This is a genomic window from Roseibacillus ishigakijimensis (genome assembly GCF_016595415.1).
GTDB classification, from domain to species: Bacteria; Verrucomicrobiota; Verrucomicrobiia; order Verrucomicrobiales; family Akkermansiaceae; genus Roseibacillus; species Roseibacillus ishigakijimensis.
The window spans coordinates 1-57,671 of sequence record NZ_JAENIO010000019.1 but is presented as its reverse complement, the minus strand read 5'-3'; the positions used below and the strand labels follow the sequence as shown (position 1 = coordinate 57,671).

Annotated in this window: 38 protein-coding genes and 1 tRNA gene (1 of these 39 running past the window's edge); 12 read left to right on the top strand and 27 right to left on the bottom strand. The window is 59.5% G+C overall.

All coding sequences use genetic code 11. From position 1 onward, the window contains the following. The 3 genes from JIN78_RS09040 to JIN78_RS09030 form a co-directional block, all read right to left on the bottom strand. Positions 1–195: the beginning of a hypothetical protein gene (locus JIN78_RS09040; protein ID WP_200391638.1), read on the bottom strand. Its footprint begins 1,299 nt before the window's first position; only the first 195 of its 1,494 coding nucleotides appear in the window; its start codon is at positions 193–195; its stop codon lies off the left edge, out of view. A 156-nt stretch (positions 196–351) separates the two neighbouring features. Continuing rightward, positions 352–1,665 carry a homoserine dehydrogenase gene (locus JIN78_RS09035; RefSeq protein ID WP_200391637.1) on the bottom strand — a complete coding sequence of 438 codons (1,314 nt, stop codon included), beginning with the start codon at positions 1,663–1,665 and terminating at the stop codon, positions 352–354. Positions 1,666–1,767: 102 nt separating this feature from the next. Next, complete coding sequence (locus JIN78_RS09030; RefSeq protein WP_200391636.1) at positions 1,768–2,349, bottom strand: DUF4190 domain-containing protein; 582 nt, start codon at positions 2,347–2,349, stop codon at positions 1,768–1,770. A 134-nt stretch (positions 2,350–2,483) separates the two neighbouring features. Here JIN78_RS09030 and JIN78_RS09025 point away from each other — a divergent pair, with 134 nt between their 5' ends. Further along, positions 2,484–4,892 (top strand): helicase HerA domain-containing protein, encoded by a 2,409-nt coding sequence (locus JIN78_RS09025; RefSeq protein WP_200391635.1) that lies wholly within the window; start codon positions 2,484–2,486, stop codon positions 4,890–4,892. Between the two features lie 66 nt (positions 4,893–4,958). On the opposite strand, the gene JIN78_RS09020 is transcribed toward JIN78_RS09025, so the two are convergent. Continuing rightward, on the bottom strand, positions 4,959–7,145 hold the full coding sequence (locus JIN78_RS09020) for a protein-disulfide reductase DsbD family protein (protein ID WP_200391634.1): 2,187 nt from the start codon (positions 7,143–7,145) through the stop codon (positions 4,959–4,961). A 122-nt stretch (positions 7,146–7,267) separates the two neighbouring features. Further along, a complete protein-coding gene (locus tag JIN78_RS09015; RefSeq protein WP_200391633.1) occupies positions 7,268–7,576 on the bottom strand; it encodes a YMGG-like glycine zipper-containing protein in 309 nt (102 codons plus the stop codon). A gap of 352 nt (positions 7,577–7,928) precedes the next feature. Between JIN78_RS09015 and JIN78_RS09010 the strand changes: the two genes are divergently transcribed. Beyond that, entirely contained in the window at positions 7,929–8,384 is a 456-nt protein-coding gene (locus tag JIN78_RS09010) for a Jag family protein (RefSeq protein WP_200391632.1), read from the top strand. A 15-nt stretch (positions 8,385–8,399) separates the two neighbouring features. Then, the gene (locus JIN78_RS09005; RefSeq protein WP_200391631.1) at positions 8,400–9,203 is read left to right on the top strand and encodes a M90 family metallopeptidase; all 804 of its coding nucleotides are present in this window, start codon (positions 8,400–8,402) and stop codon (positions 9,201–9,203) included. On the opposite strand, the gene JIN78_RS09000 is transcribed toward JIN78_RS09005, so the two are convergent. From JIN78_RS09000 to JIN78_RS08960, 9 genes are all read right to left on the bottom strand, one after another. Next, positions 9,200–10,129, bottom strand: a complete 930-nt coding sequence (locus JIN78_RS09000; RefSeq protein WP_200391630.1) for an SAM-dependent methyltransferase — start codon at positions 10,127–10,129, stop codon at positions 9,200–9,202. The two genes, JIN78_RS09005 and JIN78_RS09000, sit on opposite strands and share 4 nt — an antisense overlap. Beyond that, entirely contained in the window at positions 10,126–12,273 is a 2,148-nt protein-coding gene (locus tag JIN78_RS08995; protein ID WP_200391629.1) for an AMP-binding protein, read from the bottom strand. The genes JIN78_RS09000 and JIN78_RS08995 overlap by 4 nt, the downstream gene beginning before the upstream one ends. 52 nt (positions 12,274–12,325) lie before the next feature. Then, positions 12,326–12,934: a riboflavin synthase gene (locus tag JIN78_RS08990; RefSeq protein ID WP_200391628.1), complete on the bottom strand. Its 609-nt coding sequence runs from the start codon at positions 12,932–12,934 to the stop codon at positions 12,326–12,328. A 9-nt stretch (positions 12,935–12,943) separates the two neighbouring features. Beyond that, positions 12,944–14,629: a putative Na+/H+ antiporter gene (locus JIN78_RS08985; protein WP_200391627.1), complete on the bottom strand. Its 1,686-nt coding sequence runs from the start codon at positions 14,627–14,629 to the stop codon at positions 12,944–12,946. A 188-nt stretch (positions 14,630–14,817) separates the two neighbouring features. Continuing rightward, positions 14,818–14,905: transfer RNA gene (locus JIN78_RS08980), tRNA-Leu, on the bottom strand. A 73-nt stretch (positions 14,906–14,978) separates the two neighbouring features. Continuing rightward, positions 14,979–16,286, bottom strand: coding sequence for a cation:proton antiporter (locus JIN78_RS08975; RefSeq protein WP_200391626.1), 1,308 nt, complete (start codon positions 16,284–16,286; stop codon positions 14,979–14,981). Positions 16,287–16,362: 76 nt separating this feature from the next. Beyond that, complete coding sequence (locus JIN78_RS08970) at positions 16,363–17,706, bottom strand: nucleotidyl transferase family protein (RefSeq protein WP_200391625.1); 1,344 nt, start codon at positions 17,704–17,706, stop codon at positions 16,363–16,365. 22 nt (positions 17,707–17,728) lie between these two features. Further along, on the bottom strand, positions 17,729–18,802 hold the full coding sequence (locus tag JIN78_RS08965) for a hypothetical protein (protein WP_200391624.1): 1,074 nt from the start codon (positions 18,800–18,802) through the stop codon (positions 17,729–17,731). Beyond that, positions 18,799–21,369: a transglycosylase domain-containing protein gene (locus tag JIN78_RS08960; RefSeq protein WP_200391623.1), complete on the bottom strand. Its 2,571-nt coding sequence runs from the start codon at positions 21,367–21,369 to the stop codon at positions 18,799–18,801. The genes JIN78_RS08965 and JIN78_RS08960 overlap by 4 nt, the downstream gene beginning before the upstream one ends. Before the next feature lie 94 nt (positions 21,370–21,463). Here JIN78_RS08960 and JIN78_RS08955 point away from each other — a divergent pair, with 94 nt between their 5' ends. Then, positions 21,464–22,501, top strand: a complete 1,038-nt coding sequence (locus JIN78_RS08955) for a class I SAM-dependent methyltransferase (protein ID WP_200391622.1) — start codon at positions 21,464–21,466, stop codon at positions 22,499–22,501. Between the two features lie 12 nt (positions 22,502–22,513). Here the strand turns inward: JIN78_RS08955 and der are convergent, their stop codons facing one another. The 8 genes from der to JIN78_RS08915 form a co-directional block, all read right to left on the bottom strand. Continuing rightward, positions 22,514–23,884: a ribosome biogenesis GTPase Der gene (gene der / locus JIN78_RS08950; protein WP_200391621.1), complete on the bottom strand. Its 1,371-nt coding sequence runs from the start codon at positions 23,882–23,884 to the stop codon at positions 22,514–22,516. A 100-nt stretch (positions 23,885–23,984) separates the two neighbouring features. Continuing rightward, complete coding sequence (locus JIN78_RS08945; protein WP_200391646.1) at positions 23,985–25,418, bottom strand: DUF1501 domain-containing protein; 1,434 nt, start codon at positions 25,416–25,418, stop codon at positions 23,985–23,987. Between the two features lie 20 nt (positions 25,419–25,438). Beyond that, positions 25,439–28,456, bottom strand: coding sequence for a PSD1 and planctomycete cytochrome C domain-containing protein (locus JIN78_RS08940; protein WP_200391620.1), 3,018 nt, complete (start codon positions 28,454–28,456; stop codon positions 25,439–25,441). A 166-nt stretch (positions 28,457–28,622) separates the two neighbouring features. Continuing rightward, on the bottom strand, positions 28,623–29,957 hold the full coding sequence (locus JIN78_RS08935; RefSeq protein WP_200391619.1) for a sulfatase: 1,335 nt from the start codon (positions 29,955–29,957) through the stop codon (positions 28,623–28,625). 80 nt (positions 29,958–30,037) lie between these two features. Further along, positions 30,038–31,060: a Holliday junction branch migration DNA helicase RuvB gene (gene ruvB / locus JIN78_RS08930; protein ID WP_200391618.1), complete on the bottom strand. Its 1,023-nt coding sequence runs from the start codon at positions 31,058–31,060 to the stop codon at positions 30,038–30,040. A gap of 55 nt (positions 31,061–31,115) precedes the next feature. Then, the gene (gene nspC, locus JIN78_RS08925) at positions 31,116–32,306 is read right to left on the bottom strand and encodes a carboxynorspermidine decarboxylase (RefSeq protein ID WP_200391617.1); all 1,191 of its coding nucleotides are present in this window, start codon (positions 32,304–32,306) and stop codon (positions 31,116–31,118) included. Positions 32,307–32,428: 122 nt separating this feature from the next. Next, positions 32,429–33,073, bottom strand: a complete 645-nt coding sequence (locus JIN78_RS08920; protein ID WP_200391616.1) for a redoxin family protein — start codon at positions 33,071–33,073, stop codon at positions 32,429–32,431. Positions 33,074–33,187: 114 nt separating this feature from the next. Further along, positions 33,188–33,994, bottom strand: coding sequence for a protein-disulfide reductase DsbD domain-containing protein (locus tag JIN78_RS08915; RefSeq protein WP_200391615.1), 807 nt, complete (start codon positions 33,992–33,994; stop codon positions 33,188–33,190). A gap of 130 nt (positions 33,995–34,124) precedes the next feature. On the opposite strand from JIN78_RS08915, the gene JIN78_RS08910 reads away from it, so the two are divergent. From JIN78_RS08910 to hpt, 3 genes are all read left to right on the top strand, one after another. Next, complete coding sequence (locus tag JIN78_RS08910) at positions 34,125–34,793, top strand: lysophospholipid acyltransferase family protein (RefSeq protein ID WP_200391614.1); 669 nt, start codon at positions 34,125–34,127, stop codon at positions 34,791–34,793. Next, positions 34,780–35,652, top strand: coding sequence for a bifunctional methylenetetrahydrofolate dehydrogenase/methenyltetrahydrofolate cyclohydrolase FolD (gene folD, locus JIN78_RS08905; protein ID WP_200391613.1), 873 nt, complete (start codon positions 34,780–34,782; stop codon positions 35,650–35,652). Before JIN78_RS08910 ends, folD begins: the two co-directional genes overlap by 14 nt. A gap of 74 nt (positions 35,653–35,726) precedes the next feature. Then, positions 35,727–36,266: a hypoxanthine phosphoribosyltransferase gene (gene hpt / locus JIN78_RS08900; protein ID WP_200391612.1), complete on the top strand. Its 540-nt coding sequence runs from the start codon at positions 35,727–35,729 to the stop codon at positions 36,264–36,266. 18 nt (positions 36,267–36,284) lie between these two features. On the opposite strand, the gene JIN78_RS08895 is transcribed toward hpt, so the two are convergent. After that, the gene (locus JIN78_RS08895; RefSeq protein ID WP_200391611.1) at positions 36,285–37,220 is read right to left on the bottom strand and encodes an ABC transporter ATP-binding protein; all 936 of its coding nucleotides are present in this window, start codon (positions 37,218–37,220) and stop codon (positions 36,285–36,287) included. 107 nt (positions 37,221–37,327) lie between these two features. Between JIN78_RS08895 and JIN78_RS08890 the strand changes: the two genes are divergently transcribed. Continuing rightward, the gene (locus tag JIN78_RS08890; protein WP_200391610.1) at positions 37,328–38,983 is read left to right on the top strand and encodes a HEAT repeat domain-containing protein; all 1,656 of its coding nucleotides are present in this window, start codon (positions 37,328–37,330) and stop codon (positions 38,981–38,983) included. Between the two features lie 21 nt (positions 38,984–39,004). Here the strand turns inward: JIN78_RS08890 and JIN78_RS08885 are convergent, their stop codons facing one another. The 4 genes from JIN78_RS08885 to JIN78_RS08870 form a co-directional block, all read right to left on the bottom strand. Beyond that, on the bottom strand, positions 39,005–39,757 hold the full coding sequence (locus tag JIN78_RS08885; RefSeq protein WP_200391609.1) for a rhamnogalacturonan acetylesterase: 753 nt from the start codon (positions 39,755–39,757) through the stop codon (positions 39,005–39,007). A 78-nt stretch (positions 39,758–39,835) separates the two neighbouring features. Further along, positions 39,836–44,539, bottom strand: a complete 4,704-nt coding sequence (locus JIN78_RS08880) for an autotransporter-associated beta strand repeat-containing protein (RefSeq protein WP_200391608.1) — start codon at positions 44,537–44,539, stop codon at positions 39,836–39,838. A gap of 77 nt (positions 44,540–44,616) precedes the next feature. Next, on the bottom strand, positions 44,617–45,591 hold the full coding sequence (locus tag JIN78_RS08875) for an arabinan endo-1,5-alpha-L-arabinosidase (RefSeq protein ID WP_200391607.1): 975 nt from the start codon (positions 45,589–45,591) through the stop codon (positions 44,617–44,619). Positions 45,592–45,642: 51 nt separating this feature from the next. After that, on the bottom strand, positions 45,643–46,896 hold the full coding sequence (locus JIN78_RS08870) for an RsmB/NOP family class I SAM-dependent RNA methyltransferase (protein ID WP_200391606.1): 1,254 nt from the start codon (positions 46,894–46,896) through the stop codon (positions 45,643–45,645). Between the two features lie 288 nt (positions 46,897–47,184). Between JIN78_RS08870 and JIN78_RS08865 the strand changes: the two genes are divergently transcribed. The 4 genes from JIN78_RS08865 to JIN78_RS08850 all read left to right on the top strand — a co-directional run bounded on the left by JIN78_RS08865 (position 47,185) and on the right by JIN78_RS08850 (position 57,600). Further along, positions 47,185–51,879: a discoidin domain-containing protein gene (locus JIN78_RS08865; RefSeq protein WP_200391605.1), complete on the top strand. Its 4,695-nt coding sequence runs from the start codon at positions 47,185–47,187 to the stop codon at positions 51,877–51,879. Positions 51,880–52,415: 536 nt separating this feature from the next. Continuing rightward, complete coding sequence (locus tag JIN78_RS08860; RefSeq protein WP_200391604.1) at positions 52,416–54,866, top strand: RHS repeat protein; 2,451 nt, start codon at positions 52,416–52,418, stop codon at positions 54,864–54,866. A 42-nt stretch (positions 54,867–54,908) separates the two neighbouring features. Further along, a complete protein-coding gene (locus JIN78_RS08855; protein ID WP_200391603.1) occupies positions 54,909–56,186 on the top strand; it encodes an RHS repeat domain-containing protein in 1,278 nt (425 codons plus the stop codon). A gap of 40 nt (positions 56,187–56,226) precedes the next feature. Then, entirely contained in the window at positions 56,227–57,600 is a 1,374-nt protein-coding gene (locus JIN78_RS08850; RefSeq protein ID WP_200391602.1) for a hypothetical protein, read from the top strand. Positions 57,601–57,671: the final 71 nt, after the last annotated feature.

The window sequence follows — 57,671 nt, the reverse complement described above, 5'->3', positions numbered from 1 at the left end:
AGCCGCTGTGGTGAGAAGGATGAAGGCGAGCAAGCCCTGCATGACGAGGAAAAGGACCACGAAGGAGTGGGTGCGCAGTCCTTGCCGTAGCTCCTTGACCAGCATGGGGCTGAGTCGATCAGAGAAGTCGCCGGTCTTGTGCCAGGGCGAGGGCGGGAGTGGCGGCGGGGCGGATTGGGCGGATTCCTCGGGCATCGCGTGGCACTCTGGCTGGTAGGCGACGAGATGAAAAGCGAGAATAAAGGAGCCCGGCCGGAATACTCATTTTTCGGGTGTCTGTTCCGACCGGAGTTTTGGGCCTCCTTTGGCGGGGTGTTTTTTTTGGGGAGGGCGGTTTCTCTCTGGGTGGTTTCAGAGTTTTTCGATGCGGAAGACCACCGGGCGTTCGGTGACGGAGTCGAGGGCTTCGACTTTGGCCAGGGTGTCGCGCAGTAGGCCGAAGGGAGTTTTGTGAAGGAGGAAAACCATATCGACGAATTCCGCATCGGGGTTTTCCGGGTCGGAGGGGGAGTGGGTGCCGGAGATGCCGACGCCGTCTTGGGCGAGGATGCTGGCGATTTCCGCAATCACGCCGGGCCGGTCGGTGACCTTGAAGCGCACGTAACAGGGAGTGGCGGTTTCCTCAATGGGCAGGGGGCGCGGACCGTTTTCGGCGGGCAAAAAGCCGCGGTGAATGCCGCCATTGGCCATCAGGCGGGCCGCCTCCACGAGGTCGGCGACCACCGAGCTGCCGGTGGGCTCTTGCCCGGCTCCGCGTCCGTAGAAGAGGGATTCTCCGGCGGCATCCCCCTTCACCGCGATGGCATTGAAGACGCCATTGACCGAGGCGAGGATGTGTTTGGCGGAAATGAAGGAAGGCTGGGTGCGGATCTCGATGCTACCGTCCTCGTGCTGACTGACGAGAGAGAGGAGCTTGACCACGTAGCCGAGCTCCTTGGCGAACTTGATATCGAGAGGGGTCACTTTCTCGATGCCGCGCACGTAGACTTCGCGGTAGTCGATAAGGGTGCCGTAGGAGAGGGAAGCCAGCAGAATGGCCTTGTGAGCGGCGTCCCAGCCATTGACGTCGAGGCTCTCGTCAGCCTCCGCATAGCCCAGGTCTTTAGCCTCCTTCAGGGCCTCGGGGTAGCCGAGACCGGCCTCGGTCATGCGCTGGAGAATGTAGTTCGAAGTGCCATTGATGATACCGGTGAGGGACTCGATGCGGTTGCCGACGAAGGATTCCTGCACGGCCTTGATGACCGGGATGGCCCCGGCGACGGCGGCCTCGAAGTGGATGGGAGTCTGGTGCTCGGCGGAGAGGGCAAAGAGCTCTTGCCCGCGTTCGGCGAGGAGAGCCTTGTTGCCAGTGACGACCGGTTTGCCGGCCTTGAGGGCGGCGGCGACGAGGTCGAAGGCCGCGCCGGTGCCGCCGATGAGCTCGACCACGATGTCGATGGCCGGGTCCTCGATCAGTTCCTTGAGATCAGTGCCGAAAATTTCTTCGGGAGCCTCTGCCTCACGGGGTTTGGAGAGGTCGCGGACGATGACTTTGCGAATCTCCAGGTCGGCGGCTCCGTGGGTGCGCTCTTTGATCAACTGCCCGTTGCGAGCGAGAATATTCCACACACCGGAACCGACGGTCCCGAATCCAGCCAAGCCAACGCCAAGGGTTTTGCAACTCACGGAATCCGTGTAACGGCTCGCGGGGCAATCGCCAAGTGTTGCGGTGGAAAAATTTCTCTCCCGCCGGGGAGGGGTCCCGGCGAGGAGCCTGCGCGGATATCCTTACTCCACTGCTTCCACCCGGGTGGTGCCGTCGAGGGTGGCTTGGATGATTTTCCCTTTCACCGGAGGCTCGGTCCAGAGAATGAGCGGAGAATCGCCCTCCTCCTGCCAGCCAGCCGGGGGCGGGCTATAGCGCACGGTCACGGTGCTCTCGCCCCATTCCGCAGTCACCAGCTCATCCAGTTCGGTTTGGCTCAGGATGCCGTTGGTCACGAGCTCCGCGAGGGAGGCGGGATAGCTCTTGTGTTCGACCTGATGGAGGTAGAGCTGGCCTTGCAAGCTCTTCACCTGCTGGATGACGGTGACTTGACGAGCCTTTTCCATGGCTTTCATCGCGGTCGGCACCGCCAGGCCGGCAATGATGAGAAGGGGCAGAAGGAGGGTGAAGAAATAGCCGGCCACCAGTCCGCCGATGGCCAGGCCTTTTCCCTTTTCACCCGTTTTCTTAATCTGGCTGAGGGCGATGTGGCCCATGACGATAGCGGGAATTCCGAAAATACCCGTGCAGGCAGCGGCGATGGCCAGTCCGTTGGTTGGTGGGGCGGCCGAGGGGGTGGGAGGGGGCGTGGAGTCGTTTTGCATAAGTCCGGAAATTTTAGGGAGGTAAGGGCTGCGAGGGAAAGGACAATGTTGCAGGGCCGCTACTCAATCGAGTATGTCGTGACCGGCTTCTTTTTCCCTTTTTTAAGGTTGAGTTCTTGGCGCATTTTGAAGGTATGGACATTGCGGTTTCGGATTACGAAAAATTGGGCAAATTCTACCTCGGGCGGGGGTATGATGTCACCCGGGGTGAGTTGGAGGAGTCGCTGACCCTCTATGACTCCAAGGACCTGGTCACTCACGGCGCGGTGCTGGGAATGACGGGGTCGGGCAAGACGGGGCTCTGTCTCGGGCTGCTCGAGGAGGCCGCGATGGACAATATCCCGGCAATCGTGATCGATCCCAAGGGCGATATTCCGAATCTGATGCTGGCCTTTCCCGAGTTCCGGGGAGCGGATTTTGAGCCCTGGGTCAATGCCGACGATGCCCGTAAAAAAGGCCAGAGCGTGTCGGAGTTTGCGCAGGGGGTGGCCACGATGTGGAAAGAGGGCATCGCGGACTGGGGGCAGAGTGGGGAGCGGGTGGCCCAGTTCCGCGAAAAAGTGGACATCAACGTCTTTACCCCCGGCAGCAAGGCCGGCATTCCGGTTTCCATTCTCAGTTCGCTGGATGTGCCACCCTTTGAGGTGAGGGATGATGGGGAATTGCTCGGCGAGCGCATTGAGAGCACGGTGTCTTCCCTTCTTTCCCTTGTGGGGGTGGATGCGGATCCCATCCAGAGCCGGGAGGCGGTTCTGCTGGCCTCCATTTTCAATTTTTGTTGGCAGGCGGGGGAAAGCCTTTCTCTCGAGTCGCTCATCCGCAATATCCAGCGGCCTCAGTTTGGCAAAGTCGGGGTCATCGATGTGGAGAGTTTTTATCCCGAAAAAGACCGCCAGAAGCTTGCTCTCAAGTTCAACAACCTTCTCGCCAGCCCGGGATTCTCCACTTGGCTGGAAGGCCCGGCCCTCGACATTCAGCAGATGCTCTACACCCCCGAGGGCAAGGCGCGCATTTCCATTTTTTCCATTGCCCACCTCAGCGACAGCGAGCGCATGTTCTTCGTCTCCCTCCTGCTCAATCAGATGTTGGGCTGGATGCGGGCGCAGAGCGGGACTACGAGCTTGCGGGCGCTGCTCTACATCGATGAGATTTTCGGCTACCTGCCGCCGGTCTCCAATCCGCCGAGCAAAAAGCCGCTCATGACCATGCTCAAGCAGGCCCGGGCCTTCGGGCTTGGCGTGCTGGTGGCCACGCAGAACCCGGTCGATCTCGACTACAAGGCGCTCTCCAATATCGGCACCTGGTGGCTGGGGCGCTTGCAGACCGAGCGCGACAAGTTGCGCGTTCTCGATGGACTGGAGGGAGCGATGAGTGAGGGGGGCGCGAATTTTGATCGCTCGCGGGTGGATCAGCTTCTTTCGGGTTTGGGAAGTCGCGTTTTTCTCATGAACAATGTCCATGAGAATGCTCCCACCGTTTTCCACGTTCGCTGGGTGATGAGCTATTTGCGCGGCCCGCTCACCCGGCGGCAAATCAAGACCCTGATGGACCCCAAGCGGGCGCTCTTTGAGGAGGGCAAGCCCTCCCGGGCGGCGGCCAATCCCATGATGCGGGCCGCAGTGCCATCCGCCGGGCCCAAGGGTGAACGCCCTCCGGTGGGGCAGGGGGTCAGGGAGCTTTTCGCCCCCTTTGCGGGCGAAGCGGATGGCATCGAGTATCTCCCCGCGCTCCTGCGGGAGGCCGAGGTGCATTTCCTCTCCCGCAAGGCCAATCGGGAAGGCTCGCGGCGGGTGCGTTTTGTCAATCCCATCGGGGAAGGCGGGATCCACTGGGAGGTTGCTTACGAGTGCGGCATTCCGCTGGCGACGCTGCAAAGTGACCCCCGACGGGGAGCGGGCTTCGGTCCCCTGCCGGGCTATGCCATGAACGCGGACAATTACAAGCCGGTGGAGGACGAGTTCGAGGAGTTGATTTACCGCGAGGAACGCATGGAGTTGTTTTATTGCCAGGAACTCGACGCTTACTCGCAGTTTGGGGAAGGCGAGGGGGACTTTCGGGCCCGGCTCCGTCACCAGGCCCACGAAGCGCGCGATGAGGCGGTAGAGGAACTCCGCGAAAAATACGAGAAGAAGCTCCGCAGCAAAGAGGACCAATTGGAGCGGGCGGAATTGGCTCTCGAGAAGGAAAAAGCGCAGGCCCATAGTGCCACAATGCAGACCGGGGCCCGCATCGTGGGAGGCCTCCTCGGGGCTTTGCTCGGCGGTCGCAAGAGCCGGGGCAGCACGGTTACCAGTGCCACCCGGGCTTACCAGCAGCGGGCCGATGTCAAGGTGGCCGAGCGCAAGGTGGAGCGGCTGGAGGAAGACGTGGCTTATTTGCAGCGGGAGCTGGCGGAAGAAATCGCGGAACTCGACCGGGACTTCGCGCCCGAGAATCTGGCTTTTGAGAGGCTTTCCATCAGCCCTTACAAGAAAGACATCGCCGTTACCGCCGTGGCCCTCCTTTGGCTCCCTTTCGACGAGCGTGGGGAGCCGGTCTGGTAAGGGGGGAGGTTCCTCGGAGGGGTTCCCGGCCTTCTCCCGGGCACTGGGCGCGGGGCTGGCAGGAGGTTATTGCGGGACGGAGGCCAGGGAAATCAGACAGGAGGGGGAAGAGGAGGCCGCTGCGGCCGTATTGGCGTTGGCTGGCGGCGCCTCCCCGAGTTGTTCCTCGATGAGGTTTTTCATGATGCCGGGGTTGAGAACTTCCGGTGTGATGTGGGGTTCTCTCTTGCCGGGCACGTAGAGGACGTTGACGGGAATGGCCGAGCGTCCCAGTCGCTTCAGTTCGGTATCGATCTCGGGATTGGTGGTTGTCTTGTCCGCTTTGAGGAAGACGATGTCGCGTTCCTTCATTAGGTCCACCACTTCCTGGGTGTAGGCATTCTTCTTGTTGACCTGACAAGTGAGACACCACTTGGCGGTGAAATCGATGTAGACGGGAGTGCCGGCGGCTAGGAGTTCCTGCTCTTTTTCCTTGCTCCAAGGTTGCCAATCGATGGCGACTTCGTTCGTTGTGGAGGCTTCCTTGCTGGGTTTGGCAATGATGATGCCGGTGGCAAAGAGGAGGAGGGTGATGGTGCGTGCGGTCCACTGGACCCTGGGCTTGCGCACCGGGGTGGTCCAACGGCCCCAGACCCAGCCGGCTGCCGCGATGAGAGCCAGCCCGATCATGACGAAGAGGCCCTTCTGACCGTAATCTTGCTCAAAGACCTGGGCGGAATAGACCCACAGCAAATAGCCTACGGTGGCAAAGAGGAGGAAGGACATGCCTTGCTTGAAGGACTCCATCCAAGCTCCCGGCTTGGGCAGCTTTTTGACCAAATCGGGGAAGGCTGACAGCATCAGGTAGGGGAGGGAGAGTCCCGCCGCCATCACGGTGAAGGCGAAGAAAAACCAGAAGGTGGGTAGGGCCACGGCGGCCCCCAGAGCGGCCCCGAGGAAGGGGGCGGAGCAGGGAGTGGCGACCACGGTGGCGAGAATGCCGGAGAAGAAGGAACCGCCGAGACCTTCCTTGCGGGTCAGGTTGGAGCCCACCCCGGTGGCACCGACCCCGATTTCAAAGACGCCATACATGTTCATGGCCAGGAGGAGCATGACCACGATGAGAGTGAACATGACATAGGGGTTCTCCAATTGACCGCCCCAGTTCTTGATGCCGCCCAAGGTCATGATCAAGGCGAGGAGCCAGAAGCTGGCAAAAACTCCCCCGGCGAAGGCGAGACCGTGGAGCATGATCTTTTTCCGGTCATGGCCGGCTTGATTGACGAAGCCCATGATCTTGATCCCGATGACGGGGAAGACGCAGGGCATGAGATTGAGAATGAGGCCACCGAGGAACATGCCACCGAGGATGGGAAGGAGGCTGGAGAGGCTGACGGGAGTGGCCGCGACTTCAGGCTCGCTGAAGGGCACATCCACGAGGTAGCTGGTGGTGCCATCGGTGAGGATACCAGCGAGGCGATCCTCCACCGGGCCGGCCTCTGCGAAGTCATTGCCCAGATTGCGGGGCAGGGTGAGGGTGATGGTTTCGCCCTCGCGCTTCGCGGTGTGGGGCTCTTGCACGCTGACTTGCCCGTCTTCGTCGAAGAAGTGGAGGTTCTCCGCTTGCAACTCTCCCGCCGAGGGAATGGTCAGAGTGATGACGTCATTTGCTTCGGAGGCGGTGATTTCCAAGGAATGCTCTTCATTGGGGTAGTGGGCGCGCGCCGTGGCAAACTCGGCGGCCACCGCTTGGTTAGGGGTGGCTTCGGCCCCGCTTGTCAAGGTCAGGGTCTGGGTGGTATTTTCAGGAACACAACCGCTATCGTCACAGATTTGCCAATTGGCGGCGAGAGTCAGGTCGACGGAATCACCCGGGGAGAGGGATTTCGGCGGAGTGATGCGGTAAAGATGATAAACCGTGCCTTCATAGCCAATGGACTGGTAGCCAAAGGACTTGCTGAGGTGGGGAGTGGGCCAGCCCAGATAGTCGGCCTGGAAGCCCTCGGGCAGTGTCCACTCGCTCTGCAAAACCTCGCCGATGAGTCCGGTATTGACGTAATAGCTGTGCCATCCCGCCGGGTGCTCCAGCTTGAGGGCGACCGTGAAGGGTTCTCCGGGTGCGATGGAGTTGACTTCGGCCAGGAGGCTGGCTTGAGTTTCCTCTTTTTTCGCTTCGGTGGGAACGCCAAAGCTTTCGAAGGGGTCGAAATCCTGCGCGAGAGCCGGAAAAAAACTGCTGAGAACGAGAATGAGAAAGAGGGCCAGTGGCTTCATGAGATGGAATGGACTTACCCCTACGATGATTCGAAAGGAAATTCATTCCCGAAATTCTCAGAAAACAAAAAAGCTCCGTCGAAACGGAGCTTGGGTCAGAGGGAGAAGGGGAAAGGGTCGCCCTAGTATTGCTGGGGATAGACCTGCTGCTGGCCGTAGTAGGGATTTTGCTGCTGAAGCGTGTATCCCCGTCCTTGTTGCAAATCCTTGTTGTTGCCCACCGCTGCTCCGCCAGCTCCCCCGAGCAGACCACCGATGACGGCGCCCCGGGCAGCGTTGCCATCACCGACGTTGTTGCCAATGATTCCTCCGAGGATTGCTCCGCCAGCCGCACCAACGGCCGCATCGCGTTGCATATTGTTCTGGGGAGCGCAATTGCTGAGAGCAAGGGCAGAAAGAGCGGCCGCAGCCGTGGTCATGGTCTTTTTCATAAGATTCAGAATGCTTTAGATAGCTTAAAGAGGGGGGCAGGGACGTCAAATTGATTCTGGCTTCCCGGTTCGCTTTCTTGAACGGGCTTGCCGGGCGGCTTATTCGAAGAGGGGGCGAATTTTATTCCGGGCGGCCCCCGCAAGCGAGTGGGCGGCGGGTGGGCGGGGGAAAATTTCTCCCGCGGGAAGGGCGGATTTGTCAGAAACAGTTGTCAAAAAGAACAAAAGCGCCTTAATAATGGGTCAGCGCCGCCTGTCGCGAACAGGCGGGCCCTCTTTACCCTTCCGGTGGTCGCCCTGGTGGTTGCCGGATTCCATAAGGGCGGAGAGGATGGACCCTTTCCTTCAGATTATGAATGACGCCAAGCAAGCAGAAGAGATACTGGATTCGATTTTGGGAAAACTCGGATTTTCCTACCAGATCGAGCATGAAGACAGCGAAGAGGGAGCGGTGCTCCAGATTCGCACCGAGCAAGGGAAATACCTGATCGGACGCAGCGGGGATCGCCTCGATGACATTCAGTATCTTGTGAACCGGATCTTGCAAAAGAAGAATCCCGATGCCGAGCGGGTGCGGGTGGACTGCGAAGATTATCGCGTGGAGCAGGAGCAGAAGCTTTGTGAAACCGTGCTCGAAGCGGCGGAGAAGGTGAAAGCGACGGGCAAGCCGGTGCGACTGAAGCCGCTCAATGCCTACTATCGGCGCATCGCGCATAATGCGGTGGTCGATGATCCTGAGATCGAAACCACCTCGCCCGGTGGGAATGACCGCATGAAGCGCATCACTCTGCGCCTGGCGGGTTCTTAAATTTTTCTACGCGCTGTGGATGGGATTACCCTGATTCTGCTGATCACGGTCGCCGCCGTTGCCTTTGGGTATTGGCGGTGGCGGGTTCGCCGGGAGCGGCGCCGGGTGCTGGCCACCACGGGATTTTCTGAGCAGGAGCAGCACTGGGTGCGGTCCAATTGGGAGCTCTGGGACCATCTGCCGGAGGGTTTGCGGACTGAGGTGGAAGGATTGGCCAAGGTCTTTCTCGACGAAAAAGTGTTCGAAGCCTGCGGGGGGCTCCCCACAGTGACGGAGGAAATGCGCACGGTGGTCGCGGCCCAGGCGTGCTTGTTGTGGGCGAATCAGCGGGGCGCTCCCTATCCTGCCTTGCGAGCCATCCTGATGTATCCCGACGCCTATCGGGTGAAAGATGAGTATGGGATGGAAAGTGTTCGCTTGGGCGAGAGCTGGAGCCGGGGGACGGTGGTGCTGGCGTGGAAAAGTGTCCGTGGGGGAGGCTGCAATGACGAGGATGGGCACAACCTTGTCCTGCACGAATTCGCCCATCAGCTCGATACCGTCAATGGGGCTGCCGACGGCTTTCCTGAGCTTCCGGATAACGCGGATTTCTCCAGCTGGCCCGAGGTTTTCAGCCGGGAGTTCGAGCAGCTTTGCGCCGATGTGGAGCGGGGAAAACGCACGGTGATGGATTCTTATGGCACCACCAATGAGGCCGAGTTCTTTGCGGTGGCCACCGAGACTTTTTTTGAGAAGCCTTCCCAGATGGCGGAAGAGCACCCCGCGCTCTACGGGCTTTTGCGGGATTTCTTTGCCACCGATCCGGTGAGGTGGCCTTAGCTGGACTTTTCCTGCAAGAGGACTTGGAAAGCGCTGCCCGCCCCCGCGGGGTCGCTGAGGTAGCGATCAGCAGCGGTTGCTTGGAGAAACGGGGCCAGGAAATCGCGCTGGCTCTGGCGGGTAAGGGTTCGCAGTCCGAGTCGAGAGCCCCATTTTTCCAAATCGGGGAAGGAAACATCGGCGGTGAGGTCGAGGTGACCGGCATTTTGGTAGAGATCACCGCCCTGCAGCCGGTTGTGTAAAAAATAGCCACGCAAAGTTCCCTGGGGTGGGCGGGGTTCCGGCAGGGCATAGTCGATGGTCAGCCATTGGCCTCCCTGCCAGTGGGGAAGAGCTTCCGCGAGCCAGCGCTGGTAGCTGTCGTGCACTTCGACCCGATAGCCGGTCGGGATGGAATCGCTCAACTGGGTGGACGGGGGCAAATCGTTCTGAGGGAGGAAGTGTTCGCGGAGGGTGGGAGGCTGGCCCGCGAGGTGGAGTTCGCTCCAGCCGGAGACTTCCTTGCGAAAAATGCGCACCGGGAAGGCATCGACCAGCTCGTTGGAATAGATGAAGGCCGGGCCCTCGCAGTGGGCGAGGGCTTGCACCAGCGAGGAGTGGCCCCGGGCCCGGGGGAAGGTCTCTTGTTGGTGCTCCCGCAGCGGGGCAGAAACCTCGACCAAATGGAAGGGGGTGCGGAGGCGGCGCCAGAGAGGGAGGGACTGGTGGACCGCGCGCGCCAGTTGTCCGGTGCCGGGGCCCACTTCGATGAGGGCACGGCAGCCCGAACGGGAAAAAGCCCCGGCAATGGCGCGGGCGAGGGAATCCGAGAGCTGGGGGGTGGTCGTAAAGTCCCCGTCTCTTCCCACCGTCTTGATACGGCGGGCATAGTATCCGCGCTCCGGGTGGTAGAGCGCGGCGGTCATGAAGTGATCGAAGCGAATCATTCGCCGCGGGCGAGGGCTTGGCAGGCTTTCAGGTCGAGCTTGCCGGAGGCCAGCGTGGGGATTTCTTCCACGGGAATGATGACTTTCGGGCACCAGAGCGAGGGAAGGCCAGCATCGAGGAGCTTGTAGCGCAGATCGATGACCTCCTGTTCCAGCATGTCGCTGGAGACGGTGGAGAGAAGCCCGATGGCCTCTCCTTTCTGGGGATCCGGGAGTCCCACGATGGCGATTTTCCGTTCGTCCTCTTTGTCAAAGCCGAGCACTTTTTCGACCTCGGCCTCCACTACTTCGTGCGGAACCATTTCGCCGGCAATTTTGGAGAAACGCGACATGCGTCCTTCGATGGAGAGGAAGCCGTCTTCATCAAAACGGGCCATGTCGTTGGTTTTGAACCAGCCATCTTCGAAGACCGCTTCACTGAGGTCGTCGCGGCCCAGATAGCCGGGAAAAACATTGGGCCCGCGCAGCCAGAGGATGCCCGAGCGGTCGAGCGGCAGGCGGCCCCCTTCGCTGGGATCGGTGATGCGGGCGGCCATGCCGGGGAGGAGAGGTCCGACCGTTCCTTCCCGTCGGCTCGGCAAGAGAGGGTGGCCGCTCGGGGCCTCCAAGTCGGGCAGGTTGACGTTGCTGACTGGCGAGGTCTCGGTCAGGCCATAGCCCTCCATGGGGCGGATGCCGAATTTCTCTTCAAAAGAGTCGGCGAGGGAGGTGGGGAGTTTTTCCGCGCCCGTGATGACGATTTTGAGCGAACTGAGTTTCTCGGGTTCGATTCGTTTCAAGTAGCCGCGCAGGAAGGTGGGAGTGGCGATGAAGAGGGGGATCTGGTGCTCGGAGATGAGTTCGGCGAGTCGCTTGCTTTCCAAGGGGGAAGAATAGGTGACCAGATTGAGGCCCTCGATGATGGGAAACCAGAGGGTGACGGTGCAGCCGAAGGAGTGGAAGAGTGGCAGGCTGCCCAGAATCTTGGTATCGACCGGCAATTGGATGCGGCTGGAGAACTGGCAAACGTTGGCCAGTAGGTTGCGGTGGGTCAGCGGCACGCCTTTGGGATCGCCCGAGGAACCGGAGGTGAAGAGAAGAATGGCTTCCTCATTGCCACGGCTGCGACCGATGCCGAGGAGCTTGGCGAGGAGGCCGGCGGGCAGGACTTTGGAGAGGATGACCCATTTGGTGATGCTTTTCTTGATTTGAGGAATGACCCTTTCGATAAAAATCAGGTCGCGATTGGGGGGCCAGGGAAAGGAGGAGACCTTGCGCACGAAGGGATCGGCGGTGATGAATTTGTCGAGGTCGGCCTGCTTGATTGCGGAACGAACCGCTTCTTGGGAGGCGGTGAAGTTGAGGTTGACGGGCACCTTGTTGGCAAAGATTACTGCCAAGTTGGCGATGAGACCTCCTTTGCCGGGCGGCAGCAGAATGCCCACGCGCTTCTTCTTGGTCGCTTTTGTGATTTCCTTGGAAAGGGCAATGGCGACCCCGAGGATCTTGAAGTAGGGGAGCTCGGCATCGTCCGTGCCATCGTGCAAGGAGCAGGTCGAGCCGTGCATCTTCAAGCCCCGCAAGAGGTGGACGGCGAGAGAGTCATTGAGGAAGCTGCGGGCCGCGAAGGCCGCTTCGGCGGCTTCGTAGAGGGACTCTTGGTAGGCCGGCAGGCTTGCTTCTCCAGCTGCCAGGGGTTGGCCAAAGGAAAGGACCGCGTCGGGCAGACCGTGGGCGGGCTCGGTGCGGAGCTTGGTGCGGCCGGGCTCGTGAACGGCGAGCGCGGTGACGCCGTGGCCCAGGCGGCAGAGGAACTTGAGCACCTCGCTGGGCACGAGGCTGGGGGTGCCGGGGCGGGCTTCCGCCATGCCGGGCAGAAAAAGGACGACCCCATTCTTTGCGAGGGTGGTGGCGAGGGCGCTGGCGACTGTGATGGGATTGTCATCCCGGGAAAAGGCTGCTCCCTGCACTCCGGGGCGTTCCAGGTATTTTTGCAAACCGGGCTCCAGAGTCAGCCCTTCTTCAATGAGAAAGCTGAGCTCGCGACCGGCCAGTTTGTTCTCCAGTGCTCGCAATTGCGGGAGATCCAGGCTGCCCGGGATGAGAATTGTGCCGGAGGCGGGTAGCCGGTCGGCTCCAAGAATTTCGACGTGTGGCGTGCTCATGTGAGACACAATGAAAGCAGGCTTCCCCCAAAGGGCGAATCGAATTTTTTGACTACTTCTTCACTTCAGTCGATGGCGAATGGGCGAGCTGCTGGCGGACGTATTTGGCGAGCAAATCGCCTTCCAGATTCACCTTTTGTCCAATGCGGGCTTGCTCCAGATGGGTGGCCGCAGTGGTGTGGGGGGTGATCCAGCAGACCGCGCTGTCGGCGGTCAGCTCGGCCAAGGTGAGGGAAATGCCATCGATGGCCAGGGAGCCCTTGGGCAGGCACAGGTTGCGGATGTCCTCCGGGAGGCTCACTTCCAGGCGGTGATCCTGCCCATGGGGCGACCAATCGAGAATTTCGCCCATGGCGTCGACATGGCCCTGCACAAAGTGCCCTCCCAGATGGTCACCAATGCGCAAGGCCCGCTCCAGATTGACGGCTTGGCCGGGCTCGAGGCCACCCAGGGCGGTGACTTGCAGAGTTTGCCGCAGAATATCGAAGGAGGCTTCCGCGATGGAGATTTGGGTCACCGTCAGGCAGCAGCCATTGACGGCTACGGAATCTCCCAGAGCCAGCTCGCTGGCGAAGGGCAAGGAGAGAGTGAGGCGGGCTTGCTCACCTTTGTCTTCCCAATGGGTGACCGTGCCGACGGCTTCGACGAGTCCGGTAAACATGAGTCTGTCCTAGTGGGTGTCGTCCACTTGCTGGGCCGGGTGGTCGTTGGGAGCTTTCAAGTCGACATCCTCGTGCTTGTTTTCACCCAGATTGGGCAGAAAGGTCATGCAGAGATAGCAAATGAAGGTGGGAACGAGGGCTCCCAAAGCCAGTTTGAGGGGAGAAATGCCGCCTTCGAAGTGCTTGGACAAAATGGATTGTCCGGCAGGGTTGGGGGCATTGGCAATCACGGTGAGCCCGCCGCCGACGACCGCACCCGCGACGACGGCGTGCTTGGCGGCCTCACTGATGTCCGACACTTGGGAGGCCAGATAGGTAATGGCCGCGTTGTCGTTGAAGGCGGTCAGGATGGTGGCGCCAAACATGAGGAAGCCGGGCGAATCGTTGAGGGAAACGATGATGGGCTCGATCCACCAGGCCTGACAGCCTCCGTGAATGATGAGGGCTCCAAGGAAGAAGCCGACGAGAAGGGGCCCTTTCATGGAAATGGCGTTCTGGTGGTGCTGGGTGGCGGCTACAAAGGCGAGGAAGAAGAGGAAACCGCCGATGAAAAGAGCGGGGTAGTGGGCGGTGAAAACGGTCCAAGCGAGGAAAAAGAGGTGGTGGGCGATGACCCAGAAAGGGATGGGGTCCTCGCGCTCGTGCCAGGCGATGGGGTGCTGCACACCGTCCTCCACGCCATCGGCACGGTCGGCCAGGCGGGCGAGTTCTTCCTTGAATTTGAAGTAGAAGAGAGCGTTAGCCAGGATGATGGCGATGACGGCCTTGTAACCAAAGTTGGTGAACATGAAGCTCATGCCCCAGTCCCAAGTGCTGGCGACCATCAGGACGGGAGGAGCGGCGAAGTGGGTGAGGGTGCCTCCCACGGAAACATTGACGAAGAGAAGGCCGAGCGTGGCATAGGCGAAGATGGGGTTGGGCTTGTGCTTGTAGATTTTCTTCGCGAGCAGGAGCGCTCCGATGGTCATGGCGGCGGGCTCGGTAATGAAGGAACCGAGAATGGGGGCGATGGTCATCACCGACAACCACCAGGCGGCGGGGGAGCCGTGACCGAGGTCGGCGGCTTTTGCCATGACCCCTTCGGCGAAGCGGAGCACGGGGCGGGAGGCTGCAATGGCCATGATGATCACCACGAACATGGGTTCGGTGAAAACGCGGTCGTAGGTGACGTAGAGCTTGAAGGCCTCCCAGTCATAGAAGCCGATGGCGGCGGCGGCCAAGGCGATGATCCAGATGCCGAAGATGGCTTCCACTTCGCCGAAAAAGTGCAGGATGGTGGCCTTGAAAGAAACGTCGTCCTGGGCATCGGGTTGCGGCTTGGCGGCGGCCGTGAGGCCCAGCTTGTTGATGCGCTCGCGGTGTTTTTCCTCCTCGTGATGGGCCATTTTATTGAACCAGCCCGCCATGAAGGTATGGGCGATGGCGCAGATGAAAATGAGGGTGGCGACCAGGTTGAAGGGGTCTGCCTTCACCCGGGCGACCAGAGTGGCCCCCAGCTTCATGGAGTCATCCTCATTGTATTCGGTGGGTAGCTCGTAGGTAGGGATGGGAAACTGGGAATATTGAGCCGAGCGGTGGAGTTCCTCATTGGCCGGATAATGAGGTTTGGTCTCGCTGCCGCCTCCGGCAGCACTCAATGAGCTAGGGACGAGTAGGACGAGAAGACAAAAGAGGATACGAAGAGAACCTGACATGACGTTTTGGGGCGGGGGAGAATTTGCGAGAAGGGGCGGCGATGGCAAGCGAAACCGGACGCGGATTGACCGATTTTCCGCCTACCGTTTTGGAAGGGGCTTTTTTGGTGAGAGAGAGGTGGGGTAAAAACGAAAAAAGGCACCTAAAGAGGTGCCTTTTTATCCGCTTCTTCCTTGTCGGAGAGAAGTGGTGCTCGGGGGGGGACTCGAACCCCCACAGGATTAACTCCCACCAGATCCTTAGTCTGGCGCGTCTACCAATTCCGCCACCCGAGCAGCGCGGGCGGCGACTCTAAGAGGAAGCCCGCCCCTTTGGCAAGAGAATCTTTAATAAAAGTGGAATTTTTTCTCAGGCCTCCTTGGGCGGCTCTGGGGAACCCACTCCGGGGACGAGTTTTTTCACTACTTTTCCGAGGGTAAGTCCCTGCACGGCAATGGAGAAGATGACGACGAGATAGGTCATAACTAGGAAGAGTTCGCGGTGGGCGGCGTCCTTGGGGAGTCCCAGTGCGAGGGCGACCGAGATGCCTCCGCGAATGCCGCCCCAGGTCAAAACCCGGATTACGCCTGGGGAAAACTCGCGTTTGCGGCGGAGAATGGTGACTGGCAGCCAGACCGCGAGAAAGCGGGCTCCCAAGCCGATGGCGATGGCGAGCAGGCCGGCGCTCACGGCGGGGGCGGTGAGCTTGAGGACGAAGAGTTCGAGGCCGATGAGGAGGAAGAGAACGGCATTGAGGATTTCGTCGAGCAGTTCCCAGAATTTGTCGAGGTGCAGACGGGTGGTGTCGCTCATGGCCAGGAGGCGGCCGTGATTGCCGATGAGGAGGCCGGCCACCACCATGGCGAGGGGGCCGGAGAGGTGCATCGCCGAGGCTGCCCGGTAACCACCGGTGACGAGGGCGAGGGTGATGAGCACTTCCACTTGGTAGTTGTCGATGGAGCGGAGGAGAAAGTAGCCCGCGAGCCCGAGCAGGCCGCCCCAGAGGAGTCCTCCTCCCGCTTCGATGGCGAAGAGTTTGGCAATGTCGAGTGCGCCCGTCCCCCCGTGGCTAGCGTGATCGGCGGCGTGCGGGGTCTCGCCTCCGGAGGAGACTGCGAGGCCGAGGAGGGCGAGGTAGAGCACCACTCCCACCCCGTCGTTGAAGAGGCTTTCTCCCGTGATTTTGGTTTCCAGCGATTTGGGCACCTTCGCTTTTTTCAAGATTCCCAGCACGGCCACTGGATCGGTGGGGGCGACTATTGATCCGAAGACCAGGCACCAGAGATAGGGGACCTGGTGGCCGAAGAGGGGAAAGAGAAAGTAGAAGAGGCTACCGACGAGAAAGGTGGAAAGGGCCACTCCCAGACTGGCCAGAGTGGCGACCAGGCGTTTCTGGTTCTTGAGGTCGTTCAAGTTGACGTGCAGGGCCCCGGCGAAGAGGAGGTAGCTGAGCATCCCCTGCATGAGAGTGGTGTCGAAGTCGATGCTTTCGACAAAGTGGTCGGCGGCTTGGGAGATGACGGGGATGACATCACCGAGGAGGATGAAGCCAAGGCTGAAAAAGAGGCCGATCAGCATGATGCCGATGGTGGTCGGCAGTTTGAGAAAACGATGGTTGGCATAGGCGAAGAGGGCCGCCAGGGAGAGCAGGATCGCGGAAGCGTCGAGGAAGTTCATCTCCCTTCACACTAGCGGGAGAGCGACTTTCCCCAAGCCTCAAAAGCGTCTGCCGGGGTGTTCCGGGGAAAGGGAGTCAGGCCGGGGTTTCCAGTGCTTCCTGGGGCACATGGTTTTTCCAAGTGAGGTCGCCCTCCTCCTTCATGCGCTGGAGGTCCCGGGGGGTGCGTTCCAGCAGGGCCTCATCACCGCAGGGCAGGGACTTGATGTAATCGTTCTGGTGCAGGAAGTCGTAGAACATTTGGAACTTCTCGCTGGTGCGGAAGTTCTCGGCAGTGACCAGATCGCCCGTGCGTCGGTTGCGCCAGGGGTAGACGAGGAGTTGCACGCGGTGCTTGAGGAGGCGCCCGAAGGATTCCAGGATGCCGCCATCAAGGTGTTGCGACCACTTGTCTTTGAATAGCTCGTTGAGCAGTCCGATGGAGAGCGCGACCCCGACGGCCTCGCTGGTGTAGCGCCGCAGCACCGCCACGATGCGGTAAAATTCCGCGCAGCGGGAGATGACCACCGTTTTCCCCAAGGCCTGCAAGGCATCGGCCCGATCGAGGAAGTCCAGATAGTCGAGCTCTTCACCCCGGAGGAGATTGTTCATCGACATTTCGCAGATTTCCACCATGGTTTCGTCGGCTCCGGTCAGAGCGCGGGCTTGGGACAGCATGTCCAGATGGAGCTTGGTGACGGGGTTGAAGGAGCCGCGCAAGAGGAGGACAGGGCGTTTGTAGAGAAGCTCGGCGGGTTGCACGACCTCGCCGTCGGGGCGGAACATGGCGGTGGGGGTGAGGCCGCCGTTGACCAGTTGGAGCGCGCAGATGCGGTTGTCGATGTAGTCAAAGGGTTCGCCAGTGAATTTCAGCATGTCGATTTCGACGCGACCGGGGGCGATGTTGTCGACGAGGTGGGCGACGAAGGACTCCAAGTGGTCGCGGTAGTGGAAGGCGCTGTGGATGAGGTTGAGCCCCACCACGCCGAGGGCTTCCATTTGGTCGACATTTTCCTCATCGAGCAAGCGCACGTGGAGCAGGATGTCGCCGGCCGGGCCATTGGGACGCACCTGCATGCGGAGACCCATCCAGCCGTGGCATTCCGCCGTGTCGCGATAGCCCCGGGCCCGCACCGTGTTGCAGTAGGAGAAAAAGGTGGAATCTTCGCCGCGCGCGCCGGAGAGCCGCTCGCTGAGGATGGCGAATTCGTGATCCAACATGGCCCGCACCCGTTCGCGCGAGACGTAGCGCTTGCCTTTGCCGTAGATGGCATCGCTCATGGTCATGTCGTAGGCCGAGATGGACTTGGCCACGGTGCCGGCCGAGGCCGAAGCGCGGAAAAACCAGTTGGCGACCTCCTGGCCGGCCCCGATTTCTGCAAAGACGCCGTAGATGGAGGGATCGAGATTGATTTGGAGGGCTTTTTCGAGAGAGGTCATGTGGGGTGGAGGGGTGAGCAGTTTAGAGGCCGAGAACCCAGCCTTGTTGGATGACGTCGCTCAGGAGGACTTGATTGTCGGAGGAGGGGGTGTCGGGATAGCGAATGGTGACCACGTAGGTTTGGGCCGGATCTTCCGCGCCAGGCAGCTCCCGGCGCAGCTCGGATTCAGCGGGCAGGTAGGCGAAAAGGACCGGTTCGTCCACGGTGCGCATCAGTTCGTAGCACCGCCAACGGCGCTCATCTTGGAAGTCGTAGTTGTAGTAGGTGGAGCGTTGGATGGTCACGCGCATCCGGGTGGGGGCGGTGACTTTCTCGGCCATGAATTCCTTCCAAGGGCGTTCGCCATGTCCGACCCAGCTCTCCCAATCGACCAGGTAGCCGTTTTCCGTGGCTTCTACCGCGATGGGGCGGGTGTGGTAATCTGGAAGGATGATGGAGAAGCTGGCGAAGTGTTTGGCTGCTTGCGCTTGGCCGGTGTCTTCGATTTTTGCGGTGGGGTAAGCCTGGTAGGCTTGGTCCTGATAATAGCTTTCGATGAGTGGCATCACTCGTTCCGGATCGCGGATGAGAGGGCGCAGGTGGGCAATTTCCTCCACTTTCAGGAAGGCGAGAGCGGCTTCCTTTGCTTCTTCGATATCCTTGCTGGTCAGTTGCAGGAGGGCATCTCCGGGGATGGGGGAATCATCTGCAGCCAGGGTCTCGAAGCGGTCGGCGCGAAACTTTTTTTCGCCCGTCTCGGCGGCCCGGGGTTCCCGTTGTGAGAGGAGGACAAAGCCGACCACGACGAGGAGGGAAAAGACGAAGAGCCCGGCCAGAATGAGGCCACGGCTGCTGGCTTTTTCGGCCGCTGGGGATGGCGTGGCCCAGGTCTCCTCGGCTGGGGGTGGGGTCGGGAGCGGTTCTCTTTGCAGCGGTTGGATTTCTTCGGCCGGGGCCTCGGGGGTGAAAGGGACCTCGACCCTTTCCTGGCAATGCGGACAGGTCATGGGTCCGCATTGTTCGGTGCGGGCCCGGAAAAGCCCCCGGCACAAAGGGCAGAGAAAGGGAGCCCAGGCTCCCCGGGCGGAGAGAGGAGTTCGCTGCGAATCGCTCATAGGTCGTCGGAAATCTCGATGCGTTGGGGAGGACGGAGCCGGATGGTGGCCTCCCGCTCGCCCTGGCGGGATTCTTTTACGGTGAATTCCTGCTGGTGTCGAACCCTCGCTGCGGGATCTTCCGGAAGCGGCGCTACGGGTTCCTTGACGGATTCGTTCTCAGTTCCTTCAGTGGGGGTTTCGTTCTCGGCCAGGTCGGGTTCCGGTTTCGGCTCGGGCACGGGTTCCTCACTCACTTCCGGGATGAGGGCTCCGTAGGGATCTTGCCCCGTGAGGGCCTTGCTGCGCACGGTCAGGGGGGGGACATTGAGTTGTCGCTGGCGGAGGTCCTCGGTGTCGGGGGCGAACTCTTCGGAGGGAGTGACTCCCCCTTTGCCGTGCACCACGCAGACCCCGACTTCTGCTTGTTCGGGGCGGAGATATTCTTGATAGGAGGTCGAGGCCAGGCTGAGACCGTGCTCGGGGTCGAACACGCTGTCGTAGCAGTAGCGGGTGAGGCGACGGCCCGAGCGCTCGCAGAGAGAGACGGCGGCCAAGCCAGCAGGGGGGGCCAGTTTCTGACCCGGAAAATTGCCCGCTGCGGCATTCATCGTCTGGGCCCAGATGGGGAAGGCGGTGTCTTTGGCAAAGGCGTAGTCGTAAATGGGCTCGCGACCGGAGAGGAAGCCGACCCACACTCCGCAGGTGACCTTGCCATTGTAACCAAAGGTCCAAGCGTCGGAGAAGTTGTGATTGGTGCCCGTCTTCACGGTGACGAACTCGGGTTCTGTGAGTTGAGCGGCATTTTCCCGCAAATTGCCGTGCTGGATGCTGTCCGAGAGAATGGAATGAATCTGATAGGCGGTCTCGGGGGAGGAGAAGGTCACCGTTTTAGTCTTGGTGCGGGGGGCGCGGTAGACTTCGTTGCCTTCGATATCGCGAATGCTCTCGATGTAGTAGGGTTCTTCGGGGGCCTGTCCGTTGCGCCCGAAGGAGGCGTAGGCTCGGGTGAGCCGCCAGAGCGAGTTTTGCTCCCAGCCGAGAAGGAGGCGCGGCAGCATCTCGCCTGATTCGAGGGTGAGGCCGAAGGTGCGGGCTTGCCGGGCTACGGTATCGATGCCGACCTCCACGCCCAGGCGCACGGTGGCTGCGATTTTCGAATCCCGCAGGGCCTTGCGGGTGGTGATGTCACCCTCATAGACCGGGTCCATCATCTCCGGGCCCCATTCGCCCAAGATACCTTCCGTCCCCCCCAGGGCGACCTCGCGAGCATCCATGGGTAGGTCCGAGAGCAGGGTGGCCGGGGAAAAGCGGTTTTCGAAGGCTGCGGCGTAGACCACGGGGAGGAAGGCCGTTCCGGTTGGCCGGCGGCCGGATTCGATAAAGTCATACTGCGAGTGGGCAAATTGCCGCCCTCCCACGTGTGCGATCACAGCTCCGGTGCTGCTATCGATCATTAGCACAGCCCCGCGCAGATACTCGGGCTGGGGGTCCTTGTCTTTGTCAAACCCAGCCAAGAGGGGGTGGCGGTAGCCTTCGCGATTTTCAATCTCCAGCAACTGCTCGCGCAAGCCGCGATGGGCCGCGTCCTGGGTGGCCTTGTCAATGGTGGTATAGATGGAGAATCCGCCCCGCGACATGGCGTCGTCCCCGACGATGCTGCGGGTCAGTTCGACCACTTTGTTGTAAAGATGGGAGGTGCCCCGGCGCAAAGGGCGGGGATTGGTCACCACCGGGGATTCTACCAGGCGGTCGTATTCCTCTTTGGTCGGGATGGTGCCTTCCGCGAACATGCGGGTGAAGACGTGATTGCGTGCCACCTTGTTGATCTCGGGGTTGCTGATGGGATTGATCAGGCTGGGGTTTTTGATGCAGGCAACTAGGGAGGCGCATTCCGAGAGGGTGAGATCTTCCGGTTCCTTGCCAAAATAGCCCAGCGCCGCAGCCCGCACCCCGTAGTAGCCTTTGCCAAAGGGCACCCGGTTGAGATACATTTCCAGCAACTTTCGCTTATTGGTGAGGCGTTCGTCCCCCTCCACCTCGCCGACGTAGCGTCGCTCAATCTCCAGGGCGACAAAGGCTTCCACGATTTTTCGCTCGATGCCGGATTCGCCCCGTTCCTTGGCTTCCTCCTGGAGGTCGAAGGCGTTGCGCGCCAGCTGCATGGTGATGGTGCTGGCTCCCTGGGTGGTTTCTCCGGCCTTGGCATTGAGATACACCGCGCGCAACACGCCCTTCCAGTCCACGCCTTTGTGAACCCAGAAGCGTTGGTCTTCCTGGGCGAGGAGGGCGTTCACCAAAGCGGAGGGAATTTCTTCAATGGTGACCAGCGAGCGGTTTTCTTCCTCGTAGGAGCGGCCGATGAGCTGGCCGTTGCGGTCGAAGATTTGGCTGGGGATTTGCACGTCATCGACCTTGCTGTAATCGTATTGGGTCAGCGCCCGCTCACGAAAGTCCTTCAGGTAAATATTGTAAAAGAGAACGAGGGCCACCACTCCGGCCACCACGCAGAAGAGGAGGAAAAGGTAAAGGCCGGGCTTTTTGTAAAAAGGGCGCTTGGCCTTGCGTTGGTTTCGCTTCTTGTTCATGAGGAGAAAAATGCAGCCCGCAAGCGAGCGCTCTGGCGCAGAATCATATCCGCGAGAAGGCACGGGGGCAACCGTGCGTTTGACTGAGAAAGTCATGGCTCAAATCGAAGCCAACGGCCCTCTTTCGTTTCGAAACTATGTTGATCAGGTCCTTTACGATGGCGAAGACGGTTACTACGCCCGCCCCGAGCGGGTGCGCACGGGCCGGGCCGGGGATTTCTTTACCGCGGTCTCGGTAGGTCCGCTCTTTGGACGGATTCTTGCCGAGCAGGTCTCCCAGGTCTGGCGGGAGTTGCGGGAGCCGGAGACTTTCCGCTTGGTGGAGTGGGGGAGCGAGCAGGGAGATCTGCTGGCTGATATTCAGATGGGGGCCGAGGAGATTGGAGGGGCTTTCGCGAGAGCTCTCCGCCTGGCAGTGGTCGAGCCCTTGTCGCAAAAAAGAGCCTTGTTGGCGCAGCGGTTTCCGCAAGGCGAGATCGTGGCGGAGGCGGGAGAACTCTCGCCCCAGCCCGGGATGGTCATCGCCAACGAGTTGATCGACGCCTTGTCTTTCTGGCTGTTGCGCCGGGAGCAGTCCCGCTGGTGGGAAAAAAGAGTCACCGTCGAGGAGGGCCAGCTGGCCTTCACTCTCTGCGAGCCCGGAGGCGAATTGGCGGAGAGGCTGGCCTTGTTGCCCGAGGGCTTGCCGGAGGGATACGAGACCGAGCTGCGTCCTTCGCTGGAGCCTCTTTTGCGGGAAATGAGCGGGATTCTCCGGGGAGGGGAGATTCTCTTGTTCGATTACGGCTATGAGCGAGCTGATTACTACCACCCCTCGCGCACCACGGGCACGCTGCGCACCTATGGGCGCCACCGGGCGGGAGAGGACCCGTTGGAAAGTCCTGGTGAGCGGGATATTACGGCCCATGTGGACTTCACCGCTCTGGGTGAGGAGGCGGAGGCCGCAGGGCTCGCCGTGCTTCCTCTCAGCACGCAAGGGAACTTTCTCACCCGGACGGCGACCTCCCTGCTCAAGAGTCGCGAAGGCCGGGTGGATGCGGAGTTCATCCGGCAGTTTCAAACTCTCACCCATCCCGGACATCTGGGCACCCGATTCACGGTCTTTCGGGCTCGGCAGCCCGTGGAGGAGTGAGGGAGAAAGCCCCTACCGATCCGAGCGGCGGCGGGAGCGGGCGGTGAGGTTGAGGGGCACCCCGGGGTGGGGATAGCGCTCGCGGATTTGGTTCTCGAGATACTGCGCGTAGTTGTCCGAAAGCAGGCGCTTGTCGTTGACGAAGAGGATGATTTCGGGAACGGGGATGGCGCGGTAGCGATCGTTGACGGCCGGAGTCCCGTAAAGAATCTTGAGGCGCTTCTTGAGGGCCTTGTTCTGAGGCGGGGCGTTTTTGAGCATGGCATCGCCGAGGAGGCGGTTGAGCTGCCCGGTGGTGAGAGGGGTCTGGGCGCTTTTGCGAATCTCGTTGATCATCTTGAAAACCAGTCCCAGAGATTGGTTTTTCTTGGCCGAGACACAGGTGAAGGGAGCGTAGTGAAGGAAGAAGAGCTCGGTGCGCAAGTGTTTGTCAGCCAACTCCAAGCGTTCGTGCTTGGGCATGTTGGGGTGAAAGAGGTCCCACTTGTTGGCGACGATCAGACAGGGCTTGTTCTCTTTCTGAATGAGACTGGCGATCTTGCGATCCATGGCCGTCACCCCGGCGGCGAGGTCGACGACGAGGAGACAGAGGTCGGCCCGGCGGATGGAGCGCTCGCTGCGCATGGCGGAGAAGACTTCCACCGAGGTGTCCATCTTGGAGCGCTGGCGCAGCCCGGCGGTATCGATGAGAGTGTGGCGTTCGCCGTCCCGGGAATAGGGGATATCCACCGCATCGCGGGTGGTGCCGGCGATGTCGGAGACAATGGTGCGCTCGTCTTTGAGAATGGCATTGATGAGGGAGGATTTGCCCGCGTTGGGGCGCCCCACCACCGCGATTTTGAGTCCTTCCCGTTCAACGGTTTCCACCGCTTCGGTGATTTTTTCCTGCAAAGGAGCGAGATGATGGTCCACCAGTTCGGCAAGCGCTTCGATGTTGCGACCGTGTTCGGCGGAAGTGGGCAGGCCATTGCCGAAGCCGAGGCGGGCGAATTCGCTGGCGGCCTCTTCCTGTTCGCTGTGGTCGGCCTTGTTGATGACCAGTTCGATGGGGCGTTCGGCCTTGCGCAGGGTGCGGGCGATGGCCTCGTCGATGGGGGTCAGGCCGGCGCGGGCGTCCACCACGAAGAGAATGAGATCGGCGGAAGCCATGGCCAGCTCGGCCTCGGTGGTGACAGCGTCGGAGAACGATTCGTCCACACCCTCCCCGATGCCGCCGGTATCGACGAGCTCGCAGGGGGTCTGGGGGAGGCTGGCGGGGGCGGCGATGCGATCGCGCGTCACTCCCGGCTGATCGTGGACGATGGCAATGCGGCGTCCGGCGAGGCGGTTGAAGAGAGCGGATTTGCCGACATTGGGTCGGCCGACAATGGCAACGGTGAGCACAGCAGAAAAAAGGTTGGAGAACGGGCCGCCGGGGCGGAAAGGACCGGTAGCCTTTAGCGAAGCAGGCGCAAATGTCGAACCTTTTAGCGCGCGTTCCTCCTCAAGCCAGAATATCCTGCACCACCTTGGCGGGTTCGACCCCCGAGAGCTTGAAGTCCAAGCCCTGGAATTGATAGGTGAAGCGCGAGTCCTCGATGCCACAGAGGTGCAGCATGGTGGCGTGGAGGTCGTGCACCGAGACGGGGTTCTCGACTACGCCGTAGCCCAATTCGTCCGATTTTCCGTAGCTCATGCCGCCCTTGATTCCGCCTCCGGCGAGAACGAGAGAGAAGGCGTTGATGTGGTGGTCACGTCCGCTGCCTTGACCCATGGGCGTGCGGCCGAATTCGCCTCCCCAGATGATGAGGGTGTCGTCCAGCATGCCGCGTTGCTTGAGGTCGCGGATGAGCGCGGCGGTGGCTTGGTCGGCCGATTCGGCGGAGACTTTCATGTTTTGCTCGATACCGCCGTGGTGATCCCAACCGCGGTGATAGAGTTGCACGAAGCGCACGCCCCGCTCCAGCAGGCGGCGGGCGAGGAGACAGTTGGAGGCGAAGCTGCCGTCGCCAGGTTGCTCCACCCCATACATTGCCAGCGTGCGGGGGTTTTCTCCGCTCATATCGGTGAGCTCGGGGACGGAGCTCTGCATGCGGAAGGCCATCTCGTATTGGGCAATGCGGGTATCAATCTCGGGGTCAACGCGACTACTGCGGAGGTGACGGTTGAGTTCTTGGATTTCGTCAATGAGCTGGCGCTGGGTGGATTGGCAGACGCCCTCGGGGTTGCCGATGTAGTGGACGGCATCTCCTTTGGACTGGAATTGAATGCCCTGGTATTTCGAGGGAATGAAGCCCGAGGACCACTGGCGCGAGGAGATGGGCTGGGGGCTGCGTGCGCCCTTGGGCACAGAGGTCAGCACGATGTAGCCCGGGAGCTCATCGGTTTCCGCTCCGAGGCCATAGAGGAACCAGGAGCCCATGGAGGGACGCCCCTTCACGATGGAGCCGGTATTGAAAAAGGCGTGGGCGGGGTCGTGGTTGATCTGCTCGGTTTGCATCGAGTTGATCACGCAGAGATCGTCGGCCAGGGCCGCCATGTGGGGAAAGAGCTCTGAAATCCAGAGGCCCGATTGCCCGTGTTGGTGGAATTTGGCAAAGGAGCCGCGCGCGGTCAGCTTTTTGCCCTGCAATTGGGCCAATTGCTGTCCGGCGGTGAAGGATTCCGGGAAGTCTTGTCCGTCGATGCGATTGAGTTCCGGCTTGTAGTCGAAGCTCTCCAGATGGGAGGGCCCGCCGGCCATGCAGAGATGGATGATGCGCTTGGCCTTGGGAGCATGATGGAGAAGGTTGTCGTAGGTGCCTGGCCAGGCCTTTTCGACCGCACCCTCACTGCGGGCGGCGAGGGAGGCGAAGGCCAGCCCGCCAAGGCCGGCAAAGGACTTTTCCAAAAAGCTGCGGCGGTTGATGGAAAGGGCGTGTTGGGGATCGAGAGTCATCATTATGGGGCGGTGAGGATTTAGTAGCGGGTGATCGTTTCGTGCAAATTCAGGATGAGGCGGGCGGCTTGGAACCACTCGCCTGCGGGGGCGGGGTTTTCATTTTCTGCAGCCCGTTGGCGGGCGGTTTGCAGGATGCGGGCAAAGCTGGCTTGCTCGGCCTCGTCGGGCTGGCGTTGCAGCACGCGGTCGAAGAGGTAGGCCACGCGTTCCTCATCGCCAGCCTCGGGCAGGGTGGCGAGCATGCCGTCGCGCAGGGCCCGGGCGGCCTCCACATAGATGGGATCATTGAGCAGGGTAAGGGCCTGCTGGGGTGAATTGGCCATCGGGCGATCCGCCGCGCACTCATCCCGGGCGGGAGCGTCAAAGTTGGCCATGGTGGGATGGAGGAAGGTGCGTTGCCAATGGGTGTAAACGCTGCGCCGATGTTGCTCGTAGCGAGGCCGGCTGGTGGGGTAGCCCCGGGTGGGGAAGTTCAGAGCTTCGTAGTAGCCATCGGGCTGATAGGGGAAGATGGAGGGCCCGCCCACCAGACTGCGGTCGAGGAGACCGGACACGGCGAGAGCCTGATCGCGGATGAATTCGGCATCGAGCCGACGCCCCGCCTGCTGGGCGAGAAGGCGGTTGTAGGGATCGATCTCCAGCAAGTCGTCGCGATGGGCGGCCTTTTGCCGATAGGTGTGTGAGTCCACGATGAGCCTGACGAGGTGTTGCACGTTCCAGCCGGATTCGCGGAATTCCACCGCCAGCCAGTCGAGGAGTTCGGGGTGGCTGGGCGGCTCGCCCTGGCCTCCGAGGTCGTCGAGGACGGCGGAAAGTCCGGTGCCGAAGAACTGTTTCCACAGTCGATTGACAAAGTGGCGGGCGGTGAGGGGGTTCTCGTCGGCGACGATCCAATGGGCCAAATCGAGGCGGGTGAGCGGGCGATCCTTGGGGACGGAGTCCGCCGGTAAGAAACTGAGGGTGGCGGGAGCGACGATTTCCCCGCTGTCATCTTGCCAATCGCCCCGATTGAGCACGCGGGTGGGGAAGCGGGCTTCCTCGACGCGATGGGTCACCAGGGTGCGGGCCCAGCCGCCGCGGGCATTGCGGATATCGTCCAAGAGCTGGCGGTAGTGGTCGTCGAGGGCGGCAGGCGGGGTGAAGCAGAGATGATAGGCGGCGTTGGCTCGCTCGCCACTCGCCAGGGCGGAACGGAAGCTGTCGTCGAAGGCAGGTTGGCCGGGCACCGGATCGAGGCGGGGGGAGATGGCGAAGCGCAGGCGCCCGATATCGGGTGACTTCACCCGCAGGCGGAGGCGGGCTCCCTCGGGCAGCGCCAGCGGCTTTTCCAAGGCCAGGACGGCGGTGGCGGGCCGGGTGGTGAGGTCGGCAGGTTGTTCGAATTTCGCCGGGGCGGAGAGCCAGGTGGCTCCAAAGGAGAGGGCCGCCCGGTCGCCATTGCTGTATTTCTCAGGCCGGTCCAAGTCGGCTTGGGCGAAGCGGATGGGCAGAGCTTGGGTGGTGCCGTCGGGGAGAAGGAGTTCGACGGTGGGAGACAGCTGGAAGCGACCGTCTCCGGCCCGGCCCACCCGGCCTGCGTTCTCGGCGTGGGGCAGGGCTTCCAGGCGAAGGGAGGAGAGGAGCTTTTCGCTAGTCTGCAGGTCGATGATGAATTCTTCGTCCTTGCGGGCGGACCCGGTCATGAGCACCGACTGGTCCTCGGCGAGGATTCGGGTTGGGGTTTCCTTCTGGGCGCTGACCTGGATGGGGGTCAGCGGGGCCCAGCCCTCGGGGTGCCGGGCGGCGAAGGAGCGCAGCTCCTCCAGGCGCGGGGAACCATCCGCCGGGAGGGGGCGCGGGGCGAGATGTTCAATGGCCAAGCTCTGCAGATGGGCGATTTTTTCCAACAGGGAGGACGACTGGGTCACTAGCTCGGGGGGAAAAGGGTGGGGGTTGATGAAGCCGGCGAGGGCAGGACTGGAGTTGTTGTAGTTCTGGTAGACTCCCCATTGCTGGACATCGTCAAAAAAGGCGGCCAATGAGTAGAAGTCTTTGGCGGTGATGGGGTCGAATTTGTGGTCGTGACATTCCGCGCATCCGGTGGTCTGCCCCAGCAAGGCTGTTCCCACCGCCCGCACCCGGTCGGCGGCATACTTTTTGAGATATTCCTTGGGTTGTGCGCCCCCTTCGCGCGACATGAGATTGAGCCGATTGAACCCGGTGGCGACCAGTTGCTCCTCGGTGGGATTGGGCAAGAGGTCTCCGGCCAGTTGTTCGATGATGAACTGGTCGTAGGGCTTGTTGTGGGCGAAGCTGTCGATGACGTAGTCCCGGTAGGGGAAGATGCGCTGATTCTGGTCCCCGTGGTAGCCCACGGTGTCGGAAAAACGTGCGATATCCAGCCAAGGCACAGCCATCCGTTCGCCATATGCGGGAGAGGAGAGCAATTGCTCGAGAAAGGCCTCGAGATCGGCGGGTGCTTCCTCAGAGGGAGGGAGGCCGGTCAAGTCGAGGGCGAGACGGCGGCGCAGTTCCTTCTCGCTGGCGAGGGGCGAGGGCGCGAGGTTTTCTTCCTCCAAGCGCTTGAGGACAAAGTGGTCAATGGCGTTGCGGGCAATTTCGGGATGCTTTTCCAGTTCCGGCACTGCGGGACGCACCAAGGGAGTGTAGGACCAGTGGGGCTGATACTCCGCGCCTTGCAAAATCCATTGTTCCAGCTTGGCCCGTTCTTCGGCCGTGATTTCTTTGTGAAAATGCGGCGGTGGCATCACCTCGTCCGGATCGGGGGAATCGATGCGGGCAAGAAGCTGGGATTCCTCTGGCTTGCCGGGCACGATGGCGTAGCCCTCTCCTTCCACCAGGGGGGCAAAGGCTCCTTCCGGGATGTCCAGGCGCAGATCGGCCTCGCGGTGTTTGCCGTCGGGGCCGTGGCAGGCGATGCACTTTTGCGAAAGAATGGGCCGGATGTCGCGATTGAATTGCAGCGCCCGCTCTGCTGCCGGGAGGGAGCCAAAGAGGGGGAGAACGAGGAACGAAGTGAGGAAAAGTCGGGACATGGCGGGTGAAACAGAAGAGAGGAGGGAGGCGCCACCCGCCGGGGTGGGTGGAGACTCCGCTCTCTGGAGGGTATACTGTCGCTCGCCTTCGAATTCTGACAAAATTCCCTCTCTTTTTGGGCCCGGTTCAGCCCTCAGGAAAGGAAGCATCCTCTCCTTCAGGAGGTCAGGGCGTTTCCCTTTTTTCGCGCCGCGGCGAGCCCGGTCCCCACCAGGGTTCGACCAGCTCGGCTTCCCAGCTCGCGAGTTCTGCTTGTAGTTTGGCGACCAATGCGGGTTCTTCGGCGGCGAGGTTGTTCGACTCGGAGATGTCCGCCGCGAGATTAAAGAGCTGAACCTCATCGGGACCATTGCGCAGGAGTTTCCAGTCGCCTTGGCGGACGGCATAACGGCCTCCTTTTCCTCCGCTGCGCCAGAAGAGCGTGCGCTCGGGCAGATCGCTCTTTTCTCCGGTGAGGCGAGGAAGCAAGTCGATGCCATCGAGGGGTTTCTTGAGCTCGGTGGCCCCCCCGGCCATTTGCAAGAAGGTGGGGACGAAATCGAGGGAAATGACCGGATCGTCGATGACGCTGCCGGCTTCGATCTTCCCGGGCCAGCGCATGGCCATGGGCACGCGGAGACCGCCCTCGGTGAATTGTCCCTTGTGGCCCAGCAGGGGGGTGTTGTCGGCTCCGGTCAAGGTCTGCCCTCCGTTGTCATTGGTGAAAATGACGAGGGTCTTTTCGCTCAGGCCCTGTTCCTCAAGGCAGGCGAGAATTTTGCCGATATTGTCGTCCAGAGCCACCGTGAGCCCGCAATGGTTGCGACGACTGGCTTTAGCGATGTGCGCCGTGCGATCGGCATCCTCCGGCTTGGGTTGGTTGGGGCTGTGGGGAGCGGTGAACGACACGAAGAGGAAGAAGGGGTTTTCCTTCTCCCGGCGGATGAATTGGCAGGCGGCGTCGCCAAAGCGGTCGGTGATGTATCCTCCCTCGGGGGTGGCCTTCTTGTTCTCCAAAATCACCCGGTGGGGGCTTGGCTTCTCATAGGGAAAGAAGGTGCGGGACCCTTGCAACAGGCCATAAAACCAGTCGAAGCCGCGCTCGTTGGGATGATATTCCGGGGGGTAGCCGAGGTGCCATTTGCCGACCAATCCGGTGCGGTAGCCCTGGTCTTGCAGATATTTGGCGGCGAAGGTTTCTTCCAGGGAGGCGCCACTTTTGGTGCCGGGAGGGAGATTGTTATCGAAGCCGAAGCGTTGTTGGTAGCGACCGGTCATGAGTCCGGCGCGGGAGGGCGAGCACACCGCCCCCGACATGTAGGCATTGCTGAAGCGAACGCCCTCGCGGGCAATGGAGTCGATGTGAGGGGTGAGCTCCTTTATCTCCGGCACGCAATTGGGCTGGAACCCAAAATCGGCGTAACCGGCATCGTCGGAGTAAAGAACCAGAATATTGGGTTTCTCGTCGGCCCAGAGGCAGGACGAGACCAGCGCGAGCAGGGCGATCAATTTTTTCATCATGGAAAGGATGATACTCGTTACGTGCCAATCGAAAATGTTTCTTTCGGTTCTGATTCGTATTTTTTGCCAAATGAGGGGGGTTAGAGCAGCTCGCCCTGTCCCCCGTCTTGGGGAGGTTGGGCCCCGATCTTGTGGTAGGCGGGGGGAAGAGCCACCCGGCCGCGGGGGGTGCGCTTGAGAAATCCCTGCATGATGAGAAAGGGCTCGTGCACTTCTTCGAGGGTGGACTCGTCCTCGCCCAGGGCGGTGGCCAGGGTCTTCAAGCCGCAGGGGCCGCCTTGGAACTTGTAGATGAGAGCTTCCAGCAGGCGCTTGTCCATCTCATCAAGGCCATCGGAATCGATGTCGATCATGCCGAGCGCCGCGATGGCCACGGGACCGGTGATGGCCCCCTCGGCGCGCACCTGGGCGTAATCGCGCACCCAGCGGAGAAGATTGTTGGCAATGCGCGGAGTGCCCCGCGAGCGGCGGGCGATTTCAAGCGCGCCCTCGGGGTCGATGGGCACGGCGAGGATGCTGGCGGTGCGGGTGAGAATGTGGGCCAGCTCTGGGGCGGTGTAGTAGTCGAGGCGATTGATGAGCCCGAAACGGGAGCGCAGGGGGGCGGTCAGCTTGCCGGCCCGGGTGGTGGCGGCCACGAGGGTGAACTTGGGTAGATTAAGCTGAATGGAGCGGGCCGAAGGACCGGAATCGATGATGATGTCGAGGCGGTAATCCTCCATCGCGGGGTAGAGGTATTCCTCGATGGCGGGGTGCAGGCGGTGGATTTCGTCGATGAAGAGTAGGTCGCCTTTTTGCAGATTGGTCAGGATGCCCGCGAGGTCGCCGGCCTTCTCGATCTGGGGCCCCGAGGTGGTGTGCAGATTGGTCCCGGTGGCGCTGGCGATGATGTTGGCGAGGGTGGTTTTGCCCAAGCCGGGCGGGCCGGAGAGGAGAACATGCTCCAGGACGTCCCCCCGCTGGCGGGCTGCTTCGACCATCAGGATGAGGCGGTCCTTGACCTTTTCCTGTCCATGAAAGTCGGCAAAATCGGGCGGTCGCAGGGAGACATCGAAGGGGGAGTCTTCTCCGGAGTCCAATTTGGGGTCGAAGGGATCGGTCATGGGCTGGCGGGATAATGGGGCAGGGGAGAGGGGGAGAGCACGCCGCTTTTCTGTCTCATTTTCCCAAGCGCCCCGCGAAATCCTCGTAACCGAATGCCCGCACGGTTTCGATGGTGCCCTCTTCGTGCAAAAGGGCGAGTTCGGGATGGGGCACGCCATTGAATAGGGTGGATTTGACGAAGGTGTAGTGGGCCATGTCGTCGAAAACGAGCACGTCGCCCACTTCGAGGGGGCGGGAGAAGGAAAAGTCGCCTATGTTGTCTCCAGCCAGGCAGCTGGGCCCTCCCAGGCGGTGCGGGCAGGGGCCATTTTCCCCCGCCAATTCATAGCTTTCGCCGGGTAAAGTGACCGCTGGGGCGGTGGCTGCCTCCTCTCCGCCCACGAGATAGACGTCGGGCCGGTAGGGCATTTCCAGCACATCGGGCATGTGGCAGGTGGCGGAGATGTCGAGCACGGCATGGCGGAGGCCTTGGCTGGCGAAGACATCCAGCACGGTGGCGCGCAAGACCCCGGTGTGAATGGCGAGGGCTTCTCCGGGCTCGAGCCAGACCTGCACTCCGTATTCTTGCTGAATGCGTCGAATGAGGTTGACCAGCGCGGTTCGGTCATAGTCCGGTTTGCTGATCCAGTGGCCGCCCCCCATATTGAGGTCGGTGATCTGGGGGCTGGCCAAGAGCTCTCCGAAATCCCGCTCGACTGCGGCCATCGTGCTCACCAGATCCTGTGCTGGTTGCTCGCACAGGGTGTGGAAGTGGAGGGTGGAGAGACCGGATAAATCCGCTCCCGTCAATTGGTCGCGGGTCACTCCGAGGCGGCATCCTGGCGAGCAAGGATCGTAGAGTGGAGTCTGGCCCGTGGAGTGGAGAGGGTTGATGCGGAGACCGAAGTGAACCTCTCCGGCCTGCGCCCGGGGGTGAGCCAGGCACTCTTCGCGAAAGCGCTGCCATTGGGAGAGGGAATTGAAGTCGAGATGGGTGGTGAAGGCCAGCAGTTCCCGCACATGGTCCGCGCTGTAGGCGGGCGAGTAGGTCAGGATGTCTTTGCCAAAATGATCGTGGGCCAGGCGGGCTTCCCAAAGGCCGGAAGCACAGCAGCCATCGAGGTAGGGGCGCACGGCGGCAAAGCTGGGCCAGAGGGAAAAGGCTTTCAGGGCTAGGACAATGCGGGCACCGGATTGGTCGGCGACTTCGCGGAGAATGCGGGCATTGGCAACCAGCGCGGGCAAGGAGATGAGGTATTGGGCCATGACGGGTGGACGAGAGGGATCTCCTCGCGTTTTTGCCCTGGAGTCAATGCCGGGGGACAAAAAAAACGGCTCTCCACCGGGGAGGGCCGTTTGCCGGGAAAAAGCGTTGTTTGTCTCAGGACTTAGTATTTGACCGAGCAGCCGTAAGGCTTGGTTTTGGCGGTCTCGACTTTTTTGCCGGCCAGAACCGCGTCGAGAGCCGAGGCGACATAGTTCTCGGAAGAAGCAATGTCGGCGGGATCGGAAGAGCTGTTGGAGTCGATGGCGCCATTGTAAGCCACGTGGCCGTCCTTATCGATGACGATCATGTGGGGAGTGGTCTTGGCGTCATAAGCCTTGCCAGTTTCGCCGGTGGGGTCGAGGAGGATGGCCGAGGCTTTGGAGCCATTTTTCTCAGCATCGGCGGTAGTGAAGCCCTTGGCGGTGTTGCCAGAGGCCACGGCGAACCACACCACGTCCTTGCCGGTGTAGGTCTCCTGCAGCTTGGGCATGTTGCCAGAGCCGTAGTGCTTCTTCACGAAGGGGCAGCCGTAGTTGACCCACTCGAGAACGACAACCTTGCCAGCGTAGTCGGCGAGCTTGTGCTCGTTGCCTGCGAGGTCGGTGAGGGTGAAGCCGGGAGCGTGCTCGCCGGGCTCGGCACCTTCGCTATGGGCTGCTTCCGCAGATTTGTCCTTGTCCTTGGCGCATTTGCCACAGTGGGCGGATGCGGGCAGGGCCAGGGCGGCAAAGGCGATCAGAAGGGAGGAGGCTACTTTCATTTTCATCGTATTTTGGGAGGATGTTCTCTTTGGTTGTGTGTCTGGATTTGCACCCGGCGAACCGGGCCGAACCATTCCCACCAGACATAGGAACGGCACTAGGAGAGTGTTTCTTCGCTTTTATTCCCCACTTTCGTCATTTTTTTGCGAGAGGGTCAATTTGACTGCGGGTTGGGGCCCGGTGAGGTGCAGCACCACCGGCACTTCGGAGTCGAGAGTGTCGACGTATTCCGCCTGTGGCACAGTCACGACCAGCTGGTCTTCCTCGCGGGTGAAGGTAGGCTCGGTGGCCGGGTCGATGAAGTCGGCGGTTTCGGAGAAGAGGTCCCAATGTGCTTCTGCCGGAATCTTGCTCTCGGCGGGGATCTGCAGCTTGAGTTGCCAATCCCCCTCGATGGCGCTGAGTTCGGGTTGCCAGCTCTCGCTGCCATCCTGGGGCAAGGCCGCGATTTCGGGGGAGAGGTCCACCCTTTCGGGTTCGCTGAAGTTTAGACTGAGGGAGACCTTGCCCGGGAGGCATTGGCCGTCGTTGCAGGAAAGCCAAGTGACCACGGCTTCCACAGGCTCGTCGGGGAGCTGGTCCTTGTCGGCGAAGGTGACCGGAAAAAGGAAGCGGGTGGGCTCCTCGTAGCCAAAGGTGGCCAGCTCGCCGGTGAGCATGCGGTGCGGTGCCGGGTAGTGCAGATCACCCACGGTGACGCCTTCCGGCAGATTCTCCAGCTTCAGCTTGACCGGGAGGCCCATTTCGCCCGGATTTTTGTAGTAAACGTGGTAGCCGGGATCGGGGGTCACTTCGACGGCAAACCAGTGCTCGGACTCGGAGGCTCCGGCTTCATGGGCGATGATGCGGGCGGAGGCCCCCCCGTCGGCGGCGGCGAGCGGGAGGGTGGCGGCAACGGAAAGAGTGGCAGTCAATTTTCCAGTCATTATGGCCAGTAGTCTTTCCCAGCTGGCGCGCATTTCAAGGGAAAGTTTGCCTCGGGATTGTCGCGATAGAACGTCCTTAAGCGTTGTCAGGGCGGGGAGAACGCGGTTCCCTCGCGGGGTAAGTTTGGTCATGGCAAAAAAGCACGACATCCGCAGCTCGTGGCAGGCGCTCGCCTTGGGGAAAGCGGCCGGAGCGCTGGCCGTGGCGCTGGCCCGCACACTTGCCCTCACGGTGCGTTACCGTTGCCAGGGACCGCTCACTCCTACTCCCCGTATCTTTGCGCTGTATCACAATCGCATGATCGGAGCTGCGGCGGCGGCTGGTCATTGGCGGGAGCATCGGCCTGGCGTGGTCTTGACCAGTGCCAGCAAGGATGGGGCCTCCCTGGCGGCCGCCATGGAGTGCTTTGGCCTCGGAGCTGTGCGGGGCTCCTCCTCGCGACGGGGGGCGGCCGCCCTAGTGGCTCTGCGAAAGGCCATCTCTGCGGGGAATCATGTTTGTATCACTCCGGATGGCCCGCGCGGTCCGCTCTACGAGATTCAGCCGGGATTGGTCAAACTTTCCTCCCTCACTGGCGCACCCATCATTCCGTTTCTCGTCAATTACGAACGCTACTGGGAGCTGGGCTCCTGGGACCGTTTTCAGATTCCCCATCCTTACAGCAGGGCCGAAGTTGTCTTCGGCGAGGAGATCGTCGTTCCGCCTTCACTTTCGGAGGATGACTTGGAATTTTACCGGAAAAAGGTGGAGGAAGTGATGCGAGAGAGTTTGAATGCGGGCAGAGATGACGACAATTGATGGCAAAGCGGTTTCCGCGAAAGTGTTGGAAGAGTGCCGGGAGGACGTGCAGGCCCTTCTCGCCGAGGGCATCACCCCCGGGCTGGCGGTGGTCCTGGTGGGAGAAGACCCGGCCTCGCAGGTGTATGTCGGCTCCAAGGTGCGGACCTGTGGCGACATCGGAGTTTACTCCCGCAAGATCGAACTGCCCGCGGGGACCAGTCAAGAAGACCTCCTGAAAGTGGTGCAAGAGCTCAACGAAGATGCCGCTATTCATGGAATCCTCGTGCAGTCGCCTTTGCCGGCTCCAATCGATGAAGCGGCCATCGTGCGGGCCATTGAACCAGCCAAGGATGTCGATGGCTTTCACCCGGCCAATGTCGCCAAGCTGACTCTGGAGGACCCCACTGGCTTCGTGGCCTGCACCCCGGCCGGATGCATGCGTCTCTTGGCGGAATACGGCATTGAGACCGTAGGCAAAGAGGTGGTGGTCGTGGGCCGCAGCATGATCGTGGGCAAGCCCATGGCTCTGCTTCTCGTTGCCCGGGGGGCGGATGCCACCGTCACCATCGCCCACTCCCGCACCCAGGATTTGGCTGCGGTCTGCCGCCGGGCCGATATCCTGATCGCTGCCGTGGGCCGCCCGGAAATGATCAAGGGCGACTTTGTCAAAGACGGTGCGGTCGTTATCGATGTGGGTGTCAACCGCGTGGACGATGCCAGCAAGAAGCGGGGCTACCGGTTGACCGGGGATGTCGCCTTTGAGGAGGTGGCTGAGAAGTGCGCGGCCATCACTCCCGTGCCGGGTGGCGTTGGCCCCATGACCATTGCCATGCTCATGAAGAATACCTTGCAGGCGGCCCGCCAGCAGGGAGCCTGATCGCGGGGGGGAGGAATTTCCCTCGCGGACATTTTGCGGTTCCCCCCCGGCCCGGCCTCTGCTTGCTTGGGGAGGTGAACGAGGATATTGCCAAGGTGCTCATTGATGAAGAGGTGATTCTACGCCGCCTCGACACCGTTGCGGACAAGGTGTTGGCCGATTTTGAAGACCAGGAGATTCTCGTGGTGGGCATTCTCACCGGGGCTCTCGTCTTTATGGCCGACCTCTGCCGCCGCCTGCCCGTGCCCCTGCAGATCGAGACTCTGAGCGTGGCCAGTTACCATGGCGGCACCGAGAGCAGTGGCGTGGTCGAATTTCTTGATGCCAAGTTGCCCGAGGTGAAAGGCCGCCGCATCCTCCTCATCGACGACATCCTCGATACCGGCCGCACCCTCAAGGCGGTGAAGGACAAGCTCCTCGCCCTAGGCGCGTCCTCCGTCCGCACGGCCGTGCTTCTGAGCAAGGAGAAAGAACGGGCCGAGGAAGTGGAGGCCGACTACATGGCTTTCGAGATCGGGGATGAATTCGTCGTCGGTTACGGCCTCGATTACCAGGGCCGCTACCGAAATCTTCCCTTCGTGGGAGTGCTCAAGGAAGAGGTCTACCGCCGCTGAGGGAAGGGAAAAAGGCGTTCAATCCTTGCGGGTGAGCTCCACAAAGACATCCTCAAGGGTGCCTTCATGGCGATAGAGAGTGCGAAGGGGCCACTTCTGGTCCTCCGCCATTTTCGAAAGCCGGGGTCGGGTCTCGGTATTAGAGTCGACCAAGATGGACAACTTGTGCCAGCCATCGTCGCTGGACTCCAGCACGGAGGTCTTCTTGATGTGGGGGAGCTCGCCGATGGCCGCAAGGAGAGCTTCCCGGGGAGCCTGAATCTCGAGAGAAATATGCCCAGCTGCGCGCATGTTCTTCACCAGGTTGGCTGGAGTGTCATTGGCCTTGATGTGGCCGCCTTCGAGGATGATCACTTTTTTGCAAATCATCTCCACTTCGGAGAGAATGTGGGAGGAGAGGAAAATGGTGCGGTCGGCGGCCAGATTTTTGATGAGATTGCGGATGGAGCGAATCTGGTTGGGGTCGAGGCCGTTGGTGGGCTCGTCGAGGATGAGAAGCGGTGGGTCATGCACGAGGGCATCGGCGAGGCCGACACGCTGGCGGTAGCCCTTGGAGAGGGTCTTGATCATCTTGCGGCGGACATCCCCCAGGCCGCACTCCTCGATCACGATATCGAGCCGCTTCTGCAGCTCTTTGCCTCGTAAGCCTTTCAGGGTGCCCCGGTGTTTGAGGAACTCGCGCACCCGCATCTCGCGGTAGAGTGGCACGTTTTCCGGCATGTAGCCAATCTGACGACGGGCCTCGATGGATTGGCGGAAAATATCGTATCCTGCCACGCTGGCCGCGCCCGAGGTGGGGGGGTGGTAGCCGGTCAGCACCCGGATGGTCGAGGTCTTGCCGGCTCCATTCGGCCCCAGAAAGCCCACCACGTCGCCCTCGTTCACTTCAAAGGAAATGGCATCCACCGCCGTGTGGCGGCCATAGCTCTTGGTGAGATTCTCGACGGCAATCATGCGGAAGCGACCCTGCCTTCTCCCCGTCCTCCTTTCAACGCCGAACCTCGTCGGAGAGAAAAATTATTCTCCGCCCTCCGCTTCCGGCTCGTGTTTGGATTGAGCCCATGATAAGAGAAGTGATGGATTTTGGGCGATTGGTCGGTACCAGTTTTTTAGTCCTCGTTGCAAGTTCCGTGGGCTGGGGGGATGATTCTCTCCGAAATGATGTCAGGCGAGAGCACACTACTCCTTGGCAACGGGTTTTTGAGGCGACAGGTTTACTTCCCGAGGAGAAGGATCACTATGGTCCTTATGAATTCGCTGAAAATGAGGTTTTTCAGTATACTGCCGAAGGAGAGTGGCGGAGATTTACGGATGATTTGGTTTCTTTCGATGTTCCTGCTCACAAGGACTTCCACGTGGAAATGTTTAGTCCCGACGAAAAGCCCGAGTTGCGAATCTCAGGTAGCGCGGTAGGCACTACGGATCACTCCTTCCAAAGAGTCTACCGGATGACGGTGGGAGAGGAGAAGGCTCCCTATGGGCTCCTCCTGGTGACCGAGGCCGAGTGGTTCGACGAGGGAATTTGTCTCTGCGGCCCGATTGCATTGCGAACCTTTGTCAATACTGACGGCGGTCTATTGGAGCTGAGTCAGTTGCCGGGAGGGAATCTTAAAAAAGTGCAAGTTATCAACGGAACGCATCGGGCCATCCTTTTCGAATGGACTCATTCGGCTATCCGGCAGGAGGCTTATGCCCGGATTGGCTGCTCCCTTCGGTTTACCAAGGTGGCGCCCGAGTATGGGAAAGCTCATTGGCAACGGATGGTAAAAGAAAGGCGGGGATGGAAAGGGGCTTTGGGCTGGCTCCGGAAGGGGATGTCCCAAGCTCAGGTTGCCGAGCTCATAGGTCGCGAGCCAACTGAAGAAGATGCTCATTCTCTAAAATATCAATGGGTTGAGCGATCAGAGGATCAACGGGGCACTCAGCAGACCATCACTCTCCCTTTTCGCGAGGGCCGATTGGTTCAATGGTCGGATGAGTGGTATCAGTGGAAAAAGCTTCAGGCTCCGGAAGGCACTCTTGCCTGGTGTGAGGACATTTTTGATGAGGGGGGAGATCCGTTTGGCGATGAAAAGGTCCCGGTTAGCGAAGAGCAGAAAGAGATCATTCTGGAGAGCTTTCTCTCGGCGGCGACTGCCAGAGATTTGGTGAATTGGGACTCTTGGAGCCATGTGCTAGAAGACCTGCTGGAAGAAGGCGTTCGAGATCCTCGGATTTTGCCAGTAGTGGAGCGAAGGAGTGAGCAAATGGAGCTTGCCCACCCTCGCACCTTTTCTCTACTGGAGATACTGGAGTCTGAAAAAAGGGTTCCTTTTGTCTTCAAGCGTATGGAGTATTTCCTTTCGGAAGAAAATGAGGATGGGAAATTTGAGTTCGAGATTCACAATGTGTTCGTGAACATGTCCAACGAGTCGTGGGATGATCCTGAGCTGAAAACTCGTGCTGCGGAATTTGTGCGCAGGGGAGTGGTTCACAAAACTCAAACGATTCGCAAAGCCGCCGTCTATGTCGTGTCTTTGCTCCCTAAGGAAGAGGCTCTTCTGGTGATTCAAGAAGCTCTGGTCGATCCAGATAAGGGAGTCCGGTTTTCGGCAGCTCTAAAGGTTGATCGAGTGTGTTCCGAGAGTGACCTTGATTGGTTGCAGAAACTACTGGAGGGCGAGGAGGACTCCTCGGTCCGAAGGGCGTTGGCCGATTCGATCCAAAACTTGAAATAGCGATCTTGGATCCACATTCTCTCACTCCTCCTTAAGAAATTTGGCAAACGGACTCTCGGGGAGTTCGCGGAGGGCTTTGGCGAGCACGCTGGCATTGAAGGCCGCGCCCCGGGGGCTGGTGTGGGTGTGGTCGGTGCCACAAAAAATGGCATCGGTTTCCTCTTTCCCCAGTTCATTGTATTTTTCCGCCAAGAGACGGTTGAAGGGAATGAAAAGCGCTCCGGTAGCGGTGGCGCTTTCTTCCGCCCACTTGGCGTAGCTGCGGGTGTCGGGTTGAATGAGGCCCTCCTGGTCGCGAATGTTGCGGGGAATGAGCGAGATCACCACTGGGGTGGCTCCTTGGGCGAGAGCGTCCTGGCAGTATTTGCGCAGATACCAGCCGTAGCTGTGCACGGTTTCTTCTTTCCCGGTGGCCTCCACCACTCCGGTTTCCGACTCCTCACCCGTGCCCTTGATGCTGGCTCGGGGGCGGTCCCCCCGGAACATCTGGCCGCCATCGTTGTGGCCGAACTGAATGAGGACGAAGTCTCCCTTTTTCAGCTCGCGGCGAACCTCTTCCCAACGTCCTTCGGTGAGAAAGGACCGGCTGCTGCGGCCGCCGATGGCCCGGTTGATGACGGTGATCTTTTCTTCCTCGAACTCCTGTGCCAGAGGGTCGCCCCAGCCCTGTTGGCCGCGGGTGTTGTTGCGCACGGTGGAGTCTCCGATGATCCAGAGAGTGGGCTTGGCCAGGAGTCCGGTGATGGAGAGGAAAAGAATGAGAAGGCTTCGCATGGGCCGAGTCTAGAGGCACAAGGGGGGAGGGGAATAGGGAAAGTTCCCTCCCCGATTGGGGTAAGTGGGAGCGAAAAATTACTCGTTCTCAGGGCTGACCATGACCCGGTAAAAAAGCGCGGTGGCTGAAGGGGTGTCGGTGAGAGTCAGTTCGCCATTGATGCCCCTTGCAGGGGTCCCCAGGGGCATCCAGCTATTCGCCTCCAGGGAAGGAGAGCTTTGTAGTTGATAGAGGTAGCCTTCGTAACTGGCGAGGGTGAGGGAGAGAGAGCCATCCTCCCAAGAGAAAGAAAGTGGCTGGAGGGAGCTGGAATCGATGACCACGCCGTGATTGACCAGATTGGTGGGGGCGCCACCGCCTGCGGTGAGGAGATCGAGGATGCCGTGATTGACGAATTCGCCCGAGACCTCGAGGAGAGATTGCGAGGTGAGGCGGGCCACGCCGTTGTTCACGATGTCACCTTCGATTTGCAGAGTCCCTTCCGCGCTGGTGAGGAGCCCGTTATTGACCAGATCGCCGGAAAACTGTCCGGGACCAGCAAGGGTAGCCCCGGCAGGAATGGTGAGGGATTCGGTGGTGAGACTGCCATTCTCCAGAGAGAGCAGGGTGCTGGCTTCCATCTCGGTGGGACCGGAGAGGACGAGCGAACCAGGGAGAGAAAGATGGCCTTCACTCAATTGCAAGGACCCGACCAAGTCGGAGATGCCACCGAGGCAGAGAGAGCCCGAGCCGACTTTGACGAGATTGAGGCCGCCCTGATCGCCGCCATTGCTGATGGTGCCATCAAAGCAGGTGTCGAGATTGAGGGCGCCGATGCGGTAAGTGGTGGCAGTCGTGCCGGAGCCGGACTGACGACCGCTGAGATGGGTCTCGGGTCCTCCGGAGAGAGCCCCCAAGTCGATGATTTTGTTCCCATTGCGATTGGTCAAGCGGGCTCCTCCCGAGCCGAGGGCAAAGTGGGCCTGGGCACTCCCGAAATTGACGTCTTCGCTGCCGTTGGTGCCGGAATTGAGCCGCAACATGCCGGAGCCGCTTCCAAAGTCGATGGTGCCGCCGAACTCATCCATCGCTCCCCGGAGGCTGATGATGCCGGCCACGCCCGAGAGATCGAGAGTCGGAAACCCCGTGCTGCGCAGCTCGTGGCTGAAGGAATCCACGATGGTGGAATTTCCTCCGTAGAGGGAAGAAATCGCGGCATCCCCTGTGATCATGAGGTCATTTGGCAGAAACGTGGCGCTTCCTGGCAGGGCCAGGGTTCCCCCTGCGAGGGTGACTTCGCTGGACCCCAAGCCAACCGCGGGATGGGCGAGCTCGAGGGTTCCTCCGGCGAGAAAAACTCCGCCGGTGAAGTCGTTGCCTGCGCTATGGGCCAGGGTCAGTGAGGCCGTGCCGGATTTTTCCAAACGAGTGATGCCGGTGACGGAACCGCTGCCGGCGAAGGTGTAGTCCAGACTGTTGTTAGTGAGCTGGACCAGCTGGGGCGCGAGGCTTCCGGCCAATTGCACACTCCCGGTGGCGGCGGTGTCATCGAAGAGAACGCGATCGAGATTGAAGAAACGTTGATCGCCGTCGCTACTGCCACTCCAGTTGCTCTCCCCGGCCAGATCCCAGGTTGCACTGCTTCCCGTCCAGAGGAGGTCTTGCGATTCTCCCGTTACCGTCAGGCGGATGAAGGCATCGCTGGAGCCTCCACCGGAGCGGCTGAGGGCAAAGCTTTGACGAGCGCCCTCGGGAAGATTGTGGGTCAGAGCCGGGCTGCCTGGGGCGGAGGTGCCCGTTCCGCCGCTGACCAGAGTATAGGTTCCGGCGGAGAGTTGTCCGTCAAGGAGATGAAAGTCGAAATGAGCGCCCACATTTCCTCCCGGGCTGCGAATTGTCAACGTGCCGCTCTCATTGATGATTTGGTCGTTGCCCGTGGCCGGATCAGCGGAAAGATCGAATTCCAAGGTGGCGGCTTTCAGTTCGAAGCCATTGCTCGCAATCAGAGTGCCGGCTTCCCGGGCCTGATCGCCGGGGGCGAGGATGGAGCCATCTTGGGCGGTGAGGAGGCGGGCGACGGGGCCCGAGCCGCTCAAACGGGCTCCGCTGCCGACGTAATGGTCACTTTCTCCCAAGGAGCCGGTGACCCGGAGCTCTCCCTCATGCACGGCGGTTGTGCCGGTGTAGGTGTTTTCTCCCGAAAGAGTGAGGACTCCGGAACCATACTTGTTGAGCCCGTTGGCCTGCCCACCGGTGCCATTGCTGATGACCCCTGCGAACTCGCTGTCGAGACCGAGGCTGCCCACATTCCAGGTGGCGGGACCCGCGTAGTAGGAGCCCACGAGTCGGGAATCGGCGGTGCCGCTGAGGGAACCCAGGCCGTAGCTGTTGCCACTCGAATTATTGCGGGTGAATAGGGAGATGCCATCGAGGTGGACGGCGGCATTGGGAAAGCCCGTGAAGGAGCCTCCATTGGTGACGAGGGCGATTCGCCCGTATCCTCCTCCGGAGAGGAGGACTTGGCCCGTCGCCCCCGAGGCGGAGCCTTCGAAGTAGACCCGGCCCTCCGTTCCCGAGGCTGAGGGCGAGAAGATTTCAAAAGTTCCTCCCCCGGAGAGAGAACCCTCGAAATCGCAACGATCCGAGAAGTTGATGCGACCAATCGCCCCTTCCTCCACTACCAGATTGGGACTGAGGGTGAAGTAGCTGGAGCTATTGTCGGTGAGAGTGCTGTCGCCGTTGAAAAAAAGGGAACCGCCCTGGATGTTGCCTCCGTCGTTGAGAATCACTTCGCCACCGTTGAGGATGGTGCCTAGCCCGGTCGTGAGCAGGGTATCGAGGGTGAGGGTCGATTCGGAAGCTTTGGTGAACGTTTCGGCTACTGCCAATTGACCAGGTCCGCTAAAACGGAAGTCCTTGCTCCCGGTCAGGGTCACTGAACTGGGCAGGAGGTTGTCGGCCAGGGTGAGGTCTGTTTGCTGGGAACGGTCGTCGAAAAGGGTGTTGTCGCCATTTTCGAAAGAGGTGATTTCTTCGTCGGTCTTCCGCCAGTTCAAGTCACTTTCGTTCCAAGTGCTGGACTGCCCGCCTTCCCAGCGCAATTGACGGGGGAGGGAGGTGGAAGTGACGAGGAGGGCAAAGCTCTGCGTCCAAGTGCTGCCATCGGCATCGGTCACAGTGAACTCAAAGCCCGCGCGACCGGTAAAGTCCACCTCGGGAGTGAAGGCGACAATCGGGCCGGATGGGGCGGGTGTGGTGCCATCGGCCGCTCGCTGGCTGATCGTGCCGCCGTTGACTCCGGCGATGGTGAATTCGGGGCTTTCCGAAAAACCGCTGGTGTAACGCCGCAGGTCGACCTGCAGGGTGCTGGCTTGCTCGGCGGTGTTCTTTGCGATGACCGCATGAGGCAGCGAGAGGAAATGAAGATACTCCTCCAGACGGGTGTAGCCAGCAGGGGTTCCGGCCGGGAAAAAGCTATTGGCCGGATCGGTAATTGGTGTGTTGTGATCGGCAAGGGCGGCATCGTAGCCGAGGGCTTGTTCCCAAAAGTTGGGCATGCCATCACGATCGGTATTGAGGGGAGGCGGGCTGGAACTGAGCGTGCCCATGCCGTTGTTGCTCACCGGGAGGTCGGACTCCCGTGAGATGCGACTGTGAACCTGGTTGGTCAGATTTTCAAAGAGAAGGGTGTCGACTTCATCCCGCAAGGGGCCCGCGTAGTTGGCATCCATGCGGACGGCACCAGCTTGGGAAAGAACTTTTTTGTAAGCGGTGAGAGGGTCGTCGACGGTGATGGCAATATTGCCACTTGCGCCCGGGAATGGCGTGGCAGATTTGACATAGCGGTTCGCTCCCGCCGGGTCACCGCTTTGATACTCGCTTCCCCGCACAATGGCATAGCCCTTGTCGGTGCCGTTCAGTTGCCCATCGCCATCGGAATCATGAAGACAATCGGCGAGGTAGAGAGAGAAGTTGGGATTGCCATGGCGATCCACAGTCGCCTTCTCCAAGGCGATGCTATCGGTGTAGCCGGGAGGGGAGAGGAAATAGGAGCCGATGACGTTGGCTTTCCAAGGGGCGGGGGTTTGCGAGTCCCCCATGATCATGCCGATTCCCCAGTCGAAGGTGACGTTGTTGACCCATTCCATCAGTCCGTAGGGACGAGCCTTGGGATTGCGGGTGTGGTGGTGGGCCCAGAGCGAGGTGAGGCAGGAGCCGCGGTCGAGGTCCCAGAGGCCGCCCGCATTGTGGCTTTCCAGGCCCCAGGCGCTGAGCGAGTTCTGCATCGTGAACTTGTCCAAAGCGCTGTTGAAGAAGGAAATGTTTTCATCCGTGCTGAACTGCATGGAGACGTGATCGATGATGGAATTTTCCGCCGAGGCGTCGAGATTGAGGCAATCGCCACCGGCGCCTCCTTTGCCGTGACGCAGGCGGAGATTGCGAATGATGACATTATTTCCGGTTACCCGGAGGGTGCCGTCGTAGAGACCGATGCCATCACCCGGGGCGGTCTGTCCCGCGATGGTGATGTTGTCCTGCACAATGCGGAGCCGCCCGTTGCGAATGTTGATGTAGCCGCTGACGTCGAAAACGATGGTGCGGCCGGCAGAAGGGGCGGTGTCGACCCCTTCCTTTAACGAGCCCGGTCCCGAGTTGTTGAGATTGGTGACATGGTAGACATCCCCGCCGCGGCCACCATTGGCATGGGCTCCAAAGCCTTCTGCGCCAGGAAAGGCGGGGATTTGCGCGGAGAGGGGAAGGACGAGAAAAGGAAGGGCAAGAAACGAAGAGGGACGGATCATGGGCACTACCTATTGTAACGGAGAAGGACCCGTCCGCTTGGTAACCCTTTCGGGTAGAATTGGCCTCCCGGGAAAAACTACTCTGGGCTCTCTTTGATGAGGGGCCAGTCGTCTTCCCAGATAAGGGGAGCGAGATGGGCGCGCGATTGGCCCCGTGCTCTTGCGTCGTAGAAGTGATGCAGGAGAAATTCCTGTCCTTCGCGCTCGACCACCGACGCATGGCCCGGTCCGATGCGATGGGCGGCGTTGCCCAAAACCAGCGTGCCTCCTCCTTCGCGGAGGTCGATTCCTTCTCGATCCACGAACGGCCCTTTTACGGAACGGGCGCGACCGACCCGGATGGTGTAGGTGCTTTCCAGACCGCGACAGCACAAACCCCAGTTCAGGAAAAGATAGTAGAACTCTCCGCGTTTGTGGAGAAAGGGCGCTTCGATTTCTCGTGCGGTGGCCAGACGTTCGGCCGGGACCTCGGGCGCGAGTCGGTGACCGGTCTTCGCATCGAGAGCGATGAGATACAGACCGTTCCAGAAGGAGCCGAAGGACATCCAGAGCGAGCCGTCGTCATCTCGAAAAATCGCGGGATCAATGGCATTGTAGGGCGAGTCCTCGTTGGAGCTGATCACCACTCCCGCATCCTCCCAGTGCCAATCGGGCGATTGCGGATCCAGGGTTTTTCCGATGGCAAGCCCGATGGCCGAGGTTTGCTTGCCGAAGCTCGAGACCGAGTAGTAGAGCAGGTAGCGGTCGCTGAGTTGAATCCAGTCGGGAGCCCAGAGGTGACCCCGGTTGGCGGGCACGAGCTCCTTGTGCCAGGCGGGTAAATTCTCTTCCGCAAAGATCCGGCCTTCCCGTTCCCAAGCACCATCCTCTTGTTCGCGCATCACGGAAACGCCGTGTCCCGTGCTGACAAAACGGGCCACGCCATTTTGGACCAGAATGGTAGACGGATCGTGAACGTGAAGATGCCGTTGGTGGCGAAAGCGTTGCGAGGGGTCTGCTTCTTGCCCTCCCAGCCAAGGGGTGAAAAGTAGGAAGAGAATAAGACCTCGCATGAAGGGAAATACGGCTTCTTTTCTAGAAAAGCTACAACCCAAATGGGGGAGTCACAGTCCTTCCCGATAGCGGAGGAGGGCGGCAAAGGCTCCGTCCTGCTCGTCCCGCTGGGGCAAGGACTGGCGGGTTTCCACCACTGTGAGGTTGCGCCCTTTGGCCCAAGGCTCGACGAGATTTTCGTTTTCATCACTTTCCACCGAACAAGTGGAATAGACAATGCGGCCCGTCGGCTTGAGGCACTGCAAGGCGTTGACCAGAATCGCTTCTTGCACCTGGGTGAGGGCCTCGATCTGTTCCGGGGTCAGACGCCAGCGGGCGTCGACGCGGCGTCGCAAGACACCGGTATTCGAGCACGGGACATCGAGCAAAATGGCGTCGAACTTTTGCTGCCACTCAGCTGGAGGTTCCTGGGTCCAGTCAAAGACCTGCGTCTTGGCAATCGTCACTCCGAGATTGCTGAGATTTTCTTCCAGCCGGGGCAGGCGCAGTTCATTGGAGTCGGTGCAGAGCAGTTCGCCTTCATTCTTCATGGCCGCAGCTATCAGGGCGGCCTTTCCGCCTGGGGCGGCACAGGCATCGAGCACGCATTCGCCTGGCTGCGGATTGAGCAGTTCGACGGAATGTCTCGTAGCGGGGTCTTGCATATAGACCAGCCCCGCTTCCGTCCATTCCCGGGGCACGGGGCCGTCGAGGAGATAAAATCCCGGAACCTCCGCGAGGGGGGTGAGACGGGCATCGCCGACCAGATCGGCCGACTCCGGACGCAGGGAGTTGAGGCGCAGAGTGGTTTCGGCGGGCTCGTTGTTCCACTGCATCAGGAGGGTGGACTCTTCCTTGCCGAACTGACCGCGCCAGCGCTTGGCCAGCCAATCGGGATGGGAATAGAGCTCGGCGGGCGGCAACTCGGCGGCGTGGGTGAGCAAGCTCTTCTTTTTGTCAATGGACTTGCGCAGCACGGCATTGATGAGACCGCGCACGGGAGCGCGCCCGCAGTTCACGGTTTCATTGACCGCCGCATGGGCCGGGATGCCGAGCAGGAGAAGCTGAGCCAGGCCCACCCGCAGGATGTCGCGGGTTTCGTGGTCCAGCTTGCCGTGGCGGAGGCGGGCGATGTAGAAGTCCAGCAAACGCCGGTTGCGCAAGACCGCGAGAATGATGGCATTAAGCAGACCTCGGTCGGAGGGCGAGAGGTGATTTTTGCGGGCGTGTTTGTCGATGAGACTGTCCGCGTAATCGTGACCCTTGGACCAAGCGCGGAGAATGGAAACGGCGGCCCGACGAATGTTCTTATCCTGTTTAGGCATTGTGACGAGAGCAAGAATGACGCCGTTTTTCCCCCAAGTCCAGATCCTTGCATGACCTATGAGGAGGAAGGGCAGGAAAGCAGTGGGTAGGGCTGGGCGGCCCGCTCCGCCGATTAGCTCCAGGGAATGATTGGCGATCTTTCCGAGTGGACGAAGGCCCTGCCGACAGTAATACGCTAGGGCAAGGGGACTAGGAAATGCGCAACAGGGTGTGCAAATGCCTGCTCCTTTTGACTCAACCTCGCGAGGGATTCTCAGGTAAACACGGAGAAATCCCTAAGAGTATCTATGAGTCATTTACCAAGTCATTACCTGCGTCGCCGGAAAGGGGCGCGCTTTCCGCTGACCACTTCTGTTGGGCTTCTCGCCCTGGCGACCTCGGTGCAAGGGCTGGTGGTTAATCTCGATATCGAGCCCGCTACGGGAAGCACGTTTTCGGGGCAAGGGGCTTATCAGGATCCGGGTCATGATTATTGGAATAGCTCGGCTGCCGGGATGACCAATCTGGTGGCCTCCGATGGGGTGACGGTGACTGGGGTCGAAGTGACCCTGTCCACGGGCAGTCGTCACAATGCCCTCGGCGGCAATGTCCCCGCCGGGCAATCCCATAGCGAGTTGATGGGTGACTATGCTTATAGTCGCGATGCCGATACGACCGTTGATTTGGCGGGTCTCACTCCGGGGGGCGATTACTTGGTCTACTTTTACTGCCAGGGTGATCAGCTGGGCCAGAAAGCGACGGTGACCCTGGACGGGCGCACGGTGGACACCAGTGGGCTTCTCGATGGCACGATCGCGGAGAATGGGAACTACGTGGTCCTCCCGGTGACGGCGGATGGCAATGGCGAGGTGACGGGACTGGTCGCTCGCCAAGGCAGTCGCTATGCCGCTTGCAATGGCTTGCAGATCGTGGAGCTGGCGCGGGTGGAGCCGGTGGCCGGATCGGTGATCAACGTCGATCTGGGCGGCAATACCGTGGGCACGGCGGGAGATGGCAGCAACAGCACGGGCACGCCCTACAGCGGGCAGGGGGCCTACTCCGAGCCGGGAAATGACTTTTGGAACAATGACTTCACGACGGGAAAGCGCACGGAGCGTAATCTCTTGGCCTCCGATGGCACTACGGTGACGCCGGTGAAGGTGACTCTCTCCGGGGGTGGGGGCTTTGAGGATGTGGGTAAGACCAACCATCTGCTGAGCGACTATTTTTATGGCAATATCACGGCGGCGGTGAGTGCGCTGGAGCCGAACCGCAATTACACCGTCTACGTCTACGCGGCGGGGGACAAGTCGGGGCAGGGGTCCGCCATCACTGTCAATGGAGTGAGCAAATCGGTGAGCAACTCCGGGGACCCGGATTTTTTGAGCCAAGGAGTGAACTACGAGGTCTTCGACGTCACCGCTGATATCGCGGGGCGCTTGTCCATCGAGTGCAGCGACAAGCTCAATGGTTTTCAGGTCATTCCCGGCGAGCCCGCGGCCAGCGCCTGGCAGGCCGAGGCGGCGAGCTACTCCGGGCTCAGCCTGGTCTCCGAGAGTGCGGCTTTCGGAGATTCCGCGCTCAATGGCTTTGAGACCGGGGGCGATTACGTGACCTTTCAAAGCCTACCGGAGGGGAATACCTTGACGGTGACCTATGCCAATGGAGGGGCGGCGACGACGCGCGCCAGCTTGTGGGTGGACTCGGTGGAGGTGGGGAAGGTCTTTTTTCCGCCCACCGGGGGATGGTCGACCTTTGCCGCGGTGACCCTGCCCGGCTTGGCGGTGGCGGCCAATGGTGAGGTGAAGCTCACCCTCGATGCAGCCGATGTTGCCTTTAACAACAGTCAAGAGGCTGCGGTGCTGGACCAAATCGAGCTGACGGATGAAGGGGGACTGATCGAGGTGAGCACCGTGCTCGATCTCATCGCGCAGCTGGGCAAGGACAATGTCACGGTCAAGATGACGCCGGGGAGCTACGATCTGGATGAGCTGGACAAGGACTCCGGGCTGCTGCCGGTGCCGGTGCTCTTCGACTTCTACGGCTCGAACTCCACTTTTGATTTTACGGGAGTGACTTTCAATGTGCACACCAACCTTTACAACGAGTGGGGGAGCAGTGAAGTGCGGGTGATCGAAATCAATGGCCACAACAATCATCTCTTCGGGCTCACTCAGAAAGATATCGGCGACGAGCCCATCAACTCTACCGGAGTGCTCAACCTGGCGGTGGTGGGAGATGGCAACAAGGTGGAAGAAATCAGCATCTACACCCGCAGTTCCACACCCTACGGCTATGGTGATTTGTTTGGCAAAGGCTCTGGAGCGGTGATCGGGCACAACAAACATGCCGCTTTGCTGGTCAATGGGGCTGACAATCATTTGTTGAACTGCTTCATCGAGATGGCGACTTATGGGCACGGCATCTTCATGCAGGGAGCCATCGGCACCCTGGTGGAGGGCTGCTTCGTGCGGGGCGAAACCAGCAACACCGATGTCGTGCTGGCGGAGGAGGGAACGGGGTCGCAGGCCGACCAGGTGGACTTCATGACGGTGTGGGGTTGGCGGGTGCCGCCGGGTTACGGCTTTTCTCTCCAGGAGGACGGCATCCGTTGTTACAACAATGGCGCGAACGGCTTGAATACCGCCAATACCACGGTGCGCAACTGCACGGTGGAATACATGCGCAGCGGGGTGACAATTGGGTTTTCCGATGGCGAGAACGAGGTCTTCGGCTGCACCACCATCGGGGTCGAGGGGCCTTATTGGCCGGGTAATGGGGATAGCGTGCTGCACTGCCAGGCCGATTCTCCCTTTGCACCCATTGTGAACAATCCTTATCAGCATGACCGGGATCAGGTTTATTCTGTGACGGTCTTGGACGAAACTGAAGTCTATGGAAATGACTATCTCTCCTTCATCATGGGGAGTGGTCATGACGTCACTCTCTGGAACTCCAGTCTCCAGCCCCGTTCCGCCCTGCAGGCCATCCACTTGGGCGGGCCCAAGATCGGCATGCGCTACGATCCGGCTTCTCCGCCGCAGTTCAGCCTGAGCAACAGCCAATTGACCAACTGGACCGATATGCCGGTGGTGCTGGATGCTGCCGCCAGCGGGTGCACCGTGAGCAGCTATGGTGCGGTGAGCAACAACGGCAGTGGCAATACGGTGAGTAGTCTCAGTGCGGCCACAATTACGGCTTCGTCCAATTCGGGCTCGGTCGGCAACACTCTCGACGGGGATGCTGCCACCTCCTGGAGTGCGACGGGGATCGGAGAATGGATTCAATACGACCTCGGCACCACGCGGAATCTCTCCAAAGTGGCCATCCAGTGGGGGAATGGCACCACGCGCAACTATCACTTCGAGTTGCAAACAGCGGCCAGCGCGAGCGGTCCCTGGGAGGTGGTCTTCGCGGGGAACAGCCGGGGCACGGTGGTCGGGGAGGAATACGTCTTTCCCACCCGCAATGCCCGCTTTGTCCGGGTGGTTGGGCAGGGAAACACGTCCGACAATGCCATCGAGATCGTGGACCTCGATATCGATTTGAAGGATCGCTTTGCGATGGTGAAGGCGAAGTCCGAGGCCGGAGCGGGTTTCATCGCCCAGAACACCCTCGATGGCGACTACTCGACCCGCTGGGCGGCCGAGGGGGTGGGGCAGTGGATTCAGTATGATTTCCTCGAGAGCCGTCTGCTGGAATCGGTCTCCCTGGCCTGGCATGCCGGGGACTCCCGCAGCTATTCCTTCGAGATCGGGGTTTCCGATCATCCCATGGGCCCCTGGACCACTGTCTACTCCGGGGCCAGCAGTGGCAGCAGCACTGCCTTGGAGGAATACGCCTTCGAGCCTGCGGTGGGGCGCTTCGTGCGGGTGACCGGACTGGGCAACTCGCAGGATGACTGGAACAATGTCACCGAGATTTTTCTGGAGAGTGATCAGCTTTTGGAAAGCACCACCTTACCGGATCCCATTGCTTGCTGGACCCTTGATGAGGGCGCGGGCAGCACGGTGGGGGATGTCAGTGGCAATGGTCACCACGCCTCCCAGAGCAACGCGAGTTGGAGCACGGGAGTGGACGGCGGTTCAGCCCTTTCCTTCAATGGCACGGACTCGACGGTGACTCTGCCCGCCAGCGCCTTTGGCTCTCTGGGTAACGAGGTCACGGTGGCCTTCTGGGCCTACGGCGGGGTGACCCAGCCGGTGAACAATGTCGTCTTCAATGCCGAGGATAGCGCGGGGAATCGCATTCTGAATATTCACCTTCCGTGGTCCAATGGCCAGGTTTACTGGGACGCCGGGCATAACAATGGCTATGATCGGATCAACAAAACCGCCTCGGGCAGCGAGATTGCGGGGACCTGGAATCACTGGGTCTTCACCAAGGATGCGGTGGCGGGCACGATGCAGATCTTTCTCAATGGCACTCTCTGGCACAGTGGCACGGGCAAGACCCGCTCCCTCGCCGGCACCACCGTGGCTACGCTGGGCAGCGCGATCAGCGGACTTTCCTACGATGGTCTGCTCGACAATGTCGTCCTCTACGATTCCGCTCTGACCCTGGCGCAGGTGGCGGCGCTCTACGACCATTCCGCCCACTGCTATCAGAGCTGGGTGCAGAGTGTCTCCCTGGCCGGAGCCGATTCGGCTTGGACCGCTGATCCGGATGGCGATGCCTTCGACAACCTGCTGGAGTATGCTCTCGGCAGTGACCCTCTGGTGAACTCCCTGGATCTGGCTCCGCACTTCCGCTTCCTCCGCGATGAGGATTGTTTCCACTTCACCTACCGGCGCCGCCGCGATGCCGAAGCGCGCGGGTTGAGCTATCTAGTGGTGGGCACCGAGAATCCGGCCGAACAGCAGTCCTGGACTGCGGATGGCTTGATCGAAATCGGAGCCGAGCCCCTCGATGACGACTTCGAGCTCGTTACCGTCGAGGCCGGGCGATCCGGGAAAGGCTTTTTCCGCCTCCAGGTCACTCTCGATACTCATGCTGTCCGTTGAGCGCAGGAATGAATTGACCTTCTGCCCATCCGGAATCTTGAAGAAAGCGGAAGGAGCCAGCCAAATTCCGCCGAAAGCGTCGGACCCGCTCTGGTCACAAAGCGGGCGCGCAATGATTTCGCCCCTCCCGTTGTCATCAACGGGGCTCCGCTAGTTCAGGTCCCTTCTGCCAGAACGGTTCTGGTCACAGATCGGGAGTGGGACCCTTCAATCTCCTTCTAAGGAAAAAATAAATCATTTTTCTAACGATCCTCAAGAGCGAAGGCGGCAGGAATCCGTGATGGATAAAGGAAAAATCTCTCCTTTTTGCTTCAAAGTCTCTCAGGGCGAGGAACAAGTGAGCGTCGATTTTTCTTGTGAAGATTGATGCGCCCTCGCAAGAAAATATTTGTTGTTACTTTGGAGGGAAAATTAAGAGCGTCCGTTTTCGATTTTTTTAAATGAATAAGAAGTTTTACCTAGTTTCCTGCTGCTCTCCTCTGCTTTTGCTTCTTGCAGGGAATCTCTTCGCTGCTCCTTCCTGGGAGAAGCCCAGGATGTCTCTGGGGGCTTTGGGGATTGATGGCGGGCTGGATCAAACTTTCTATCTCGGAACTCTCTCGGGGTCTCCGGAGTTCGCTTTTCCGATTTATTTGGAGCATTCGCTGCGGGTGGCTGACCCAGTGAGTGAGTATAAAATCAATCAGCTGGAAAGCTATGTTGTTCCTGAAGGCCGGGAGGAAGTGTTGTGGGTGCAGCCGGGGGGAATGCGGACCGTTTTTAAGCGCAGCGAGATTCTCAAAACGGAACCGGAAGAGGTCGAGGAAGACTGGGTGGCGGTGGAGCGGGCTCCTCTGAGCTATGATTTTCTGTCGTCGGATGGCTGGCGTTACCGCTATGAGCAAGGAGCGTTGCATTCGCTGCGTTCGCCGTCGGGACGGCAGTTGTTCTTCGAGACTTCAGGCATTCTGATTTCGAGAATTTATCAGCAGACCGATGCGAGAGAGGTCACCTTGCTAACCGCGAAGGAAAACGACTTGGGGCAGCCGGAAGAGGTGGTCATTGGACCGGTCACCCATCGCTTTCAGTATGAGGGGGAGCAGGATTTGCTCGCGCAGTGGCAAGCGAGCACGACGGGGTATCAGGCGGTAAATTTTTCCTACAATGAGGACTTTCTCGTTTCCTCCATCGATTTTCCGGGTGGTGATAAGCTGACCTATACTTGGGGTGGGCGTGACGGGGCTTGGCAGTCTGGAGTCAATTGGAAGCTTCCTCAGGAGGGCGCGGGCTGGTTCTTGGCCCAGGACGATCACTACCGTTATCGCTACGGAATTTCCAAAGAGGGCATCAATTTGTCTCGCACCGACCCGGCGGACTTCACGGATGGCTTTGTTTATAATCCCAGAACTCAGAAGATGGTCATCAAGAACCGCGATGGCGGAGAAGTGACCCGCTTTTACGGAGTGAGAGGGGAAGAGTATGGCCGTCTAGAGAGTGTGCGTGATCCTCGGGGGCGGGAGGCGGTGAGCTTGAGTTATGATGAGGAAGGGCGGGTTAAGACCCGCAAAGTGCCTGGGGCGGCTCCCCTACGCTACGAATACGATGATCAAGGGCGTTTGGATAAGGTCTATCGCCTGGAGGAGCTGAATCAAAAGTTTGAGTATGAAGGCGACTCTCAAAAACCCAGTGTGATCACCAACGCGCTCGGGGATTCCATTCGGATTCACTACAATGAGGCGGGGCAGGTCACGCGCTACCAGACTCTGGATGGTGCGGTCTATGAGTATGAGTATGATGACCTCGGTCAACTCGTGGTCGAGAAATGGCCCATGGGCTATCAGCGCAGTATTGAGCGCGATGAGTTCAATCGCGTGGTGAAGAGGATTCATCTCGATGGCAGTGAGACCATCTATGACTACACGGGAGAGAATCGCCTGGCCTCGACCCAGCAGGGCGGGAAGAAGTGGGACTACCAATACGATGAGTCCGGGATGCTGGCACAGCTCAATCGGGATGGAGAAATGTGGCAAAAGATTGAGCGGGAAAAGCTCGCCGGGATGGACGGCGAAGTGGTGAAGAGGATTCGCGCCGATGGCAAGACGAGCAGCTATCAGTTGGATGCTCACGGGAATGTGAAGAAGGAGATCGATCCCTTGGGAAACACCACCGAGTATCAACATGACGAGCTCGGTCAACTCGCTGGCTGGAAAGATGGCCGTGGGGTGGTCGCTGAGTTCGAGCGCGATGCCTTTGGGCGCGTTTCTGAAGTGGAGACCGAGGGGGTGAAGCCTTTATCGATGGCCTACGATCAAACCGGACGTCTCACCCGACGCAAGACCGGCGAGCAGGATATTCAGTATCGCTATAATCGAGAAGGGCAATTGAGCCAGATCGATTACGGCAAGGGCGAAACTATCGACTACCAATACGACAAATACGGTCGCATCTTGGTGGCGACGACCTCACAAGGAGTCAAGACCACCTACACTTGGGACGCTCTTGATCGTAAAATCAGCGAACGCAACGACATCCCCGGCGGGGTCTGGACTCTGGTGAAGTGGGAATACACCCCGGGCAGTCGCAAGGCCATGGTCGCCGTCTACCAAAATGGGGACGACCTCGAACACCGTTTGCAGGAAACCCGCTACCAATACGATCTCCTCGGTCGCTACGCCGGAATTTTCGTTAATGGAGAACAAAAGATCTGGTATGACTACGAGCCTAAGAGCCGCCAACTCGCCCGCAAACGCTTCGCCAATGGCTGGACCATCGACTATGGCCATCATTCCGACGGGCGCCCCGCGTCCATCCTTGCCAAAGACGACAAAGGCCAGGTCATCAAAGATGTCACTTATGAGTGGGGAGACGATGGCAAGCTCGCCAGTCGCGTCCTTGATGGAGTCCTCCACGAATATCAATACGATCAATTGGGCCGTCTCACCGCTGTTGAAAAGCGGAAAATCGCGCAGAAAGCAAAAGCGGAGGGCCACAAAGCCCCCTTGAACTGAAACTTCCTCAACTGGAAAAACAAAACGAAGAAATACTAGAAAATGAAAAGAAAACAAATAGCCCTTGCTCTTGGAGCAAGCGTCGCTGCCTCAGCAAGTCTGTCCGCAGCTATCCCGTCAGAGAAATATGTCTACGATGCTTCCGGGAATATCGTTGAGAAGCAAATTGGAGAGCAGGTCACTTATTTCGATTACGCTGGCAACCTCCTGAAAGGAAGTTTGCGCGATTCTACTCAGAAGCAATACCTGTATGATGAGGCTGGACGTCTCGTCGGTGAAGTTGAAGGGGGTAACGTTGTTCGCAAATTAAATTATCGATTTGCAGACAAAGTTACCAAAGTGCAAAATGAAGACAAGACTACCGAACTCTTCTACAACGCGGAAGGGCAACTTGTAGGGATTAATTCTGCTGGAAGTCTCGAAGCCTTTACGTGGGATGGTTTGGCGATGGTTTCACGAGGGGCACAGGCCTTTTCAAACGAGCAGGGAGGGATTGGCGAGAGTGCGATACTAATCGGAGATGATATATCGGTGTCAGATATACTTGGAAGCACTCTGGCAGTTGGTAGAGAATCATACGAATCAAGTGCTTTTGGCGAAGGTCTTGAAGAGGTTTTGTTTACCGGAAAACCATATATTAAAGAGTTAGAGGTATTTGTATTTAAATTCCGAAACTATTCGACTGACTCGATGCGGTGGTCAATTCTTGATCCATCTGGCTATCCCGATGGAGAGAATAATTACGCATATGTTTCGGGAGATCCGGTCGGGAACGTTGACCCTAGTGGTCTTAGTCAAATCAGCGCTTCTCCTGCTCCTCCTGTTCCTAGTGGGTGGAGCCGCTACAATAGTTTCTACACTGAGAGTCCGGACCTAGGCCCATTCAATCGGCCGAGTTTTATGTCTGGAAATGTTCGAGTGAACGTAAGGGATGAATACGAATATAAGAGATTTAATCCTTCTAGGAAAGTGACAAATATACCGCAAAATTCGACAGTGCAAGTGTCCTATAGCACAGGAGCACAAGTAGGAGGGACAGGTGGAGTTTCGATATATAGTGCGGTTAACGTTTCAGTTTCAGCAAGTGTTTCTTCTGGGTATACGTTGAGTACTACGGTTGATGCTTACAAGAAAGGCACCCCTGAAGCATTTGATCATATATCGCAATGTTGGACGTATAAGGAGAAAGCCTACGAGTATACATATCACAATTACCAGGGTCCGGCAAGTCCAAATAATAATGTTTGGACCTTATATTCTGGAAGTCGAGGTGCAATTGGTTATTCTGATAACATTATTGGTCAGGCTGTAGAAAAGTAATGTCCTTGGTTGTTAAGAGAGCTCTGGAAAGACTGTAAATATGAAAAATGTAATGTATGCTTCTGGTTGGTTTTTTTCGATACTTTTCGGGGCTCTCTTTTTAAAAGAGATGAAGGAGAAAGATGGGCCTGCTCTTGAGTTAGAGTCCAAGAATAGAATAAATTCAACCGAGTCGCGGTCGCCGAAGGGAAGAGAACAGAAAGCTTTTGTTGGGAGCAAAGAATATTTCGGTGTTTCTGGAGAAGAGGGAGCCATAATTTCACAAACCGTAATCAATGAAATTCAGAAAAAAGGACCACATTCGTCAATAGATTATTACTTGAGTCTCCCCTATGGAGAGAAACGGATGATGGGTCTCACGTATGCCTTGGTGGCTCTTGCTAAAGAAAATATGAAAGAAGCTATAAATATATATGAGTCTCTGGGGTCAATGGATAGACATTCAATGATGCTTAAAAATATGTTTATCCCTAGCGACGCACAAGATCTTGAAAGAGTGATTTCTGGGCTAAAATATCTGCCAAGTAATGTGAAGAGAGAAGATGTGATTTCAGAAATAATAAATAAATCAATGCAGTTTGGATCTTCTGAGATTCTTCTCATGCTAGATTCTGACCACTTCAGTTTGGAAGATAAGAAGGTGGTCAAAATTTGTTATGTTCGTAGTTTGATTGTTGAAGATCCAATAAACGCAGTCTTCCACGTGAACCTTTTAGAGCCTGGGCTCGTTAATTTAGTATCCCAAGATTTGATTAGGAATTGGCCCGCTGGTGATTTAAAAGCAGCAGCAGATTGGATTACTGGGGGCCCTGGGCTCTCCGCTGAATCCGAGAAGCGGGCGCTGTTAACCCTGGTTTCAAGGGCGAACTCAGAGAATATTGATGAAGTTAAAAGCATTGTGGCGAACCTTCCTCCTGGTTCATCTTATGATGAAGTCTATGGAACTTTAGTAAGTATTTTGTACGATAAGGATCCGTCTATGGCAGATGACTGGATTGAGCAAATCCCCAACGGTGTGGGTCGGGATAAGGCTGTAGTTGAGTATTTTAGGAGAACGGTCTTTGCTGATCCGGAAAAGGCTTTGGATGATGTTTTTGCCCGCTATCGAAAAGGAGGTGTAGCAAGTGATGTGATGATTTCTTCTTTGTCGGAGGCGACAAACGTATCCCCCGAGTCGGTAATAGAATGGGTTTCTAACGCGGGAAATTTGGAGGACAGTGTGCGACAGGACTATCTCGGCGTTGTTAATACCCAGTGGGCTTTGGCAAGTTACGATTCCTATCTGAAGAAGGTAATTGACGATCCGAATTTTTCGGGTACCGAAGATGCTATTGACGTGGCAATTGAAATATTTTCTGAAGATTTTCCATCTGCTGCAGCCAACTGGATAGTCACACTACACGACAAAAATTGAGGGGTGAAAAGGCGATTTGAGCCAAGCGAGAAACTCGTTGCGGTCCTTGGCCTTGAGGTGGGGATTGTTAA

What these genes read in the sequence shown, in the direction of transcription:
- JIN78_RS09030 (WP_200391636.1), bottom strand. Translation starts at nt 2,349, where the DNA reads ATGCAAAACGACTCCACGCCCCCTCCCACCCCCTCGGCCGCCCCACCA.
- JIN78_RS09025 (WP_200391635.1), top strand. Translation starts at nt 2,484, where the DNA reads ATGGACATTGCGGTTTCGGATTACGAAAAATTGGGCAAATTCTACCTC.
- JIN78_RS09020 (WP_200391634.1), bottom strand. Translation starts at nt 7,145, where the DNA reads ATGAAGCCACTGGCCCTCTTTCTCATTCTCGTTCTCAGCAGTTTTTTT.
- JIN78_RS09015 (WP_200391633.1), bottom strand. Translation starts at nt 7,576, where the DNA reads ATGAAAAAGACCATGACCACGGCTGCGGCCGCTCTTTCTGCCCTTGCT.
- JIN78_RS09010 (WP_200391632.1), top strand. Translation starts at nt 7,929, where the DNA reads ATGAATGACGCCAAGCAAGCAGAAGAGATACTGGATTCGATTTTGGGA.
- JIN78_RS09000 (WP_200391630.1), bottom strand. Translation starts at nt 10,129, where the DNA reads ATGATTCGCTTCGATCACTTCATGACCGCCGCGCTCTACCACCCGGAG.
- JIN78_RS08995 (WP_200391629.1), bottom strand. Translation starts at nt 12,273, where the DNA reads ATGAGCACGCCACACGTCGAAATTCTTGGAGCCGACCGGCTACCCGCC.
- JIN78_RS08990 (WP_200391628.1), bottom strand. Translation starts at nt 12,934, where the DNA reads ATGTTTACCGGACTCGTCGAAGCCGTCGGCACGGTCACCCATTGGGAA.
- JIN78_RS08985 (WP_200391627.1), bottom strand. Translation starts at nt 14,629, where the DNA reads ATGTCAGGTTCTCTTCGTATCCTCTTTTGTCTTCTCGTCCTACTCGTC.
- JIN78_RS08975 (WP_200391626.1), bottom strand. Translation starts at nt 16,286, where the DNA reads ATGAACTTCCTCGACGCTTCCGCGATCCTGCTCTCCCTGGCGGCCCTC.
- JIN78_RS08970 (WP_200391625.1), bottom strand. Translation starts at nt 17,706, where the DNA reads ATGACCTCTCTCGAAAAAGCCCTCCAAATCAATCTCGATCCCTCCATC.
- JIN78_RS08965 (WP_200391624.1), bottom strand. Translation starts at nt 18,802, where the DNA reads ATGAGCGATTCGCAGCGAACTCCTCTCTCCGCCCGGGGAGCCTGGGCT.
- JIN78_RS08960 (WP_200391623.1), bottom strand. Translation starts at nt 21,369, where the DNA reads ATGAACAAGAAGCGAAACCAACGCAAGGCCAAGCGCCCTTTTTACAAA.
- JIN78_RS08955 (WP_200391622.1), top strand. Translation starts at nt 21,464, where the DNA reads ATGGCTCAAATCGAAGCCAACGGCCCTCTTTCGTTTCGAAACTATGTT.
- JIN78_RS08945 (WP_200391646.1), bottom strand. Translation starts at nt 25,418, where the DNA reads ATGACTCTCGATCCCCAACACGCCCTTTCCATCAACCGCCGCAGCTTT.
- JIN78_RS08940 (WP_200391620.1), bottom strand. Translation starts at nt 28,456, where the DNA reads ATGTCCCGACTTTTCCTCACTTCGTTCCTCGTTCTCCCCCTCTTTGGC.
- JIN78_RS08935 (WP_200391619.1), bottom strand. Translation starts at nt 29,957, where the DNA reads ATGATGAAAAAATTGATCGCCCTGCTCGCGCTGGTCTCGTCCTGCCTC.
- ruvB (WP_200391618.1), bottom strand. Translation starts at nt 31,060, where the DNA reads ATGACCGATCCCTTCGACCCCAAATTGGACTCCGGAGAAGACTCCCCC.
- nspC (WP_200391617.1), bottom strand. Translation starts at nt 32,306, where the DNA reads ATGGCCCAATACCTCATCTCCTTGCCCGCGCTGGTTGCCAATGCCCGC.
- JIN78_RS08920 (WP_200391616.1), bottom strand. Translation starts at nt 33,073, where the DNA reads ATGAAAATGAAAGTAGCCTCCTCCCTTCTGATCGCCTTTGCCGCCCTG.
- JIN78_RS08915 (WP_200391615.1), bottom strand. Translation starts at nt 33,994, where the DNA reads ATGACTGGAAAATTGACTGCCACTCTTTCCGTTGCCGCCACCCTCCCG.
- JIN78_RS08910 (WP_200391614.1), top strand. Translation starts at nt 34,125, where the DNA reads ATGGCAAAAAAGCACGACATCCGCAGCTCGTGGCAGGCGCTCGCCTTG.
- folD (WP_200391613.1), top strand. Translation starts at nt 34,780, where the DNA reads ATGACGACAATTGATGGCAAAGCGGTTTCCGCGAAAGTGTTGGAAGAG.
- JIN78_RS08895 (WP_200391611.1), bottom strand. Translation starts at nt 37,220, where the DNA reads ATGATTGCCGTCGAGAATCTCACCAAGAGCTATGGCCGCCACACGGCG.
- JIN78_RS08890 (WP_200391610.1), top strand. Translation starts at nt 37,328, where the DNA reads ATGATAAGAGAAGTGATGGATTTTGGGCGATTGGTCGGTACCAGTTTT.
- JIN78_RS08885 (WP_200391609.1), bottom strand. Translation starts at nt 39,757, where the DNA reads ATGCGAAGCCTTCTCATTCTTTTCCTCTCCATCACCGGACTCCTGGCC.
- JIN78_RS08880 (WP_200391608.1), bottom strand. Translation starts at nt 44,539, where the DNA reads ATGATCCGTCCCTCTTCGTTTCTTGCCCTTCCTTTTCTCGTCCTTCCC.
- JIN78_RS08875 (WP_200391607.1), bottom strand. Translation starts at nt 45,591, where the DNA reads ATGCGAGGTCTTATTCTCTTCCTACTTTTCACCCCTTGGCTGGGAGGG.
- JIN78_RS08870 (WP_200391606.1), bottom strand. Translation starts at nt 46,896, where the DNA reads ATGCCTAAACAGGATAAGAACATTCGTCGGGCCGCCGTTTCCATTCTC.
- JIN78_RS08865 (WP_200391605.1), top strand. Translation starts at nt 47,185, where the DNA reads ATGAGTCATTTACCAAGTCATTACCTGCGTCGCCGGAAAGGGGCGCGC.
- JIN78_RS08860 (WP_200391604.1), top strand. Translation starts at nt 52,416, where the DNA reads ATGTCTCTGGGGGCTTTGGGGATTGATGGCGGGCTGGATCAAACTTTC.
- JIN78_RS08855 (WP_200391603.1), top strand. Translation starts at nt 54,909, where the DNA reads ATGAAAAGAAAACAAATAGCCCTTGCTCTTGGAGCAAGCGTCGCTGCC.
- JIN78_RS08850 (WP_200391602.1), top strand. Translation starts at nt 56,227, where the DNA reads ATGAAAAATGTAATGTATGCTTCTGGTTGGTTTTTTTCGATACTTTTC.